At 75.1% G+C, this 57,671-nt stretch carries 47 protein-coding genes (2 of these 47 running past the window's edge); 30 read left to right on the forward strand and 17 right to left on the reverse strand.

The genetic code is table 11. The features are described from left to right. Positions 1-821, reverse strand: partial view of a 4-hydroxybenzoate 3-monooxygenase gene (locus M3673_RS15830; protein WP_251534818.1) — the 5' portion only. The gene continues 379 nt to the left of window position 1, outside the view; the window shows 821 of its 1,200 coding nt (coding positions 1-821); the start codon lies at positions 819-821; its stop codon lies beyond the left edge, outside the window. 415 nt (positions 822-1,236) lie between these two features. Then, a complete protein-coding gene (ilvA, locus tag M3673_RS15835) occupies positions 1,237-2,601 on the reverse strand; it encodes a threonine ammonia-lyase IlvA (protein ID WP_251534821.1) in 1,365 nt (454 codons plus the stop codon). 46 nt (positions 2,602-2,647) lie between these two features. Here ilvA and M3673_RS15840 point away from each other — a divergent pair, with 46 nt between their 5' ends. Then, on the forward strand, positions 2,648-4,603 hold the full coding sequence (locus M3673_RS15840; RefSeq protein ID WP_251534823.1) for an acetoacetate--CoA ligase: 1,956 nt from the start codon (positions 2,648-2,650) through the stop codon (positions 4,601-4,603). Positions 4,604-4,965: 362 nt separating this feature from the next. Here the strand turns inward: M3673_RS15840 and M3673_RS15845 are convergent, their stop codons facing one another. Then, positions 4,966-6,135 carry an acyl-CoA dehydrogenase family protein gene (locus tag M3673_RS15845; protein ID WP_251534826.1) on the reverse strand — a complete coding sequence of 390 codons (1,170 nt, stop codon included), beginning with the start codon at positions 6,133-6,135 and terminating at the stop codon, positions 4,966-4,968. A gap of 133 nt (positions 6,136-6,268) precedes the next feature. Here M3673_RS15845 and M3673_RS15850 point away from each other — a divergent pair, with 133 nt between their 5' ends. Beyond that, on the forward strand, positions 6,269-6,871 hold the full coding sequence (locus M3673_RS15850; RefSeq protein ID WP_082500067.1) for a TetR/AcrR family transcriptional regulator: 603 nt from the start codon (positions 6,269-6,271) through the stop codon (positions 6,869-6,871). A gap of 130 nt (positions 6,872-7,001) precedes the next feature. Further along, positions 7,002-8,093 (forward strand): TerC family protein, encoded by a 1,092-nt coding sequence (locus M3673_RS15855; protein WP_251534827.1) that lies wholly within the window; start codon positions 7,002-7,004, stop codon positions 8,091-8,093. Positions 8,094-8,231: 138 nt separating this feature from the next. Here M3673_RS15855 and M3673_RS15860 read toward each other — a convergent pair whose 3' ends face one another. The 3 genes from M3673_RS15860 to M3673_RS15870 all read right to left on the reverse strand — a co-directional run bounded on the left by M3673_RS15860 (position 8,232) and on the right by M3673_RS15870 (position 10,615). Continuing rightward, the gene (locus M3673_RS15860) at positions 8,232-8,837 is read right to left on the reverse strand and encodes a hypothetical protein (RefSeq protein ID WP_056863098.1); all 606 of its coding nucleotides are present in this window, start codon (positions 8,835-8,837) and stop codon (positions 8,232-8,234) included. Between the two features lie 162 nt (positions 8,838-8,999). After that, positions 9,000-9,212, reverse strand: coding sequence for a molybdopterin-binding protein (locus M3673_RS19730; RefSeq protein WP_056863099.1), 213 nt, complete (start codon positions 9,210-9,212; stop codon positions 9,000-9,002). Between the two features lie 215 nt (positions 9,213-9,427). Further along, positions 9,428-10,615 carry a helix-turn-helix domain-containing protein gene (locus M3673_RS15870; protein ID WP_251534829.1) on the reverse strand — a complete coding sequence of 396 codons (1,188 nt, stop codon included), beginning with the start codon at positions 10,613-10,615 and terminating at the stop codon, positions 9,428-9,430. Between the two features lie 253 nt (positions 10,616-10,868). Between M3673_RS15870 and M3673_RS15875 the strand changes: the two genes are divergently transcribed. Continuing rightward, complete coding sequence (locus M3673_RS15875; protein WP_251534831.1) at positions 10,869-12,710, forward strand: NAD(P)/FAD-dependent oxidoreductase; 1,842 nt, start codon at positions 10,869-10,871, stop codon at positions 12,708-12,710. 96 nt (positions 12,711-12,806) lie between these two features. On the opposite strand, the gene M3673_RS15880 is transcribed toward M3673_RS15875, so the two are convergent. From M3673_RS15880 to M3673_RS15890, 3 genes are all read right to left on the reverse strand, one after another. Further along, on the reverse strand, positions 12,807-13,763 hold the full coding sequence (locus M3673_RS15880; RefSeq protein ID WP_251534833.1) for a hypothetical protein: 957 nt from the start codon (positions 13,761-13,763) through the stop codon (positions 12,807-12,809). 218 nt (positions 13,764-13,981) lie between these two features. Then, a complete protein-coding gene (locus M3673_RS15885; RefSeq protein WP_251534835.1) occupies positions 13,982-14,875 on the reverse strand; it encodes a hypothetical protein in 894 nt (297 codons plus the stop codon). Between the two features lie 238 nt (positions 14,876-15,113). After that, positions 15,114-16,016, reverse strand: a complete 903-nt coding sequence (locus M3673_RS15890; RefSeq protein ID WP_193666419.1) for a sulfite exporter TauE/SafE family protein — start codon at positions 16,014-16,016, stop codon at positions 15,114-15,116. 185 nt (positions 16,017-16,201) lie between these two features. Here M3673_RS15890 and M3673_RS15895 point away from each other — a divergent pair, with 185 nt between their 5' ends. The 6 genes from M3673_RS15895 to M3673_RS15920 all read left to right on the forward strand — a co-directional run bounded on the left by M3673_RS15895 (position 16,202) and on the right by M3673_RS15920 (position 26,983). Then, positions 16,202-16,741, forward strand: a complete 540-nt coding sequence (locus tag M3673_RS15895) for a PGPGW domain-containing protein (protein WP_251534837.1) — start codon at positions 16,202-16,204, stop codon at positions 16,739-16,741. A 121-nt stretch (positions 16,742-16,862) separates the two neighbouring features. After that, positions 16,863-17,354, forward strand: a complete 492-nt coding sequence (locus tag M3673_RS15900; RefSeq protein ID WP_056863105.1) for a PGPGW domain-containing protein — start codon at positions 16,863-16,865, stop codon at positions 17,352-17,354. A gap of 97 nt (positions 17,355-17,451) precedes the next feature. Then, positions 17,452-20,862 (forward strand): exodeoxyribonuclease V subunit gamma, encoded by a 3,411-nt coding sequence (gene recC / locus M3673_RS15905; protein WP_251534839.1) that lies wholly within the window; start codon positions 17,452-17,454, stop codon positions 20,860-20,862. Beyond that, on the forward strand, positions 20,856-24,392 hold the full coding sequence (locus M3673_RS15910; protein ID WP_251534841.1) for a UvrD-helicase domain-containing protein: 3,537 nt from the start codon (positions 20,856-20,858) through the stop codon (positions 24,390-24,392). Before recC ends, M3673_RS15910 begins: the two co-directional genes overlap by 7 nt. Beyond that, entirely contained in the window at positions 24,389-26,365 is a 1,977-nt protein-coding gene (gene recD / locus M3673_RS15915; RefSeq protein ID WP_251534844.1) for an exodeoxyribonuclease V subunit alpha, read from the forward strand. The genes M3673_RS15910 and recD overlap by 4 nt, the downstream gene beginning before the upstream one ends. Positions 26,366-26,374: 9 nt before the next feature. Then, a complete protein-coding gene (locus tag M3673_RS15920) occupies positions 26,375-26,983 on the forward strand; it encodes an ACT domain-containing protein (protein ID WP_056863107.1) in 609 nt (202 codons plus the stop codon). Between the two features lie 64 nt (positions 26,984-27,047). Here the strand turns inward: M3673_RS15920 and M3673_RS15925 are convergent, their stop codons facing one another. Next, positions 27,048-27,494, reverse strand: a complete 447-nt coding sequence (locus M3673_RS15925) for a nitroreductase family deazaflavin-dependent oxidoreductase (RefSeq protein ID WP_251534846.1) — start codon at positions 27,492-27,494, stop codon at positions 27,048-27,050. 78 nt (positions 27,495-27,572) lie between these two features. Here M3673_RS15925 and M3673_RS15930 point away from each other — a divergent pair, with 78 nt between their 5' ends. From M3673_RS15930 to M3673_RS15940, 3 genes are all read left to right on the forward strand, one after another. Beyond that, positions 27,573-28,490: a 1,4-dihydroxy-2-naphthoyl-CoA synthase gene (locus tag M3673_RS15930; protein WP_056863109.1), complete on the forward strand. Its 918-nt coding sequence runs from the start codon at positions 27,573-27,575 to the stop codon at positions 28,488-28,490. Positions 28,491-28,725: 235 nt separating this feature from the next. Next, positions 28,726-29,289, forward strand: a complete 564-nt coding sequence (locus tag M3673_RS15935) for a DUF4333 domain-containing protein (protein ID WP_193666424.1) — start codon at positions 28,726-28,728, stop codon at positions 29,287-29,289. A gap of 129 nt (positions 29,290-29,418) precedes the next feature. After that, positions 29,419-30,117 carry an NAD-dependent deacylase gene (locus tag M3673_RS15940; RefSeq protein ID WP_251534848.1) on the forward strand — a complete coding sequence of 233 codons (699 nt, stop codon included), beginning with the start codon at positions 29,419-29,421 and terminating at the stop codon, positions 30,115-30,117. A 106-nt stretch (positions 30,118-30,223) separates the two neighbouring features. On the opposite strand, the gene M3673_RS15945 is transcribed toward M3673_RS15940, so the two are convergent. Genes M3673_RS15945 through glgX form a run of 5 tightly spaced genes read right to left on the reverse strand, consistent with a single transcriptional unit; the run spans position 30,224 to position 40,285 of the window. Continuing rightward, complete coding sequence (locus tag M3673_RS15945; RefSeq protein ID WP_251534850.1) at positions 30,224-31,996, reverse strand: ABC transporter ATP-binding protein; 1,773 nt, start codon at positions 31,994-31,996, stop codon at positions 30,224-30,226. Beyond that, complete coding sequence (locus M3673_RS15950; RefSeq protein WP_251534851.1) at positions 31,993-33,729, reverse strand: ABC transporter ATP-binding protein; 1,737 nt, start codon at positions 33,727-33,729, stop codon at positions 31,993-31,995. The genes M3673_RS15945 and M3673_RS15950 overlap by 4 nt, the downstream gene beginning before the upstream one ends. Before the next feature lie 58 nt (positions 33,730-33,787). Continuing rightward, a complete protein-coding gene (treZ, locus tag M3673_RS15955) occupies positions 33,788-35,599 on the reverse strand; it encodes a malto-oligosyltrehalose trehalohydrolase (RefSeq protein WP_251534853.1) in 1,812 nt (603 codons plus the stop codon). Position 35,600: 1 nt separating this feature from the next. After that, a complete protein-coding gene (treY, locus tag M3673_RS15960; RefSeq protein WP_251534856.1) occupies positions 35,601-38,054 on the reverse strand; it encodes a malto-oligosyltrehalose synthase in 2,454 nt (817 codons plus the stop codon). Further along, complete coding sequence (gene glgX, locus M3673_RS15965; protein WP_251534858.1) at positions 38,054-40,285, reverse strand: glycogen debranching protein GlgX; 2,232 nt, start codon at positions 40,283-40,285, stop codon at positions 38,054-38,056. Before glgX ends, treY begins: the two co-directional genes overlap by 1 nt. 164 nt (positions 40,286-40,449) lie before the next feature. On the opposite strand from glgX, the gene M3673_RS15970 reads away from it, so the two are divergent. The 8 genes from M3673_RS15970 to M3673_RS16005 all read left to right on the forward strand — a co-directional run bounded on the left by M3673_RS15970 (position 40,450) and on the right by M3673_RS16005 (position 47,258). Continuing rightward, a complete protein-coding gene (locus M3673_RS15970; protein WP_056903171.1) occupies positions 40,450-41,595 on the forward strand; it encodes an acyl-CoA dehydrogenase family protein in 1,146 nt (381 codons plus the stop codon). Between the two features lie 98 nt (positions 41,596-41,693). Then, positions 41,694-42,452, forward strand: a complete 759-nt coding sequence (locus tag M3673_RS15975) for a VIT family protein (protein WP_193666432.1) — start codon at positions 41,694-41,696, stop codon at positions 42,450-42,452. A 99-nt stretch (positions 42,453-42,551) separates the two neighbouring features. Beyond that, positions 42,552-43,199 carry a LysE family translocator gene (locus M3673_RS15980; RefSeq protein WP_193666433.1) on the forward strand — a complete coding sequence of 216 codons (648 nt, stop codon included), beginning with the start codon at positions 42,552-42,554 and terminating at the stop codon, positions 43,197-43,199. Further along, entirely contained in the window at positions 43,196-43,789 is a 594-nt protein-coding gene (gene thpR / locus M3673_RS15985) for an RNA 2',3'-cyclic phosphodiesterase (protein WP_251534860.1), read from the forward strand. Before M3673_RS15980 ends, thpR begins: the two co-directional genes overlap by 4 nt. 76 nt (positions 43,790-43,865) lie before the next feature. After that, the gene (locus M3673_RS15990; RefSeq protein WP_251534863.1) at positions 43,866-45,023 is read left to right on the forward strand and encodes an NAD(P) transhydrogenase subunit alpha; all 1,158 of its coding nucleotides are present in this window, start codon (positions 43,866-43,868) and stop codon (positions 45,021-45,023) included. Next, positions 45,020-45,355 carry an NAD(P) transhydrogenase subunit alpha gene (locus M3673_RS15995; RefSeq protein ID WP_251534865.1) on the forward strand — a complete coding sequence of 112 codons (336 nt, stop codon included), beginning with the start codon at positions 45,020-45,022 and terminating at the stop codon, positions 45,353-45,355. The genes M3673_RS15990 and M3673_RS15995 overlap by 4 nt, the downstream gene beginning before the upstream one ends. Further along, complete coding sequence (locus tag M3673_RS16000) at positions 45,352-46,755, forward strand: NAD(P)(+) transhydrogenase (Re/Si-specific) subunit beta (RefSeq protein WP_251534867.1); 1,404 nt, start codon at positions 45,352-45,354, stop codon at positions 46,753-46,755. The genes M3673_RS15995 and M3673_RS16000 overlap by 4 nt, the downstream gene beginning before the upstream one ends. A 71-nt stretch (positions 46,756-46,826) precedes the next feature. After that, on the forward strand, positions 46,827-47,258 hold the full coding sequence (locus M3673_RS16005; protein WP_193666436.1) for an organic hydroperoxide resistance protein: 432 nt from the start codon (positions 46,827-46,829) through the stop codon (positions 47,256-47,258). Positions 47,259-47,426: 168 nt separating this feature from the next. On the opposite strand, the gene upp is transcribed toward M3673_RS16005, so the two are convergent. Then, a complete protein-coding gene (upp, locus tag M3673_RS16010; RefSeq protein WP_056903174.1) occupies positions 47,427-48,068 on the reverse strand; it encodes a uracil phosphoribosyltransferase in 642 nt (213 codons plus the stop codon). Positions 48,069-48,273: 205 nt separating this feature from the next. Between upp and M3673_RS16015 the strand changes: the two genes are divergently transcribed. Then, positions 48,274-48,759: a tRNA adenosine deaminase-associated protein gene (locus tag M3673_RS16015; RefSeq protein WP_056863124.1), complete on the forward strand. Its 486-nt coding sequence runs from the start codon at positions 48,274-48,276 to the stop codon at positions 48,757-48,759. A gap of 152 nt (positions 48,760-48,911) precedes the next feature. After that, a complete protein-coding gene (locus M3673_RS16020) occupies positions 48,912-49,388 on the forward strand; it encodes a nucleoside deaminase (protein WP_374108211.1) in 477 nt (158 codons plus the stop codon). 368 nt (positions 49,389-49,756) lie between these two features. Here the strand turns inward: M3673_RS16020 and M3673_RS16025 are convergent, their stop codons facing one another. Then, positions 49,757-50,779 (reverse strand): LacI family DNA-binding transcriptional regulator, encoded by a 1,023-nt coding sequence (locus M3673_RS16025; protein WP_251534869.1) that lies wholly within the window; start codon positions 50,777-50,779, stop codon positions 49,757-49,759. 225 nt (positions 50,780-51,004) lie between these two features. On the opposite strand from M3673_RS16025, the gene M3673_RS16030 reads away from it, so the two are divergent. The 7 genes from M3673_RS16030 to M3673_RS16060 form a co-directional block, all read left to right on the forward strand. Further along, entirely contained in the window at positions 51,005-52,594 is a 1,590-nt protein-coding gene (locus tag M3673_RS16030) for a sugar ABC transporter ATP-binding protein (RefSeq protein ID WP_082500072.1), read from the forward strand. Continuing rightward, positions 52,591-53,700 carry an ABC transporter permease gene (locus tag M3673_RS16035; protein ID WP_251534871.1) on the forward strand — a complete coding sequence of 370 codons (1,110 nt, stop codon included), beginning with the start codon at positions 52,591-52,593 and terminating at the stop codon, positions 53,698-53,700. Before M3673_RS16030 ends, M3673_RS16035 begins: the two co-directional genes overlap by 4 nt. After that, positions 53,697-54,821 (forward strand): ABC transporter permease, encoded by a 1,125-nt coding sequence (locus tag M3673_RS16040; RefSeq protein ID WP_251534873.1) that lies wholly within the window; start codon positions 53,697-53,699, stop codon positions 54,819-54,821. Before M3673_RS16035 ends, M3673_RS16040 begins: the two co-directional genes overlap by 4 nt. Continuing rightward, entirely contained in the window at positions 54,818-55,849 is a 1,032-nt protein-coding gene (gene rhaS / locus M3673_RS16045; RefSeq protein WP_056863127.1) for a rhamnose ABC transporter substrate-binding protein, read from the forward strand. Before M3673_RS16040 ends, rhaS begins: the two co-directional genes overlap by 4 nt. A 107-nt stretch (positions 55,850-55,956) precedes the next feature. Further along, positions 55,957-56,367 carry an L-rhamnose mutarotase gene (locus tag M3673_RS16050; protein WP_251534875.1) on the forward strand — a complete coding sequence of 137 codons (411 nt, stop codon included), beginning with the start codon at positions 55,957-55,959 and terminating at the stop codon, positions 56,365-56,367. Between the two features lie 3 nt (positions 56,368-56,370). Further along, positions 56,371-57,561, forward strand: coding sequence for an L-rhamnose isomerase (rhaI, locus tag M3673_RS16055; RefSeq protein ID WP_251534877.1), 1,191 nt, complete (start codon positions 56,371-56,373; stop codon positions 57,559-57,561). Between the two features lie 74 nt (positions 57,562-57,635). Continuing rightward, positions 57,636-57,671 carry the start of a bifunctional aldolase/short-chain dehydrogenase gene (locus tag M3673_RS16060; RefSeq protein WP_251534879.1) on the forward strand. 2,001 nt of this gene lie beyond the right edge of the window, so only the first 36 of its 2,037 coding nucleotides appear in the window; the start codon lies at positions 57,636-57,638; the stop codon falls past the right edge of the window.

Below are 57,671 nucleotides of genomic sequence, written 5' to 3' on the forward strand. Positions count from 1 at the left end.
AGCACCGTCCGCTCGAGGATGGGCCCCTCGGCCAGCGCGAGGCCGTCGTCGCCGGCGACCCCCGCCTGCAGGGTCGACCAGATGCGGTCGTCGGACCAGTCCTCGACGCGGTCGGCGGGGTCGCACTGCACGTACATCCGCTGCACCTCGTCGGTGCGCGAGCTCACCAGCACGAAGCCCTCGGGTCCACGGGCGTAGACGAGCTCGTCGAGGGTGCGCGGCGCCTGCGCGAGGATGCCGAACCACGCGAAGGGGTACTCGCGGAACGAGCGTCGCCGCGAGGCCTCCGGCACCAGGTCGCGGCAGGTGCCGCGCGAGCCATCGCTGCCCACGACCACCTCGCAGCGCACCTCGCGCCGCCGCCCCTCGGCGTCGGTGAAGGCGACGACCGGCCGGTCGGCGGGGTCGCGCGTGACGCCGCTGACCTCCACGTCGGTGACGCCCCAGCACACGTCGCCGCCGTCGCGCTCGCGGGCGTCGGCGAGGTCGAGGAAGACGTCGGTCTGGGGGTAGAGCCACGTCGAGGCACCGACCAGGTCGGCGAAGTCGACGCGGTGGCTGGCGCCCCCGAAGCGCAGGTCGATGCCCCGGTGCTCGTGGCCGTCGCGCAGCACCCGGTCGAGCCCCGCGTCGACGAGCATCCGCACGCTGTCGCGCTCGAGGATGCCCGCGCGGTGGGTGCGCTCGATGACCGCGCGCTCACGCACCTCCACCACGACGGAGTCGATGCCGGCCAGCGCCAGCAGGTGCGACAGCATCAGGCCGGCGGGTCCGCCGCCGACGATGCCGACGCGGGTGGTCTCGGGGGTGACGGCGTTCACACCGCGACCGTACGGCGCCCTCGGCCCGGCTCCCGTCGCCGGCTTCCGGTGGGCGGAAGCCGCCACCGCCCGGGCCGCGGCGGGCGGCGCACGTTGGCCGCCGTACCCGCAGTCGACCCGCCGTCGCCCCGCCCGCCCCACCCGTCACACCGGTCGGCCCGGACCCGCACCTGTCGGCCGACGCGTGGGCCGACCGGCGCGGGTTTCACCAGCCGGCTGGCGAAACCCGCGCCCACGCGGCCAGCCGCCACCGCCCGGGCCGCGGCGGGCGGCGCACCTTGTCGCCGTACCCGCGGTCGCCCCGCCCGCCCCATCCGCCCCACCGGTCGGCCCGGACCCGCACCTGTCGGCCGACGCGTGGGCCGACAGGTGCGGGTGTCACCAGCCGACTGGCGAAACCCGCGCCCGGGCCCGCCTACTGCACGAAGCGGAACAGCGGGCTGTCGGGGGCGACGACCTCGACCCGCAGGGGCGAGGCGTCCATGCGGGCGAGCAGGGCGGGCAGGTCGGCGGCGTCCTGGAGTTCGACGCCGACGAGCGCGGGGCCGGTCTCGCGGTTGCTGCGCTTGACGTACTCGAAGAGCGTGATGTCGTCGTCGGGGCCGAGCACCTCGTCGAGGAAGCGGCGCAGGGCGCCGGGCTCCTGGGGGAACTCCACGAGGAAGTAGTGCTTGAGCCCCTCGTGCACCAGGGCGCGCTCCACGATCTCGGCGTAGCGGCTGACGTCGTTGTTGCCGCCGGAGACCACGGCGACCACGGTCGAGCCGGGGGCGAGGCCGGCCAGCACGGGGTCGGCCAGCAGCGGGTCGGCGCCCAGGCGCAGCGCGGCGGTGGCCAGCGCCCCGGCGGGCTCGGCGATGATCCCGTCGGACTGGTAGAGGTCGAGCATCTCGACGCAGGCCAGCCCCTCGGGCACGGCGAGCAGGTGCGGGGCGTGGCGGTGCACGACGTCGAAGGTGTGCCGCCCGACCTGGCGCACCGCGGCGCCGTCGACGAAGCCGTCGAGGTCGGCGAGCTCCACGGGCTCGCCGGCGGCGACGGCGGCAGCCATGCTGGCCGCACCGGCCGGCTCGACGCCGACCACCTGCACGCCGGGGGCCCGCTCGGCGAGCACGGTGAGCACCCCGGCGACCAGCCCGCCCCCGCCGACGGCGACGACCACCGCCGCCGGGGCGGGGCGCCCCGCCGCGGCCAGCTGCGCGAGCACCTCGGTGGCCACGGTGCCCTGGCCGGCGATGGTGCGGGGGTCGTCGAAGGCCGGCACCGGGGTGGCGCCGGTGGTCTCGGCGAAGTGGCGGCTGGTGGCCGCGGCGTCGTCGTAGGTGTCGCCGCCGATGACGACCTCGACCATGTCGCCGCCCAGGGCGGCGACCCGGTCGCGCTTCTGCCGCGGCGTGGTGCGGGGCAGGTGCACCCGGGCGCGCACGCCCGCGCGGGCGCACGCGAAGGCCACGCCCTGGGCGTGGTTGCCGGCGCTCGCGCAGGTCACGCCGCGGGCGCGGGCGTCGTCGTCGAGCTGGCTGATGAGGGTGTAGGCGCCGCGCAGCTTGTAGGAGCGCACGGGCTGGAGGTCCTCCCGCTTGAGCCACACGTCGAGGCCGGTGAGCGCCGAGAGCCGGTCGCTGCGGTGCAGCGGGGTCGGGTCGACCACCGAGGCCAGGCCCACCGCCGCGCGGTCGACGTCGGCCGGGGTCACCGCGGGGGCGCCGCGCTCGCCCGGGGCGGGGGCGTCGGGGCCGGAGGCACCGGAGGTGCCCGGCGTCACAGGGGGCTGGCTCATGGGTCCATGATGTCGGCACGTGCCGCCGACCCCTCGGGAGGACCCCGTGACCACGCAGCCCCACCCCGCCTGGACGCCCCCCGCCGACCTGGTCGAGGCCAGCGTGCTGCGCGACTACCAGGCCTGGCTCGTGGCCCGCGGGCTGCGGCCGGCGGGCGCGGAGACCGAGCCCTACGCCGACCTGCACCGCTGGTCGGTCGAGCGGCCCGAGGAGTTCTGGGGCTCGCTGGTCGACTACTTCGACGTGCCCCTCGAGCGGCCCCCGGGCGCGCCCGTGCTCGGCTCGCGCGCGATGCCGGGCGCGCTGTGGTTCCCCGGCAGCACCCTCAACTACGCCGACGTCGTCCTGCGCCACCGCGGCGACGGCGTCGCGGTCGTGCTCGTCGTCGAGGACGGCACCCGCGCCGAGCTCACCTGGGAGGACCTGCGCGGCCAGGTCGGCGCCGTCGCGGGCTGGCTGCGCGAGCAGGGCGTCGGGCCCGGCGACCGCGTCGCGGGCTACCTGCCCAACCTCCCCGCCGCCGTCGTCTGCTTCCTGGCCACCGCCAGCCTGGGCGCGACCTGGTCGGCCTGCTCGATGGAGTACTCCCCGGCCGGTGCCGCCGACCGCCTGGCCCAGCTCGACCCGGTCGTGCTCGTCACCGCCGACGGCTACCACTTCGGCGGGCGCCGCCACGACCGCACCGCCGAGGCCGACCAGCTCGCGGCCGCCCTGCCGAGTCTGCGCGCCCGGCTGCTGGTGGGCCACCTCGACCCGGCCGCGGGCGGTGCGCGCGGTGCGTCGTACGACGAGGTGGTGGCGACGCCGGTGGAGCCCGCGCCGGTCCCGGTGCCCTTCGACCACCCGCTGTGGGTGCTCTACTCCTCCGGCACGACCGGGCGTCCCAAGGGCATCGTGCACGGCCACGGCGGCATCGTGCTGGAGCACCTCAAGTGGGCCGCGCTCCACCTCGACCTGCGCCCCGGCAGCCGCTTCCACTGGTTCACCACCACCAGCTGGATGATGTGGAACGCCCAGGTCGCGGGGCTGCTGCTCGGTGCCACGATCGTGCTCTACGACGGCAGCCCCACCTGGCCCGCGCCCGACGCGACGTGGCGCCTCGCCGAGGCCGAGCGGCTCACCTACCTCGGCACGAGCGCGGCCTACCTCGCCGGCAGCCACAAGCAGGACCTCGACCTCGCCGGTCTCGACCTCGCGTCGCTGGTCGGCGTGGGCTCGACCGGGTCGCCGCTGCCGGAGTCGACGGCCGCCTGGGTCAACGAGCGGCTGCCCGCGGTGTGGCTGGCCTCGGCCACGGGCGGCACCGACGTCTGCTCGGCCTTCGCCGGCGGCGTGGCGACGCTGCCGGCCGTGCCCGGCGAGATCCAGGCCCCCCTGCTCGGCGTGGCGCTGGAGTCCTGGGACACCGAGGGCCGCCCCGTCGTGGGCGACGTCGGCGAGATGGTGGTCACCGCGCCGATCCCCTCGATGCCGGTCCTCTTCTGGGACGACCCCGACGGCTCGCGCTACGCCGACGCCTACTTCTCGACCTGGCCCGGCGTGTGGCGCCACGGCGACTTCGTGACCGTCACCGAGCGCGGCAGCCTGGTCGTGCACGGCCGCTCCGACGCCACCATGAACCGCTACGGCGTGCGCATGGGCTCCGCGGAGATCTATGAGGTCGTCGACGCCTTCGGCGAGGTCGCCGACTCCCTGGTCATCGGCCTGGAGGAGCCCGGCGGCGGCTACTGGATGCCGCTCTTCGTGGTCGCCGCGCCCGGGGCGGTCGTCGGTGACGACGTGGTCGCCCGGCTGCGCGCCGCGATCCGCACCGACCTCTCCCCGCGCCACGTGCCCGACGACGTGGTGGTGGTCGACCGGCTGCCCCACACCCTCACCGGCAAGCGCATGGAGGTGCCGGTCAAGCGGATCCTCTCGGGGCTGCCTCCCGAGGAGGCCGCCAACGCGAAGTCCGTCGACGACCCCACCGCCCTGGAGCAGTTCGTCGCCCTGCGCCGCTGACGGGCCCCGATCGCCGGCCGGGGTCTGGGTGGTCCGAGCGGGTGGGTGCGTCGGCGGGCTGCTGGAACGGCGCAATTGCGCGGGCAGTCATCGACCGGGGGTCGGGGTTTGCGCGGTCTCGACGGGTGGGTGGGTCGGCCGCCCGCCTGGGTCGGAGTTTGCGCGGTTCGAGCGGACGGGCGGGCCGGCCAGTTGCTGGAACGGCGCAATTGCGCGAGTGGTCCTCGACCGGGGTCGAGGTTTGCGCGGCCGCGACGGGCGGGTGGGCCGGCCAGTTGCTGGAACGGCGCAATTGCGCGGGCGGCCACCGCCCCGCCCGCTGCACACCGCCCGCCGTACCGCTGCGGACCCGGCCGGCGCGCTCAGGCCAGGGTGATCTCGCCGCCGGGATCCTTGTCGAGCGAGCGGCCGATGACCATGCGCTGGATCTGGTTGGTGCCCTCGAAGATCTGCATGACCTTCGCCTCGCGCATGTAGCGCTCGACGGGGAAGTCGCGGGTGTAGCCGTAGCCGCCGAGCACCTGGACGGCGTCGGTGGTGACCTTCATGGCCTGGTCGGTGGCGACCATCTTGGCGATCGAGGCCTCGCGGCCGAAGGACAGGCCGGCGTCGCGCAGCCGCGCCGCGTGCAGGGTGGTGGCGCGCGCCGACTGCACCGCGGCCTCCATGTCGGCGAGCACGAAGGCCAGGCCCTGGTGGTCGATGATCCGCTTGCCGAAGGTCTCGCGCTCCTGGGCGTAGGCGACGGCCTTGTCGAGCGCCCCCTGGGCCAGGCCCACGGCGACGGCGGCGATGCCGAGGCGCCCGGAGTCGAGGCCGGCGAGGGCGATGCGCAGGCCCGCGCCCTCGTCGCCGAGGCGCCGCTCGACGGGCACGCGCACGCCGTCGAAGCGCATGGTGGCGGTGGCCGAGCCGGTGAGGCCCATCTTCCGCTCGGGAGCGTCGGCCGAGAGCCCCTCGGCGTCGGCGGGCACCAGGAAGCAGGAGATGCCGCGGGCGCCCTCGTCGCTGGTGCGGGCCATCACCTTGTAGAAGTCGGCCTGCCCGCCGTGGGTGGTCCAGGCCTTGGCCCCGTCGAGGACGTACTCGTCGCCGTCGCGCCGAGCGGTCGTGCGCATGGCGGCGGGGTCGGAGCCGGCGTGGGCCTCGGAGAGGCAGTAGGCCCCGAGCAGGTCGCCACCGAGCATGTCGGGCAGCCACTGCTCGCGCTGGGCGTCGGTGCCGAACTGCGCCAGGCCGAAGCACGACAGCGCGTGCACCGAGACGCCCACGCCGACGCTCGACCAGACCGCGCCGATCTCCTCGAGCACCTGCAGGTAGACCTCGTAGGACAGCCCGGCGCCGCCCTGCTCCTCGGGGTAGGGCAGGCCCAGCAGCCCCGAGCGGCCGAGCAGCCGGAAGACGTCACGGGGGAAGGCCTCGTCGGCCTCGGCCTCCGCGGCGCGGGGGGCGAGCTCGTCGGCGGCGATCTGTCGCACGAGGCGGAGCAGGTCGACGGACTCCTCGGTGGCGAGGACGCGGCGTGCGGGCATGGGGGCCTCCAGGGGTGGGGTCGGGCGGTGGGACGACCGCTGCGTCGGGCGAGGACGCGGGTGAGTACCAGAGTACGCCGCTGAGTACTGATCGCCAGCCGGAGCGGCCGCCTCCCGGCGCTACCCTCGGCAGGTGACCCCGACCCGTGTGCAGCCCGACCGGGCCCGCGTGCGCCGCGACGAGCTGCTCGACGGCCTGGTCGACCTCTACCTCGCCGAGGGCTTCCTCGCCCTGGGCGTCGGCGACCTCGCCGCCCGGCTGCGCTGCTCGCGCTCCACGCTCTACGACGTGGCCAGCAGCAAGGAGCAGCTGATCCAGGCCGCCGTGCGGCGCTACTTCCAGCGCGCCGCCGAGCGCATCGCCACCCGGGTCGACGCCGAGCCCGACCCCGGGGAGCGGATCCCGGTCTACCTCGCCGCGGTCGCCGAGGAGCTCGAGCCGGCCTCGGCGCGCTTCCACGCCGACCTCGAGGCCTACGCGCCGGCCGGCGAGGTCTACCGCGACAACACCCGCCACGCCGCCCGCCGCGTGCAGGAGCTCGTCGCCGACGGGGTCGCCGCGGGGGCGCTGCGACCGGTCGACGCCACCTTCGTCGGCGCCGCCACTGCGCAGGTGATGACCGCGATCCAGTCCGGTGCGATCGGCGAGGCCACGGGGCTCGACGACGCCTCGGCGTACCGCCGCCTGGCCGACCTGGTGGTGCACGGTTTGGAGCGGCGCGCGCTGCCTGGCTAACATTCCTCCCGAGGGGAGTACCCCACCCAAGGCCCATCCGGTCAGTACGACGTCCCCGCGGACGTCCCGGTTGGACGCCCGGAGCGATCCGGGCGGGGGAGACCTCAAGCCATCACGCTTGAGGAGACCTGTGTCCATCACCCTTCCCGCCGCACCCTCGGTGCTGGCCATCGACACGATCGGCACCCCGACGCTCTGGGCGGTCACCATCGCCGCCGTCGTCGGCCTGCTCGTGCTCGACTTCATCGCCACGCGCAAGCCCCACGAGGTCACGATGCGCGAGGCCACCCTGTGGTCGATCTTCTACGTCGCGCTGCCGCTGGCCTTCGGTGGCTACGTCTGGTCGCAGCACGGCAGCGAGCGCGGTGTGGAGTACTACACCGGCTACCTCGTGGAGAAGGCGCTGAGCGTCGACAACCTCTTCGTCTTCATGCTGCTGCTCGCCGCCTTCGCGGTGCCCAAGGCGCTCCAGCAGCGCGTGCTGCTCTACGGCATCGTGGGCGCGCTGGTCCTGCGCGGCATCTTCATCGCCCTCGGTGCCGCCGCGCTGTCGGCCTTCGACTGGGTCTTCCTCGTCTTCGGTCTCGTGCTGCTGCTCACCGGCGCCAAGCTGCTCAAGGACGCGCTGTCGGGCAACGAGCACACCACCGACGTCGCCGACATGAAGATCGTCAAGCTCACCAAGCGGCTGATGCCCGTCACCGACGAGTACGTCGGCCCGAAGCTCACCGTCAAGCAGGCCGGCAAGCGGGCCCTGACCCCCTTCGCCCTGGTCGTCGTTGCGGTCTTCGCCACCGACGTGGTCTTCGCCATCGACTCCGTGCCGGCCGTCTACGGCATCACCGGGGACCCCTACCTCGTCTTCGCCACCAACGCCTTCGCCCTGCTCGGCCTGCGCGCGCTGTACTTCGTGCTCGAGGGCGCCCTGGCCAAGCTCGTGCACCTGTCCTACGGCCTCGCCGCGATCCTGGGCTTCATCGGCGTCAAGCTGGTCCTGCACTGGGCCCACATGGAGTGGAGCTCGGTGCCCGAGATCCCGACCCTGGCCTCGCTCGGCGTCATCGTCGGCATCCTGGTCTTCACCACCGTCACGAGCCTCATCGCCTCCTCCAAGGCCGAGAAGGCCGCCGGGGAGAGCGCCCCGGCCGACGCCGCCGCGACCGGCCCGGTCGACGAGTTCGCCGGCGACCTCGACGACCCCGACACGCTCAGCCGCCGCTGAGGCCGGCGCCGGTCAGGCGCCCCGGACCGGCCCACCGCACAGCACGAGGCCCCGTCGACCGCAGTGGTCGGCGGGGCCTCGTGCGTCGTACGGGTGCGCCCGGCGGACGGCGGGGGTCGCGACGGGATCGCGCCCGGGTCAGAGCGGCAGGCAGATCGGGGGCAGCGGCAGGCCCAGCTCGGGCAGGCAGAGACCGGGGTCGTCGGTCGGGGTGGCCGTGGGCGAGGTCGTCGGCGACGCGGTGGGGGAGGGCGGGTTCTGCTCCTCGCAGCGGCGCAGCTCCTTCTGCCGCTGCTCCAGGGCCTTCTCCTTCTGCCCGACCTGCACCTCCGACTGCTCGCGGTTCTTCCTCGCCTGCTCCAGGTTGGCGCGCGCGGCCTTCTTCTCCTTGGCCGTGTCGGCCGCCTTCAGCCGGGCCTTCGCGCGCACGACGCGCTCCTGGGCGCGCTCGTAGCGGGCCTGCGCGGTGTCGTACTCGGTCTGGGCCCGGTTGACGGCCTCGGCCTCCTCGGGGCACGTGCTCGACGACGTCGGCGTGCTGGTCGCGGTCGCGGCGGCGCGCGGGCTCGACCCGGTGTCGGCCACCGCGATCGCGCTGACACCGCCGACGACCGCCCCGCTGAGGAGCAGGACACCGAGCAGCGCCGAGACGGCCGCCGGTCGACCGGTGCGGCGCCTCAGGGCGACGGGGGTGACGGGTGCGTCCGAGGTGGGGCGGGGGGTCCGTGCGGGCTCTGGTGTCATGGCGCGGCTTCCTGGGGGTCGCCGCGCGACGTCGGACGCCTGCGGCGGTGGACTGGGGTTCCTCGCAGGGTAGGCCCGCCGCCGCCGCCGCGTGGGCGATCGGCCGGATCGGACCGGGCGGCACCGCCAAGGGCGCCGCTCCGACCGACCCGGCCCGCATGGTCACTCCACGGCGAGCGCGACCTCGGTCGACTTCACGAGCACGGTGACGGTGGCGCCCTCGGTGAGACCGAGGTCGGCCACGGCGTCCTTGGTGATCGAGGAGGTGATCACCTGGTCGCCGCCGTCGAGCTTGACCTTGACGACGGCCATGGCCTCGCCGGTCACGACCGAGACGACGGTGCCGGGCAGCTGGTTGCGGGTGGAGAGCTTCACGGGGTTCCTCCGAGGGGGGTGGGTGTGCGAGCGGTCACGCTGACGGTAGGTCGGTGCGGCGTCGGCCCCAAGTCGCTCCGGCCGGCGTCCGCGTCTGCGGCGCGGGACGGCGGCGCCGACCCCGAGCTGCGGGTCCCTGCGCCGCCGCGTCGACGTCCCGACCGGCGGGACGTCGACGCGGCGGGACGACCCGTCCGCCGGGACGATCCGGGGCGTCAGGCGTGGGGAGCGACGAGGAGGACGACGTCGTCGGCCAGCCGGTAGGGCTGGGTGGAGACCAGGGCGCCGACGCTGCGGCGCAGGCGGGAGACCTCGGCGCGCACGGTGACGAGGTGCTCGGCGTCGCCGTAGAGCGCGGTGCTCAGGGCGGCGGCGGTGAGGCCGTGGGGGTGGCGGGCCAGCAGCACCAGGATCTCGGCGTGGCGCCGGGTGAGCGGGGAGCGCCAGGCGCCGCTGCCGGCGTCGACCTCGAGCACCGGCCGCCCGGCGGCGTCGTCGACGAGCCGGGCCGTCACCGGGGCGGTGCCGCCGCGCGGTCGCACGAGCCAGCCGCCGGCCAGCCGCTCGGGCACGCACGAGCCCAGGCCCGGCACGGCCAGGGCGCGGTGGGCCACCGGCACCTCGATCCGGTCGCGGGCGGCGATGCCGGCGTGGTGGGCCACCCAGCCGTGGTCGTCGACCACCAGCAGCGGCCCGGTGAGACCGCCGACCACCGGCTCGACGGCGCGGCGCAGGTGCTCCAGCCCCTGCTGGTGGTGGCGCCACAGCTCGGCCTCGGCCAGGCGCACCGCGCTGTCGACCAGGGCGCCGAGCGCGGGGTGGAGGGTCAGCGCGGGCCCGGACACGTCGACGACGCCGAGCAGCTCGCCGGTGCGGGGGTCGTGCACGGGCGAGGCCGTGCAGTACCACGCGTGCTGCTTGTGCTCGAAGTGCTCGGCCGAGAACAGCTGCACCGGCGCGGCCTCGGCCAGCGCCGTGCCGATCGCGTTGGTGCCGACGACCTCCTCGGTCCAGGTGGCGCCCTCGGAGAAGCCGAGACCGTCGGCGTGCAGCTGCACCCGGGCGGCGCCCTCGCGCCACAGGATGACCCCGTCGGCGTCGCAGACGACCACGAGGAACTGCGAGGCGTCGGCGACGCTGGTGAGCACCCGCCGGACCTCGTCGACCACCAGCGTCAGGCGCGACGTACGTCGACGCAGCTCCAGGTCGGCCGTCGGCAGCGGGTCGCGGGCGTTGTCGCCGTCGGGGTCGAGCCCCAGGCGCATCACCCGCGACCACGAGCGGGCCACCAGGGCGCGGGGTCGCTGCGGCGGGCGCGACCCGCCCAGCACGGCGTCGTGGATGCGGGTCAGCGCGCGGGCCTGCTCGGCCAGGTCGGCCCCCGACGCCTGCGCGTGCACCACGCTCCACCTCCCACCCGGTCCGCCCCGTCACCGCGATCGTAGGTCGCGGGCGTGACGCGCGCCACAGGCCGGGCGGCCCCTGTGGACGGGCCGGTGGACCTCCCCGCCGGGCCGCGCACTCTCCGCCGGGGGAGGTGCAACGCGCTGCAACCCTTCCGCTGCGCCGTCGCAAGCGGTGTGCTGTGGGTCACAGGCCTCGCGTCACACGTCCGGGCCCGTGGTCCCGATCCGTCCGCGCACCACCGGAGGCAGCATGACCCAGACCATCGAGCCGCCCACCTCGACCGAGCCGGCCGGGGGTGAGGGCCAGCGCATCGCCACGCAGTGGCTGGAGCGCTTCGAGTCGGCCCTGCGCGCCCGTGACGTGCGTGCGGCCACCGACTGCTTCGCCACCACCAGCTTCTGGCGCGACCTGGTCTCCTTCACCTGGAACCTCGTCACCGTCGAGGACCGGTCGGGGGTCGCCGACCTCCTCGAGCACAACCTCGAGCGCACCGACCCCAGCGGCTTCACCACCGCCGAGCCCGCCGACCTCGCCGACGGCGTGGTGACGGCGTGGATCGAGTTCGAGACCGCGGTGGGCCGCGGGCGCGGCCTGCTGCGCCTGGTCGAGGAGGACGGGGAGTGGCGCGCCTGGACGCTGCTCACCACGCTGCACGAGCTCAAGGGCCACGAGGAGCCGCGCGGGCTGCGCCGTCCGCCGGGGGCGGAGCACGGCGCCCGCAAGGACCGCACCACCTGGGCCGAGCGACGCCAGCAGGAGGCCGAGAGCCTCGGCTCCACCGAGCAGCCCGCGGTGCTGGTCGTCGGCGGCGGGCAGGGCGGCATCGCGCTCGGCGCCCGGCTGCGCCAGCTCGGGGTGCCGAGCCTGGTCATCGACAAGCACCCCCGCCCCGGCGACCAGTGGCGCAGCCGCTACAAGTCGCTCTGCCTGCACGACCCGGTCTGGTACGACCACCTGCCGTACCTCAAGTTCCCCGACAACTGGCCGGTCTTCGCGCCCAAGGACAAGATCGCCGACTGGCTGGAGTCCTACACCAAGGTCATGGAGGTGCCCTACTGGTCCTCGACCGTGGCCACCTCGGCCAGCTGGTCGGAGGAGACCCAGGAGTGGACCGTCGAGATCGAGCGCGAGGGCACGCCGCTGACGCTGCGACCGAAGCAGCTCGTGCTCGCCACCGGCATGTCGGGCAAGCCCAACCTGCCGTCCTTCCCGGGCCAGGACGTCTTCCGCGGCGACCAGCACCACTCCTCGGCCCACCCCGGCCCCGACGCCTACGCCGGCAAGAAGGTCGTGGTGGTCGGCAGCAACAACAGCGCCTTCGACATCTGCGGCGCCCTGTGGGAGCACGGCGCCGACGTGACGATGGTGCAGCGCAGCTCGACCCACATCGTCAAGAGCGGCTCGCTGATGGAGCACGGGCTGGGCGACCTCTACTCCGAGCGCGCCCTGGAGGCGGGGGTGACGACCGAGAAGGCCGACCTGATCTTCGCCTCGCTGCCCTACCGGATCATGCACGAGTTCCAGATCCCCGCCTACCAGGCGATGGCCGAGGACGACAAGGACTTCTACGAGCGCCTCGAGCGCGCGGGCTTCCGTCACGACTGGGGCGACGACGGGTCGGGGCTGTTCATGAAGTACCTGCGCCGCGGCTCGGGCTACTACATCGACGTCGGCGCCGCCGAGCTGGTCGCCGACGGTGAGGTCAAGCTTGCCCACGGCCAGGTCGACCACCTCACCGAGGACTCCGTGGTGCTCGAGGACGGCACCGAGCTGCCCGCCGACCTCGTCGTCTACGCCACGGGCTACGGGTCGATGAACGGCTGGGCCGCCGACCTCATCAGCCAGGAGGTCGCCGACCGGGTCGGCAAGGTGTGGGGCCTGGGCTCCGACACCACCAAGGACCCCGGCCCCTGGGAGGGCGAGCAGCGCAACATGTGGAAGCCCACCCAGCAGCCCGGGCTGTGGTTCCACGGCGGCAACCTGCACCAGTCGCGCCACTACTCGCTCTACCTCGCCCTGCAGCTCAAGGCCCGCCACGAGGGGCTCGACACCCCGGTCTACGCCCTGCAGGAGGTGCACCACCTGAGCTGAGGCCCGCCGGGCCGGGTACGCCACGAGCGCCGCCACCCCGTCGGGGTGGCGGCGCTCGTTGGTGTCAGGCGCTGGTGGTGCGGGTCGGTCGGTCGCTCACGGGAGCAGGTCGCAGACCGGTCCGAGGAGGGCGTCGCCCAGGATCGGCACGGTCTCCAGCAGCGTGCACGCGGAGTCGAGGCCGCCCAGCCCGCCCGGGGGCAGGCTCGGCAGGCCCTCGAAGCCACCGAAGGGATCGATCGGCAGGCCCGGGACGCCGGGGACGCCCGGCAGGCCCGGCAGGCTCGGCACGTCGCCGGCGGCGAGGTCGCAGATGGCCTGGGGCAGGCCGGCGTCGCACAGCGGCTGGATGGCCGCGGAGCCGTCGGGCAGGTTCGGCGCGCTGGCGGCGTCGCAGATGGCCTGCGGCAGGCCCAGGTCGCACAGGGCCTGGATCGGGCTCGGGCCCCCGGTGCCGCCGGGCAGCGGCAGGGTGGCCAGGGCGTCGCAGACGGCCTGCGGGATCCCGGCGTCGCAGACCGGCTGCACGGGGCCGGTGCTGGTCGGGGTCGGCGTCGGGGTCGCGGTCGGCGTGGTGCTGCCCGACGGGCTGGTCGAGGAGGTCGGGCTGGTGGAGGAGGTCGGGCTGGTCGAGGAGGTGGGGCTGCTGGTCGGGCTCGCCGTCGGCGAGGCCTGGCAGGCCTCGAGCTCGCGCTGGCGCCGCGAGAGCTCGGCTGCGCGGTCCATCTTGGTGTCCAGCGCGGCGCTGCGGGTGCGCTTGGCCTGGGCCAGCTGCCGCTTGGCGGTGGTGCGCTGCTTGCGTGTCTCGGCCCCACGCACCTTCTTCTGGGCCGCCTTGACGCGCTTGCTGGCCTGGGCCACCGCCCGCTTGGCCTGGGCGAGGCGCTCCTGCGCGCTCGCGACGTTCTGCTGCTCGGCCGTGCACGACGCCGCGGCGGCGGTGGTGCGGCCTGGGCTCCCGGCCCAGCCGGCGGTCGAGACGGTGGCGAAGCCGACGACCATGGCGATGCCGAGCAGCGCCGTGACCACCGCCTTCGTGCTGGTGCGGATCATGGGGTTTCCCTCCTCGCCGACGTGTGCCGGCCCGTGGTGTCCCGAGAATGTCCGTGGTGTCTGAAGACGGTCTAGCGGCCCGGAGGCCGGTATTTCTTTGCTTTCGGGCGAGTCGCCGCACCGGTCTGGACCAGCGCGGGTCGCTCAGACCCCGGCGTACGACGACGCCGCCACCCGGTGGCGGTGTGGCGGCGTCGTCGTGCGTCGAGCGGGGTGGATCAGGGCAGCAGGTCGCACACCGGCTGCAGGGCGGCGCCGACGACCGGGAGGTCGCAGACGGCCTCCAGGCCCGGGAAGTCGGCCGGCAGCAGGGGGAGCAGCAGGCTGCTCAGCGCGTCGAGGTCCTCCAGTCCGGGAAAGGCCGGGAAGCCGGGGATCGCGGGCACGTCGGTGCCGTCGGTCGGGATGCCGGGCAGGCTCGGCAGGGTGGGGATGTCTCCCGCGGCGAGGTCGCAGATCTGCTGGGGCAGGCCGGCGTCGCAGAGGGCCTGGATCGGGCTGTCGCTGCCGCCCGGCGCGCTGGGCACGGACGGGAGGCTGGTGGCGGCGTCGCAGATGGGCTGGGGCAGGCCGAGGTCGCACAGCGCCTGGATGGGGCTCTCGCCACCGGCGCCGCCGGGCGTGGGGAGCGTGCCGAAGGCGTCGCAGATCTCCTGGGGCAGACCGGCGTCGCAGGCGGGCTGGAGGGCGTTGGCGGGCTCCGGCTCGGTGCCGGCCTCGCAGGCGGCGAGGCGCCGCTCGGCCTGGGCCACACGCTGCTGCTGGGCCTTCTTGCCCTTCGTGGTGGTGGCCTTGCGCTCCTTGGCCGCCCTGACCTGCTTGCGGGCCTGGGCCTTCTCGGCGCGGGTGTCGGCCCGGTCGGCCCGGCGCTGGGCGCGCTCGACGGCGCGGGCCGCGCGACGGTCCTTCGCCCGGGCCTCGGCCAGCTTGGCGCGGGCCTTGTCGACCTGGGCCTGCTGGGTGCTGCAGTCGGCGGCACGCGCGGCGGTCAGGCCGGCGGGAGCGGCGGCCGGGGCGGCCGTCGCGGTGCTGGTGGCGGCGCTGAGCAGGCCGACGGCGAGCAGGATGCTCGCGCAGGCGGCCAGGCCCAGGCGCAGGATGCTGCGGATCATGGTTCTCCCTCTCCCGTCCGGCTCGGGGGGCCGGCGACCCGTCGGACGTTACGACCGCGTGACAGGGCGCGGGCGAGGTCGCGCAGATCACACCTGGTGGTCTGGACCGCGCGGGCCCGGCTCGCTCCGGTGACGCACCACGGCCCGGTCGCGGGTGCGACCGGGCCGTGGCGAGGGGCTGGTGGGGCGCCGGCCGGGCCCCTCGCAGGGGCGGGTCGACGCGTCCGTCAGGCGGGGATCAGGCGGGGGTGAGGCTCTGCTCGTCGGTCATGGCGGCGAGCTCGCGCGAGAGGCGCTCCTGCTTCACGGCCCACACGATGCCGGCGATCCACAGCACGCCCACCACCACCGCGACCGCGATCACGGTGGTGCCGGAGGCGCCGAAGGACTCCACGATCGTCTTGGAGTTGGTGAGCACGATCAGGCCGCCGGCCGCGACGCCGAGCACGCGGGCGGCGAGCTTCTTGACCAGCCACGCGGCGATGGGGGCGGCGATGACGCCGCCGACCAGCAGCGCCGCGGCGTAGGACCACATGATGCCCTGCGAGCCGAGGGCCAGGATGAAGCCGAGCGAGCCGCCGACGGCGACCACGAACTCGGAGGTGTCGATCGAGCCGACGACCTTGCGGGGCTCCAGGCGACCCGAGGAGAGCAGCGTGGTGGTGCCGACCGGGCCCCAGCCGCCGCCGCCGATGGCGTCGAGCGCGCCGCCGACCACGCCCATCGGGGCCAGCATCTTGGCCGAGGGGCGCGACTTGAAGGTGGGGCGGCGCCCGCCGAGCACGAGGAAGCGCCAGATCACGTAGATGCCGAGGGCGAGCAGGATCCCGGCGACCCACGGCTTGGCCGTGTCGCCGTCGAGGCTGGCCAGGAAGGTCGCGCCGACGAAGGCGCCGCCGAAGCCGGGGATGGCCAGGATCGAGACCGTGCGCCAGTCGACGTTGCCGAGCTTGTGGTGGGAGAAGCCGGAGACCAGCGAGGTGCCGATCTCGGAGAAGTGGACGGCGGCGGAGGCGGCGGCCGGGGCGACGCCCGCGGCGAGCAGGAGCGTCGAGGAGGTGACGCCGTACGCCATCCCGAGCGAGCCGTCGATGAGCTGGGCCAGGAGGCCCACGAATCCGAGGACCAGGAGCTTGCGCATGAGTGTGCCAATCGGTGAGTTCGGACCCGCACCCAGGCCCGACGTGGTCGATGAGAGATGTAAAGCGTAGTGAATTACTAATCATTATGCAGTGCATTGCTCCGATAGGGGAAATCCCTCGGCGCGTCGCGACCCCGCCGTCTGCCGCTCCCGCGCCGTTCACCGACGTCGACCACCGTGGCCGGATGCCCGTCACCCCCGCGCCCGTGCGGCGCGTCCTCGTGTCGGGTGCGGGCTGGCTGCTGGTCGCCCTCGGCGTGGTGCTCTTCCCGCTGCCCGGTCCCGGGCTGCTGCTGCTCGGAGCGGGGGCGGCGCTCCTGGCCCGCCACGACCCCTGGGCCGCGGCGCGCCTCGAGCCCTGGCGGCGCCTCGCGCTGCGGGAGGCCGCCCGCGGGGTGGCGACCTGGCCGCGCACCCTGACGACCGTCGCGGTCACCACCGCCCTCGGGCTCAGCGGGCTGCTGTGGCTCTGGGCGCCGCCGCAGCCCGCCTGGTGGGTGCTGCCGGCGTGGACCTGGCTGCCGGGCGGCGCCTGGGCGGGCGTCGGCCAGCTGGTGTCGGGCGTCGTGGCCCTGGGGCTCACCGTGCAGGCCCACCGCCGCTTCCACGGCGCGCCCGAGGCGCCCGACGCGACCGGTGCGGGGGCGTCGGGGGCGCCGCAGGACGCGTCGCCGGACTGGTCGCCGGACCGGTCGCCGGGCCGGCGGAGCGGGGCGGCCGGGTGAGGGCGTCGGCCCCGCCGTCGCACCCTCGCGGCGAGGTCGCTGTGACGGTGTGCGGCGAGAGGGGCGCGGGAGTTGGCCTCTTCTGGGATGCTCGTGGCATGCATCGTGCAGGAGTCAGGCCGTGAAGGGCGCCGCCAGGCGCGTCACGCTCGAGGTCGTGGGCTGGACCCTCCTCGTCGTCGGCATCGCCGCCCTCGTCCTGCCCGGCCCCGGGCTGATCCTGATGTTCGCCGGGGTCGCGGTGCTCTCCCAGCAGTACGAGTGGGCCGAGCGCCGCCTCGAGCCGCTGAAGTACCGCGCGCTCAAGGGCGCCGCGGAGAGCGTGGAGACCTGGCCCCGCATCGTCGCCTCGACCCTCGTGGCCCTGGTCGTCGGCGCCTGTGGCGTGCTGTGGATCAGCGACCCGCCGCCGCCGAGCTGGTGGACCCTCGCCGACAGCTGGTGGCTGCCCGGCGGGCTGGCCACCGGCATCACCCAGGTCGCCTCGATGTTCATCGCCCTCGGCCTCATCGTGTGGAGCTACCGCCGCTTCCACGGCAAGCCCGAGGCCGTCGAGGCCCTCGAGGGCGACATCGACGAGGCCGACAAGGCGTCACCGCTCACGAGCGGCTGAGCCGGCCCCGGACCGCGCGGGCCCGCACCGAGCCTGCGTCGAGCGCCCGCCGACCGGTCCGCCCGGCCTGTCGGCACCGGCGGCTAGGGTGCGCCGCATGGCCCTGACCCTGCACCGTGCGCCCCGCGCCGACGTGCTGGCCGACGGCCTCGCCGAGCTCCTCGCGACCCCCCTCGCCGACCCCTTCGCCACCGAGGTCGTGGTGGTCCCGGCCCGCGGCGTGGAGCGCTGGCTGAGCCAGCGGGTCTCCCACCGGCTGGGTCGCGCCCCGGGCCGCGACGACGGGGTCTGCGCGGGCGTCGACTTCCGCTCGCCGACCTCGCTGGTGGCCGAGGTGACCGGCACCCGCGACGACGACCCCTGGGCCCCCGACACCCTGGTCTGGTCGCTGCTGGCCACCCTCGACGCCTCGCTCGACGAGCCGTGGGCGCGCACGCTCGCGCTGCACCTGGGGCACACCGCCCCCGGCCAGGGCCACCCGCCGGGGGAGGAGGGCGACCTGCGGCGCGGGCGCCGCTTCGCGGTCGCACGGCGGCTGGCGCGCCTCCTGTCGTCCTACGCCGTGCAGCGCCCCACCCTCGTCGCCGACTGGTCGGCGGGGCGCGACACCGACGGCGCGGGCCGCCCGCTGGCCCCCGACCTGGCCTGGCAGCCGGAGCTGTGGCGCCGGCTGGTGGCCCGGGTCGGCTCACCGCCGCCGCAGCGCCACGCCCAGACCGTGGCCAGGCTGCGCGAGGACCCCGCGGCCTCCGACCTGCCGCCGCGGCTCTCCCTCTTCGGCCACACCCGGCTCCCGCTCACCGAGGTCGACCTGCTCGCGGCGCTGGGGGAGCACCGCGACGTGCACCTGTGGCTGCCGCACCCCTCGGCCGCGCTGTGGGACGCCCTGGCCGCGGAGACCGCGGGCGGCCCGGTGCCCCGCGCGCTCGACACCTCCCACCGCCGCGTCGAGCACCCCCTGCTCTCCACCCTGGGCCGCGACACCCGCGAGCTGCAGCGCGTGCTCGCCACGGTCGACCTCACCGACACCCCACCCGCGCCCTCCGCGCCCGTGCTCCCGACCGGGTCGCGCCCGACGCTGCTGGGGTGGCTCCAGGAGGACCTGCGCGCCAACGCCGTCGGCCCGACGGGCGGGCGCGTGCTCGCCCCGGGCGACCGCTCCGTGCAGGTGCACGCCTGCCACGGGCAGGCCCGCCAGGTCGACGTGCTGCGCGAGGTGCTGCTCGGCCTGCTCGCCGACGACCCCACCCTCGAGTCGCGCGACGTGCTGGTGATGTGCCCCGACATCGAGTCCTTCGCGCCGCTGGTCGGTGCCGGCTTCGGGCTCGGCGACGTCGTGGGGGCCGACGGCCACCCGGCCCACCGGCTGCGGGTCAGCCTCGCCGACCGCTCCCTGGCCCGCACCAACCCCGTGCTCGGCGTGGCCACTCGTCTGCTCGACCTCGCCGGCGGCCGGGCCGGCGCGGGCGACGTGCTCGACCTCGCCCACAGCGAGCCCGTGCGCCGCCGCTTCGGCTTCAGTGACGACGACCTCCAGCAGCTCACCGAGTGGGTGCGCGAGTCGGGGGTGCGCTGGGCCTTCGACGCCGAGCACCGCGAGGAGTTCGGGCTCGCCGACTACGTCTCCGGCACGTGGCGCTTCGGCCTCGACCGGCTGCTCGCCGGGGTCGCGATGTCGGAGGACGCCGGCGCCTGGCTCGACCGCACCCTGCCCCTCGACGACGTCGGCAGCGGGCAGGTCGAGCTGGCCGGGCGGCTGGCCGAGCTGGTGGCGCGGCTGCAGCGGGTGACCGACGACCTCGTCGGCGTGCACCCCCTCGAGCACTGGCTCGACGTGCTCGCCTCCGGCCTGGGCGACCTCACCGCGGTGGCGGGCGACGAGGCGTGGCAGTCGGGGCAGGCTCTGCGCGAGCTGGCCCGGGTGCGCGAGGACGCCGCCGGCCTGGCCGCGACCGAGCTGCGCCTGCCCGACGTGCGGGCGCTGCTGGAGGACCGCCTCGCCGGGCGGCCCACCCGGGCCAGCTTCCGCACCGGCACCCTCACGGTCTGCACGATGGTGCCGATGCGCTCGGTGCCCCACCGGGTGGTGTGCCTGCTCGGGCTCGACGACGGTGTCTTCCCCCGCGCCGGGGCCGTCGACGGCGACGACGTGCTCGCCCGCGACCCGGTCACCGGGGAGCGCGACGCCCGCAGCGAGGACCGCCAGCTCCTGCTCGACGCCGTCCTCGCGGCCACCGAGACCCTGGTCGTCACCTACGCCGGCGCCGACGAGTACTCCGGCCAGGCCCGCCCGCCCGCCGTGCCCCTGGGCGAGCTGCTCGACGCCCTCGACCTCACCGCCAGCGTGCCTGCGACCACCGGGGCGCCGGCCCGCCGGGTCAGCGACGTGGTGCGGGTGCGCCACCCGCTGCAGCCCTTCGACGCCCGCAACCTCACCCCCGGCGCTCTCGTGCCCGACGCCGGGTTCACCTTCGACCCCGCGGCTCTCGCCGGCGCCCGCGCGGCGGCGGGCCCCCGCCGCGCGCCCGTGCCCTTCGTCCCCGGCGTGCTGCCCCCGCGCGGCGCCGACGACGACGTGTCGCTGGAGGAGCTGGCCACCTTCCTCAAGCACCCGGTGCGCGACTTCGTGCGCCAGCGCCTCGACGTCGCGCTGCCCCTCGACGAGGAGCCGGTCGACGACGGGCTGCCGGTCGAGATCGACCAGCTGGCCCAGTGGGGGGTCGGCGACCGGGTCGTGCGCGACCTGCTGGCCGGTCTCGATCCCGCGCGGGCCACCGAGCGGGAGTGGCGACGCGGCGTGCTTCCTCCCGGGCGGCTCGGCTGGCGGCTGCTGCGCCAGGTCGTCGAGCGCGCCGCCCCGCTGGCCGCGGAGGGCCTGGCCCAGCGCCGCGGTCACGAGGCCCGGGCCGTCGACGTCGACGTCGACCTCGGCCGCGGCCGCCGCCTGCGCGGCACCGTGGCGGAGGTCTTCGGCGACCGGCTGGTGCCGGTGAGCTACTCCCGCCTGGGGGCCACCCACCGCCTCCAGTCGTGGGTGCAGCTCCTCGCGCTCAGCGCCAGCGACCCCGACCGCAACTGGACCGCCCACACCCTGGGCCGTCCCTCCAACGGCCGCTCGCGCGAGGCGGTCGGCCGCTCGCTGCTCGGCCCGGTCGACCACACCGCGCTCACCCACCTGCGCGACCTCGTCGCCCTGCTCGACCAAGGGCGCCGCGAGCCGCTGCCGCTGCCGGTGAAGTCGTCCTTCCGCTACGCCACCCAGCGCCGCACCCGCGCCCCCCAGGACCAGGCCCTCGACAAGGTGTCGTGGGACTGGGACGACGACCGCTTCCCCGGGGAGTGCTCCGACCCCGCCCACGTGCGGGTCTGGGGTCCGGGGGCTCCGGTGCCGGGTCTCGACCAGGCCCCGCGCGAGGGCGAGGAGCACGACGGCGAGACCACCCGCTTCGGCGCACTGGCCCTGCGCCTGTGGAGCCCGTTGCTCGACTCCGAGCAGGGCGCGTGGTGACCCCGGGCGAGGCCGGCGCCGCGGCGACCGACCGCGCCGGGGCCGACGCCGGCGTCGGTCCCGGGGCCGACCCCGGGGCGGGCACGAGCGGCGCGATGGCCCCCTTCGACGTGACCGGCCCGCTGCCGACCGGCACCACCCTGCTCGAGGCCAGCGCCGGCACCGGCAAGACGTGGACCGTGGGCGCGCTGGTGACCCGCTACGTCGCGGAGGGCCGGGCGCGGCTCGACGAGATGCTGGTCATCACCTTCGGTCGCGCCGCCAGCCAGGAGCTGCGCGAGCGGGTGCGCGAGCAGCTGGTGGCGGCCGAGCGCGCCCTCGGCGACCCCGCGCACGTCGCCCCCGACGACGCCCTGCTCACGCTGCTCGTGCACGGCACGGCGTCGGCGCCCGTCGACGACGCGGAGCGCGCGGAGCGCCGCCACCGGCTGCGCGACGCCCTGGCCGGCTTCGACGGCGCGACCATCGCCACCACCCACCAGTTCTGCCAGCTCGTGCTGCGCTCCCTGGGGGTCGCCGGCGACACCGACACCGGCGCCACGCTGGTGGAGTCGCTCGACGACCTCGTGGTGGAGGTCGTCGACGACCTCTACCTCGCCCGCTTCGGCCACCTCCCCGACGCGCCGCCCTTCGACCGGGCCACCGCGCTCGAGCTGGCCCGGGCCGCGGTCGGCGACCCGCAGGCCCGGCTCGTGCCCGACGGCGGCCCGGGCTCCGAGCCCGCCCCCGACCCGGGCACGCCGGGCGGCGCCCGGCTCGTCTTCGCCGCCGCCGTGCGCGCCGAGGTCGACCGGCGCAAGCGCCGCCTGGGGGTGCTCGGCTACGACGACCTGCTCAGCCGGCTCGCCGGCGCCCTCGAGGCCGACGACGCCCCGGCGCGCGAGCGGATGCGGGCGCGCTGGCGGATCGTGCTCGTCGACGAGTTCCAGGACACCGACCCCGTGCAGTGGCAGGTGCTCGACCGTGCCTTCTCCGGCGCCGCCACCATGGTGCTCATCGGCGACCCCAAGCAGGCCATCTACGCCTTCCGGGGCGGCGACGTCGTCGCCTACCTCGCGGCCGCCTCCACCGCCACCCACCGCGCGACCCTCGCCACCAACTGGCGCAGCGACGACGGGCTCGTGCGCCGGCTGCAGACCGTGCTGCGCGGCGCCGCGCTGGGCCACCCCGAGATCGTGGTGCGCGACGTCGCGGCCCACCACGGTGCCGACGGCGCCCCGCCGCGCCTCGCCGGCGCGCCGCACCCCTCGCCCTTCCGGCTGCGCCAGGTGCTGCGGCCGGGCTTCCGGCTGCTGCGCTCCGGCGACATCCGTGCCGCCGACGCCCGCGAGCACGTCGCCCGCGACTGCGCGGGCGACATCGCCGCGCTGCTGGCCTCCGACGCCACCTGGGAGGGCCGCCCCCTGCGCGCCGCCGACGTGGCCGTGCTCGTGGCCACCCGCGACCACGGGCTGCTCGTGCAGCGCGCGCTGGCCGAGCGCGGGGTGGCCTCCGTGGTCGCCGGTGGCGGCCACGTCTTCGCCACGCCCGCCGCCGACGACTGGCTGGCGCTGCTGGAGGGCCTCGAGCAGCCGCACCGCTCGGGCCGGGTGCGGGCCGCCGCGCTCACCTGCTTCCTCGGCCACGACGTGGCCGACCTCGACGCCGACGGCGACCCCCGGGCCGACTCCCGGGCCGACTCCCTCACCGACGCCGTCTCCGACACCCTGCGCGGGTGGGCGCTGCTGCTGCGCGGCCGAGGGGTGGCGGCCCTCGTGGAGGCCGCCGAGGAGCGCGGCCTGAGCGCCCGCGTGCTCGCCGGGGCCGACGGTGAGCGGCTGCTCACCGACCTGCGCCACCTCGCCCAGGTGATGCACGAGGTCGTCGTGCGCGAGCAGCTCGGGCTCACCGCGCTGCTGCAGTGGTTCCGCGACGAGCGGCGCCGCACCGCCGGCACCGAGCGCCCGCGCCGCCTCGACAGCGACCTCGCGGCGGTACAGGTCGTCACGGTCCACGGCAGCAAGGGGCTGCAGTACCCCGTGTGCTACCTCCCCTTCCTCTTCCAGACCTTCGTCCGCCCCGTCGAGGTCGCCCGCTTCCACGCCGGTCACGACCGCGCCCTCGACGTCACCGGCTCCGGGCCGCACTGGGCCGCGAGCGCCGCCGCCCACCAGCGCGAGGACGCCGGGGAGGAGCTGCGCGACCTCTACGTCGCCCTCACCCGCGCCCAGGGCCAGGTGGTGGCCTGGTGGGCGCCGACCAAGAACACCGCCGACGGCGGCCTGCACCGTCTCCTGCTCGGCCGCCAGCCGGGGGTGGCGGTGGTGCCCGACCAGCAGCCCGTGCGCGACGACGACTACGTCACCCGCGTCCTCGGCCTGCTCGAGGAGCTCGGCGGACCCACCCGCGAGGAGTCGGTGGTCGCCGAGGCCGCCGTCACGGCCCGCACCCCCGACGACGCGCCGCTCAGCCTGAGGCGCTTCGGTCGCGCCGTCGACGCCGAGTGGCGCCGCACCTCCTACTCCGGCCTGATCCGGGTCGAGGAGGAGCAGGCGGGCCCGGCCGGCCCGGCCACGCCGGGCGTGGTCAGCGAGCCCGAGGAGCCCGGTCTGCAGGACGAGGCGACGCTCGCCGGCGACGCCCTCGCCGCCGCCGCGACGTCCGCCGAGGCCCCCGGTCCGGTCGACCCGGTCGCCCCGGTCGCCGACGCCGAGCCGGCCGTGGTCTCGCCGATGGCCGACCTGCCCGCCGGAGCCGGCTTCGGCAGCCTGGTCCACGCGGTGCTCGAGCACGCCGACCCCGACGCGCCCGACCTGCTGGCCGAGCTGCGCGGGCACACCGTCGAGCAGCTGCGCTGGTGGCCCGTCGACGTGCCCGCCGACGACCTCGCCCAGGCCCTCGTGCCGCTGCACCGCACGCCGCTCGGCCCGCTGCTCCCGGGGCTGACCCTGGGCGACATCGGTCTGGGAGACCGGCTGCGCGAGCTCGACTTCGAGATTCCGCTCGACGGGGGCGACGTGCGCGGGCGGCCCGCCGAGGTGCACCTGCGCGGCCTCGGGCGGCTGCTGCGCGAGCACCTCCCGGACGACGACGCGCTCGCGCCGTACGCCGCGCGGCTGGAGCAGCCGCTGCTGGGCGGGCAGGTGCTGCGGGGCTACCTCTCGGGCTCCATCGACGTGGTGCTGCGCGCGGAGGTCGACGGGGCGACGCGCTTCGTCGTGGTCGACTACAAGACCAACCTGCTCGGCGAGCCCGGGCGCCCGCTCACCGCGGCCGACTACGCCCCCGACCGGCTGCGCGAGGCGATGCTGCACTCGCACTACCCGCTCCAGGCGCTGCTCTACACCGTGGTCACCCACCGGTTCCTGCGCTGGCGCGTGCCCGACTACGACCCGGCGGTGCACCTGGGCGGCGTGGCCTACCTCTACGTCCGCGGCATGTGCGGACCCGAGACCCCCGTCGTCGACGGCCACCCCGCCGGCGTCTTCAGCTGGCGACCGCCCGCCTCCCTCGTGGTGGCCGCCTCCGACCTGCTGGCGGGTGCGCCGTGATCGAGCTCTTCGACGTCGAGGACCCCCACGACCCGCGCCTGGCGCGGGGCGCCACGGGGCTGCTGCGCGACTTCAACCTCGCGGGGGTGCTGACCGCCGCCGACGTCCACGTCGCCGAGCGCGCCTGCGCACTGGCCGGGGAGGCCGACGAGGAGGTGCGCCTCGCGCTGGCCCTGGCCGTGCGCGCCGTGCGCCACGGATCGGTCTGCGTCGACCTCGCCGACCTGCTCGACCCCGCCGACCTCGCCGCCGCGCCGGAGGTCGCCGACCTGCCGTGGCCCGAGGGGACCGGGTGGGCCCAGCGGGTCGCGGCCGGGCCGCTGGCCGCCGCCGGGGTGGTGCGCGTCGAGGGCAGCCTGCTCTACCTCGACCGCTACTGGCGCGAGGAGGGGCAGGTGCGCGACGACCTGCTGGCCCGCGCCGGGCGCGCGGCGCCGACGGTCGACGAGCGCACCCTGCGCGCCGCGGAGGTGCGGGTCTTCCCCCACGACGGCTTCGACGAGCAGCGCGCCGCCGCGCGCACCGCCGCCGGCCGCTGGACCACCGTGCTCACCGGCGGACCCGGCACCGGCAAGACCACCGCGGTCGCGGGCCTGCTCGCCATGCTCGCCGAGCAGGCCGAGGCCACCGGCTCCCTCCCGCGGGTGGCGCTCACCGCGCCCACCGGCAAGGCCGCCGCCCGGCTCCAGCAGGCGGTGGCCGAGGCCTCGCTCACCCTCGACGAGGAGGACCGGGCGCGCCTCGCGCCGCTCGCGCTCACCGCCTCGACCCTGCACCGCCTGCTGGGCTGGCGCCCGGGCTCGCGCACGCGCTTCCGCCACCACCGCGGCAACCGGCTGCCGCACGACGTCATCGTCGTCGACGAGACCTCGATGGTGTCGCTGACCCTCATGGCCCGCCTGGTCGAGGCCGTGCGGCCCGAGGCCCGGCTCGTGCTGGTGGGCGACCCCGACCAGCTGGCGTCGGTCGAGGCGGGGGCCGTGCTCGCCGACCTCGTGGGCGGGCTCGCCGAGCGCGACCCCGGCGCCGTGGTCGCGCTGCGCACCTCCCACCGCTTCGGCGCCGGCATCGGGCGCCTCGCCGAGGCCGTGCGCGTCGGCGACGCCGACCGCGTCCTGGCGCTGCTCGCCGAGGGCGGCGAGGAGGTCGAGTGGATCGACCCCGGGCCCACCGCCGCCGGTGCGCCCCCCGGAGCCGCGGCGGCCCAGGCGCCGGGGCCGGGGACGGCCCTGCTGCGTGAGGTGCTGCTGCGCCACGCCCTCGACCTGCGCGAGGCCGCAGCGGCGGGCGACGTCGAGACCGCGCTGGCCGTGCTCGAGCGCCACCGGCTCCTCTGCGCCCACCGCCAGGGCCCCTACGGCGTCCAGCACTGGAACCGTCAGGTCGAGCGCTGGGTCGCGGAGGCCACCGAGACGCCGGTCGGCCCCGGCTGGGGCCAGGAGTGGTACGTCGGACGCCCCCTGCTGGTGACCGCCAACGACTACGGCCTGCACCTCTTCAACGGCGACACCGGTGTGGTGGTCGCCGGGCCCGAGGACCCCGACGGGCCCACGTCGCAGCCCCGGACCGCGGGTCGGGCCGACCGTCGCGGCCGGGGCGGGCCCGCCCTGCGCGCGGTCGTCGCCGGGGTGGGCGACCACCTCGAGCTCAGCCCCTCGCGCCTGGGTGACGTCGACACCATGCACGCGATGACGATCCACAAGAGCCAGGGCAGCCAGGCCGACGAGGTGACCGTGCTGCTGCCGCCGGAGGACTCCCCGCTGCTGAGCCGCGAGCTGTTCTACACCGCGGTCACCCGGGCCCGTCGGCGCGTGCGCGTGGTCGGCACGGAGTCGGCCGTGCGGGCCGCCGTCGAGCGCCGCGCACGGCGCGCCACGGGCCTGCGCCAGCGGCTGGCCGGCGCCGGCACCCCCGCTGCGGAGGGGCCCGCAGTGCGGACAGCGGGAAATCCGCCGGCAACACCGACGCACTAGGGTCGCGGCGTGTCCTTCCTGCTGCGTGTCGAGCTGCCCGACGTCCCCGGATCGCTGGGACGCCTCGCGGGCGCCATCGGTGAGGCCGGGGGCGACATCGAGGCGATCGAGATCGTCGAGAAGCGCCACGACGGCACGGCCCTCGACGACGTGCTGCTCGAGCTGCCGCCCACCGCGATGCCCGACACCATCGTCTCGGCCTGCAACGCGCTCGCCGGGGTCCGGGTGGTGTGGATCAGCCGCTACGGCGCCGGCGGCAACCTCTTCCTCGACCTCGAGGCCGTCGAGGACCTCACCACCAACCCGAGCGAGGCCCCCGACCGGCTGGTCGACCTGCTGCCGGTGGTCTTCCGCTCCGACTGGGCCGCGCGGGTGCACCGCTCGCAGGGCGTCACGTACGCCACCGCGGCGGCCCCCGCCGTGCTCCCCTTCGTCGAGGTCGAGCGCGCGGCGCGCCTCGAGGTCGAGGGCGAGGAGACGACCATCCACGTCGGCGCCCGGCTCTCGGGCAACGAGATCGTCGTCGTCGGGCGCCGCGGCGGCCCGGAGTTCCTCGACTCCGAGGTCGCCCGGATCGGCCACCTGGCCGGCCTGGCCATGACCATCGCCCGGCCCTGACCCGGTGACCCTGACCCGGTGACCCTGACCTGGTGGGCCTGACCCGGCCCGAGCGGGCCGGGTCTCAGTCGGTGCGCTCGAGCAGGAAGACCGGGATCTCGCGGTCGGTCTTCTCCTGGTACTCGGCGTACGGCGAGTAGACCGCCACCGCCCGCTCCCACCACACGGCGCGCTCCTCGCCCTCGGCCACGCGCGCCCGGTAGGTGTGGGGCTCGGGGCCGTCCTGGAGATCGACCTCCGGGTGGGCCAGGAAGTTGTGGTACCACGTCGGGTGCTCAGGGGCGCCGCCCTTGGAGGCGACCGCGGCGTAGACGCCGTCGTGCTCGACGCGCATCACGGGGTTCTTGCGCAGCTTGCCGGACTTCGCGCCCCGCGAGGTGATCACCACGATCGGCCAGTCGGGGCGGTCGGGCAGCGTGTTGGCCTCGGCGCCGCCGGTGGCCTCGTAGCGCTCGACCTGCTCGCGGACCCACTTCTCGGGGCTCGGCTCGTACTCTCCACTCAGTGCCATGGGGCCAGGAGACCACGCGGCGCGGCGGTATTCCAGACCCCGGCGGGTCGCAGCGCCCCACGGCGATAGCCTGCCCGCATGAGCGCCATCGACGGGGTGTCGGAGATCTTCGACGCCGAGGCCTGGGACGTCGTGCCCGGCTTCGAGGACCTGACCGACCTGACCTACCACCGCGCGCGGGCGCACGGCACGGTGCGGGTGGCCTTCGACCGCCCCGACGTGCTCAACGCCTTCCGCCCCCACACCGTCGACGAGCTGCTGCGGGTGCTCGAGCACGCCCGCACCACCAGCGACGTCGGCTGCGTCCTGCTCACCGGCAACGGGCCGGCCGAGCGGCACGGCAAGTGGGCCTTCTGCACCGGCGGCGACCAGCGCATCCGCGGCCGCGCGGGCTACCAGTACGCCGAGGGCGAGACCGTCGAGACCGTCGACAAGGCCCGCCTCGGGCGCCTGCACATCCTCGAGGTGCAGCGGCTGATCCGCTTCATGCCCAAGGTCGTCATCTGCGTCGTGCCGGGCTGGACCGCCGGCGGCGGCCACAGCCTCCACGTCGTGTGCGACCTGACCCTGGCCAGCCTCGAGCAGGCCCGCTTCAAGCAGACCGACGCCGACGTCGGCTCCTTCGACGGCGGCTTCGGCTCGGCCTACCTCGCCCGCCAGGTCGGGCAGAAGGTCGCCCGCGAGATCTTCTTCCTCGGCCAGGAGTACTCCGCCGAGGACGGCGTGCGCATGGGCACCGTCAACCGTGCCGTGCCCCACGCCGAGCTCGAGGCCACCGCCCTGGAGTGGGGCCGCCTGGTCAACGGCAAGTCGCCCACCGCCCAGCGGATGCTGAAGTACTCCTTCAACGCCATCGACGACGGCCTCGTCGGCCAGCAGCTCTTCGCCGGCGAGACCACCCGCCTGGCCTACATGACCGACGAGGCCCAGGAGGGCCGCGACCAGTTCCTCGAGAAGCGCGAGCCCGACTGGTCGCCCTTCCCCTGGTACTACTGAGCGGCGCCGCGGTCGCGTCCTACTGATCGTTGCGACCACTGGCAGGGCGTCATGACTGTCAGGTAGAGGTCGCAACGGTCAGTAGGACGCGCGCCACCCGTCCGGGGGCCGGGGCGGGGGACGGCTAGACCGGGTGGACCGGGCGCGGGCGTTCGGGCCCGGCGGGGGCGCGGACGGCTCCATACTGGCGCGGGCCCGCGACCGCGGGCAGCCAGGTCGACCGCCGAGGTGTCCCGTGCCGCGTCCCACCCGTCAGCCCTCCACGTCGTCGCCCGCCCGTCGCGCGGGCCTCGCGCTCGCCGCGGCCGCCGCCCTGCTGGCAGCGGGCTGCAGCGGCTCGGTCAGCGCCGGCACCGAGACGGCGACGGTCGCCCAGGAGGAGCTCGAGACCCAGGTCGCGGGCTTCATCACCGGGGCCGACGCCGACACCATCGACGTCACCTGCGAGGGCGACCTCGACGCCGAGGAGGGCGCCTCGCAGGAGTGCGTCGCCACCGCCGAGGGCGACCCGCAGCAGACCAACATCCGCGCCACCGTGGAGACCGTCAACGAGGACGACGTCGACTTCTCCATCGACCTCTACGTCACCGCCGCGGCGCTGGCCGACTTCGTGACCGACTACGTCGAGGGCCAGGGCATCACCGTGGACTCCGTCGAGTGCTCCGACGACCTCTCGGCCACCGCGGGCGACACCTCGCGCTGCGAGATCGCCTCGCCCGACGGCGAGGGCGCCGTGGAGGCGACGTCGACGGGCAACGACGGCCTCCAGGTCACCTTCGACATCGCCGACGCGGGCTGAGCGCCGTACGCCTCGGGGCCGCCCGCCGACCCGGGGCCGTCCGCGCGGCCGTCCGCGCGGCCGTCCGCGCGGTCGCTCTCCGGACGCGGCGGGGCGACCCGCGCGCGGGGACCCCCTAGGGTGGCGGCCGTGAGGATCGTCGTGCTGACCGGGGCGGGCATCTCCGCCGAGAGCGGGGTGCCGACCTTCCGCGACGCCGACGGGCTGTGGGAGGGCCACCGCGTCGAGGACGTCGCCACCCCGGAGGCCTTCGTGGCCGACCCGGTGCTGGTCCACGAGTTCTACGACGCGCGTCGCGCCGCGCTCGCCGGCGTCGTGCCCAACCCCGCCCACCGCGCGCTCGCGCGGCTGGAGGAGGCGCTGGGCGACGACCTGCTCGTGGTGACCCAGAACATCGACGACCTGCACGAGCGCGCGGGCTCCACCCGGGTGCTGCACATGCACGGCGAGCTGCTCAAGGCGTGGTGCCTGGCCTGCGAGGGCCGTCACCCCTGGGACGGCCCGATGGGCGGTGACCCCGCCTGCCCCGGCTGCGGGGCCCCGGCGCTGCGGCCCGACGTGGTGTGGTTCGGGGAGATCCCGTACGAGATGGACCGCATCCTCGACTCCCTCGGCCGCGCCGACCTCTTCGTCTCCATCGGCACCTCCGGCGCGGTCTACCCCGCCGCCGGCTTCGTGCAGCAGGCCGCCCGCCACGGGGTGCCCACCCTCGAGCTCAACCTGCAGCCCAGCGAGGGCACCGCGTGGTTCCGCGAGGCCCGCCACGGCCCCGCCGGCGTCCTCGTGCCCGCCTGGGTCGAGGACCTCCTCGGCCCCGCCGCCGACTGACCCCGCCGCGCGCCGCCACCGGGTCACGCCGCGCCGCCCAGCGATCACGCCCCGTCAGCGCATCTGCCGCCCGTCACGACGGGCCGGCAGAGGAAGCGACCCGGCGTCACAGCTGCGCGGGCGGAGCGGGCTCGGTGCCCGACCAGGCCGCCCAGAGGCGGGCGTAGGGGCCGCCGGCGGCGACGAGGTCGGCGTGGGGGCCGTCCTCGACGACGCGGCCGGCCGCCATCACGACCACCCGGTCGGCGCTGGCGGCCTGGGTGAGCCGGTGGGCGATGGTCAGCGAGGTGCGCCCGCGGGTGACGGCGAGGGCGGCGGCCTCGAGGTCGCGGGCGCCGGCGGAGCCGGCCTCGGCGGTGGCCTCGTCGAGCACGACCACCAGCGGGTCGGCCAGCACGACGCGGGCCAGCGCGAGCTGCTGGGCCTGGGCCGGGGTGAGCGGGTGGGCCGCGGCGCCCACCGCGGTGTCGAGGGCCTCGGGCAGCGCCCGCACCCAGCCGAGCGCCCCGACGGCGTCGAGGGCGTCGACCACCTCGGCCTCCTCGGCCCCGGGGTGGGCCAGGGTGAGGTTGTCGCGCACGCTGCCGGTGAAGACGTGCACCTCCTGGCTCACCAGCGCCACGGTCGGTCGGCCCGCGCGACCCGGCGCGACGACCCGGTCGGCGGGCAGGCCGCCGACCAGCACCTCCCCGCGGGTGGGGGCGAGGCGCCCGGCGACCACCGAGCCGAGGGTGGTCTTGCCCGCGCCGCTGGCCCCGACGACGGCCACGCGCTGCCCGGCGGGCACCCGCAGCGACACCCCGTCGACGGCCGGGCGGCCCTCGGCGTACTCGTGGGTGAGGTCGCGGACCTCCAGGGTCGTGTCGGTGCCGGCGCGGGTGCCGTGGGGCGGCACGCGCGCGGGCAGCAGCGCGAGGCCGGCGAGGCGGGTCAGCGAGGCGCCGGCCGACTGGGCGGCGTCGAAGAGGAAGAGCACGGCGCCGATGGGGTTGAAGAGCCGGTGGAAGTACAGCCCCGCGGCCGTGACCTCGCCGACGCTGGCCTCTCCGGCGCGCACCAGCAGGAAGCCCGCGACGAGCACGAGCAGCAGGCCCACCAGCTCGGCGCGGTTGAGCCGCAGCCCGAAGCGGGTGAAGAAGCCGACCACGTCGAGGGAGATCCGTGCCGAGGCCCACGAGGCGGCGTCGACCTGCTCCTGGTGGGCGGCGGAGAGCCCGTGGGCGCGCAGGGTGCGGCTGCCGTGCACGCCGGTGAGGAAGGCCTGCGCGCGCACGCCGTTGGCCTCGCGCTCGCGCTGGTAGAGGGGGGCGGAGCGGGGGAGGTACCACCGCAGCGCCCGCACGTACGCCGGGGCCGTCAGCAGCCCGGCCAGCCCCAGCCGCCAGTCGAGCGCGAAGAGCCCGCCGGCGGTGAGCACGATCGCGAGCGCCGAGCCCACGAGCAGCGGCACGACCTCGGTGAGCGACTGCGCGACGAGGCGCACGTCGTCGCCGACGCGGCTGAGCAGGTCGCCGCTGCCGGCCTCCTCGACGGTGGCGCCGTCGAGGTGCAGCGCCCGGTCGAGGGCCTGCTCGCGCAGCTCGGCCAGCGCCGGCTCACCCGCCCGCGCCAGGCGGCCCGTGGCGAGCGCGGTGCCGACCATGACCACGACGCCGGCGCCGAGGATCCACAGCGCCGAGCGCACGACGTCGTCGCGGCTGCCGCCCTCGGCGACGGTGTCGACGACGGCGCCGAGCTGCCAGGGCGCGACGAGACCGGCCAGCCCGACGAGCACGTAGAGCCCGGCGGTGAGCGCGACGTCGAGGCGACGGCGGCGCAGCAGGGTCAGCGTCAGCCGGGCGGCCTCGCGGGGGGTGGAGCGGGGGAGCAGGGTGGTCATCGCAGCACCGCCTCGCGGTAGGCGCTGTCGTCGCGCACCAGCTGCGCGTGGGTGCCGGTGGCCCTCACCCGTCCCGCGTCGAGGTGCACGACGCGGTGGGCGCGCGCCAGCAGCACCGGGCTGCTCGTGAGCAGCAGCGTCGTGGGGGCGGCGCTCGTGGCGGTCGCCGCCCCCTGGTCGCCCGGGTGGCGCTCCGCGACGAGGGCGGCGGCGATGCGGTGCTCGGTGGCGGCGTCGACGGCGGTGGTGGGGTCGTGGAGCACGAGCACGGGGGCCGGCGCGGCGAGGGCGCGGGCCAGCCCGACCCGCTGGCGCTGCCCGCCGGAGAGCGTGGTGCCGCCGACCGTGACCGGCTCCTCCAGCCCGCCCGCGCAGTGGGCGACCACCTCGTCGGCCGCCGAGGCGACGAGCACGGCCGCGAGGCGCTCGTCGTCGAGGCGGCCGCCGGGATCGACGTTGCTGCGCAGGGTGCCCTCGAAGAGGTCGACCTGGTGGTCGGCGACCAGCAGCAGCCGGCGAGTCTCGACCAGGGTCAGGTCGGTGAGCGGTGTGCCGCCGAGGCGCACCTCGCCGAGGTCGGGGCGCAGCTCACCGCGCAGCAGCCGCACCAGGGCGGCGGCGTCGGCGGGGTCCTCGGCCACGACGGCGACCAGCTCGCCGGGGGCGGCGCGCAGGTCCACGCCCCGCAGCGTGCCGCTGTGGACGTCGTGGAGGGCGAGGTCGGCCGGGCCGGTGGCCGCGGCCTCGCCCGCGAGCAGCAGCCGGGGCGTGGCGAGCACCGTGACGAGGCGGTCGGCCGAGGCCCGCGACTGGGCGAGCTGGGCCACGAAGTAGGCCAGGGTCTGCAGCGGCTCGGCCACGAACTGCGCGAGGCCGACGACCGCGATGAGCTCCCCGATGCTCAGCGCCCCGTCGAGGGCGCGCGAGCCCGCGACCAGGGCGACCACCACCAGCACGACGCCGCTGAGCCCCTGGGTCGCGCCGTACAGCAGGCCCTCCCAGCGGGCGGCGGCGACGCTGGCCTCGGCGGCGCGGTGGCTCTCGCGGCGGTAGCGCGCCAGCGCGACGTCCTCGGCGCCGATGCCCTTGAGCGGGCGCAGGCCGGTGACGAGGTCGGTGGCGATGCCGGTGGCGCGTCCGAGCGCCTCCTGGCGCACCGCGCTGCGGCGGGTGAGGGGGCCGGCCAGCAGGTGGTTGACGAGCAGCGCGACCGGTACGCCGACCAGCACCACCAGCGTCAGCACCAGGTCGATGCGGGCCAGCACCACCGCGGTGACCGCGAAGCCGGCCACCGCCGCCACCGCGAACCACGCCTGGCGCAGCACCGCCGCAGCCTGGTCGGCGTCGCCGGTGGCCACCGCGAGCAGGTCGCCGGGCACCTGGTCGGCGCGGGCGCCACGAGGGTCGAGCAGGTGGCCCGACACCTCCGTGCGCAGCCGGTGCCCCTCGCGCTGCAGCGCGCCCTCGCCGACGATCGCCCCGCCGCGGTAGCTGAAGGCCAGGGTCGCGAAGAGCGCGCAGAGCACCCCGCCCCACAGCGCCAGCGCCGACCACGACCCGGTGGCGACCGCGCGGTCGACGACCACCCCGATCATCACCGGCACCATCGCCTCGCACACCTGCCACACCGCGATCAGCGCCGACGCGCCGCCGAGCCGTGGGGCGTTGCGCCGCAGCGCCCGCCGCAGCAGCGCCCCGCCGGTGGCCGGCGCGGGAGCGGAGGTCGTCGGCACCGGGTAAGGCTAGCCTTACCTGCCCGCCGCCGAGCGGGTGGGGCGTGCCGCGGACGCGTCAGGCCGGCTCGACCACCGCGCCCGCGTGGGCGGGCAGGGTGAGCGTGCCGGAGGCGTCCAGGACGACCCCGTCGGCGGTGGCCAGGAGCACCTCGCCCGGGCCGGTGGTGACCACGACGGGCCGGTCGCCGAGGTTGGCGACCACGCGCAGCGCGCCGCGGCCCAGGGTGACCAGCCGGGCCGACGCGTCGACCTCGCAGGTGGTGGCGCCGAACGCGGGATCGGTGAGCTCGGGGCGGGCCCGGCGCAGGGCGACGAGGCGGCGGTAGAGGTCGAGCACGCGGGCGTGCAGGCCGTCGCCGGCCGCGGGGTCCTCGACCTGCGACCAGTCCAGCTTCGAGCGCTCGAAGGTCGCGGGGTCCTGCGGGTCGGGCACGGCGTCGGGGTCCCAGCCCATCTTCGCGAACTCCGCGATCCGCCCCTCGGCGGTCGCCTTGCCCAGCTCGGGCTCGGGGTGGCTGGTGAAGAACTGGAACGGCGTGGAGGCCGCCCACTCCTCGCCCTGGAACAGCATCGGGGTGAAGGGGCCGGTGAGCGTGAGCAGCGCGGCCAGACCGAGGCCGCCCTCGTCGAGGTGCTCGGTGAGCCGGTCGCCGACGGCGCGGTTGCCGATCTGGTCGTGGTTCTGGTTGCAGACCACCAGGCGCCAGGTCGGCATGGTCGCGGTGTCGACGGGCCGGCCGTGGTCGGCCTCGCGGAAGGAGCTGTAGGTGCCGTCGTGGAAGAAGCCGCGGGTCATCACCTTGGCCAGCGCCTCGAGCGGCTCGAAGTCGGCGTAGTAGCCGGTGGTCTCGCCGGTGAGCGCGACGTGCACGGCGTGGTGGAAGTCGTCGCTCCACTGCGCGTCGAGGCCGCGCCCGCCGCCCTCGCGGGGCGTGACCATGCGGGCGTCGTTGAGGTCGGACTCCGCGATCAGCGTGAGGGGGCGGCGCAGGTGCGCCGACAGTGCCGCGACCTCGAGGCCCATCTCCTCCAGCAGGTGCACCGTGGAGGTGTCCTGCAGCGCGTGCACGGCGTCGAGGCGCAGCGCGTCGACGTGGTAGTCCTCGAGCCACATCGCGACGTTGTCGAGGATGTAGCGGCGCACCTCCGCGGAGCCGTCCTGGTCGAGGTTGACCAGGTCGCCCCAGGTGTTGCGGCCCTCGGTGAGGTAGGGGCCGTAGAGCGGCAGATAGTTGCCGGAGGGGCCGAGGTGGTTGTAGACGACGTCCTGCACCACGCCGAGCCCGGCGGCGTGGCAGCCGTCGACGAAGCGCTGGTAGGCCTCGGGCCCGCCGTAGGACTCGTCCACGGCGTACCAGTCGACGCCGTCGTAGCCCCAGTTGTGGGTGCCGTTGAAGGCGTTGACCGGCATCACCTCGACGAGGTCGACGCCGAGGTCGACCAGGTGGTCGAGGCGCCCCAGTGCGGCGTCGAGGGTGCCCTCGGGGGTGAAGGTGCCGACGTGGAGCTCGTAGACGACCGAGCCGGCGAGCTGGCGCCCGGTCCAGGCGCCGTCGCCCCAGGCGTACGCCGAGGGGTCGAAGCTGCGCGAGAGGCCGTGGACGCCGTCGGGCTGGCGCCGCGAGCGCGGGTCGGGCCGCGGGGTGTCGTCGTCGTCGAGCAGGTAGCCGTAGTCGACGGGGCCGGAGTCGGCGCCGGGCACCCCGCCGGCGGGGGTCCACCAGCCGTCGTCGCCGCGGGTCATCGCCACCGGCTCGGCGCCGGCGACGTGCAGCCGCACCCGGTCGGGCACGGGCGCCCAGACGTCGAAGGGCCCGCGCACGGGTGCGCGGGTCGTGCCGGTCGTCGATCCGGTGGTCCCGGTCATGTCAGTCCTTCCTCACCAGCAGCGCGACGGGGTAGGTCGCGAGCACGTCGTCGAGCGCGAGCCCCTGCTCGTCGGCGGTCACGACGCGGTCGGAGACCACGTCGTGCCACGCGCCGACCGGCAGCTCGAGCCGGGTGTCCTGCCAGCCGCCGCGTCCGGCGAGCCCGGCGGGCAGCCGCGTGGCCACGGTGACCGCGCCGCCGCGGTCGAAGGCGAGCACGTGGTCGGCCGCGGGGCCGCTCGCGCCCACCCCGTCGTACGACGAGAAGAGCTCGGGCCGCCCGCGGCGCAGGCCGAGGGCGCGGGCCGTGACGCGGAGCTTGGCCGCGCCGTGGTCGTCGACCGAGGCGGTCAGCGGCGGAGCCCCGGCGCCGTCGGCGGCGACCTCGGCGAGCAGCGCGACGCGGTCGTCGAAGTCGACGGGGCGCCGGTTGTCGGGGTCGACCAGCGACTGCTCCCACAGCTCGGAGCCCTGGTAGACGTCGGGCACGCCGGGCATCGTGATCGCCACCAGCTTGGCGGCCAGGGCGTTGCTCCAGCCCGGCCCGGTGACCTGCGCGAGCAGGCCGTCGAGCACGGCACGGACCTCGGCGGAGTCGATCGCGGCGTCGACGGCGGCGTGGACCGCCGCCTCGTAGGCCTCGTCGGGCTCGGTCCAGGTGGTGCGGTCGCCGGCCTCGCGCATCGCCTTCATCGCGTAGCCGTGGAGGCGCTCGCGCAGGTCGGCGGGCACCTCGCCGGTGACCCCAGAGCCGTCGGTGCTCGCCGGCCAGGCGCCCAGCACGGCCTGCCACAGCAGTGAGCCGAAGCCGGGGTCGGGGAGCGGCGCGAGGGCCAGCAGCCGCTCCAGCGCGGCGGCCCAGGCCTCGGGACGCTCGGCGAGCACGGTGATGCGGGCGCGCACGTCCTCGCCGCGCTTGGTGTCGTGGGTCGAGAGCGTGGTCATGGCGTGGGGCCACTCCCGCTGCCGCTCGGTCATCGCCTCGTGGAAGGCGGTGACGGGCAGGGCGAAGACGCTGGGGTCGCCGCCGACCTCGTTGAGGGAGGTCAGGCGCGACCAGCGGTAGAAGGCGCAGTCCTCGACGCCCTTGGCCATGACCATGCCGCTGGTCTGCTGGAAGCGGCGGGCCGGCGGGTGCCAGATGTCGCCGAGCACGGGGCGCAGCACGTCGAGGGTGCCGGCCAGGTCGGGGCGGTGCTCGCGGGCCAGCGCGAAGGCCTCGTCGAGGTGCTCGACGCCGTCGGGCAGGTAGGAGCGGTAGACGGGGAAGCAGGCCAGCAGCTCGGCCACGGCGTCGACGACCGCGGCCTCGGGGGCCTCGGTGGTGACCCGGCGGACCTCGCGGGTGATCCGGCGGACCTCGCTGCCGAGGATGCCGTCGGCGACCTCGCGCTTGGTGTCGTGGATCATCGCGGCCCAGTCGACCTCGTGGCCGCGCAGGCGGGTCTCGAGCGCGTCGAGCGGCGCCTGGCCGGCGGGGTCGGTGAGCACGCGGTCGAGGTGGCCCAGGGCGTCGTAGCCGGTGGTGCCGTCGGTGGCCCAGGAGTCGCTGAGCCGCTCGCCGGGCTCGAGTATCTTCTCGACGAGCACGTAGGCGCCGCCGGTGAGGTCGCGCAGGTCGTCGAGGTAGCGCTGGGGGTCGCGCAGGCCGTCGGGGTGGTCGACGCGCAGGCCGTCGACGAGGCCCTCGGTGAACCAGCGGCGGATCTCGCGGTGCGACTCGGCGAAGACCTCGGGGTCCTCCACGCGCAGCGCGGCGAGGGTGTTGACGGCGAAGAAGCGGCGGTAGTTGAGCCCGTCGTCGGCGGTGTGCCAGCTGACGAGCTCGTAGTGCTGCAGCGCGTGGACGGCCTGCGGGTCGTCGCCGCCCTCGGTGCCGGGGCCGGCCGTGCCGGGGGCCACGGGGTAGTGGTTGTCGTGGTAGAGCAGCTCGCCGCGGTCGGGGGAGAGGGCGAGGTGGCCGATGGGTCCGCCGTCGCCCTCGGGCAGGTCGTCGTCGCCGACGACCGGGATCCTGATGCGGCCGTCGCCGGCGGCCCAGTCGACGTCGAAGGCGGTGGCGTGCTCCGACTCGCGGCCGAGCTTGAGCACGTCCCACCACCACTGCTCGTCGGTGGGCGTGGCCACGCCGACGTGGTTGGGCACGATGTCGACGAGCACGCCCAGCCCGAGCCGGCGGGCCTCGGCCGACAGCGCGGCCAGGCCCTCGGCGCCGCCGCGGGACTCGTCGACGCGGTCGTGGGCGACCACGTCGTAGCCGTGGTCGCTGCCGGGCTCGGCGGCCAGCAGCGGCGAGAGGTAGACCCAGTCGACGCCGAGGTCGCGCAGGTACTCCAGCCGCCCCGCCGCGGTGTGCAGGTCGAAGTCCTCGGTGATCTGCAGGCGGTACGTCGACACCGGTCGCCGGGTGCCACCGGCGGGGGCGGCCCCGGACGCGGGGGAGGTGCCGGCCATCAGACGTCCTCGGGACCGCCGGCGGCGGTCTGCTCGGTGGTGGTGGTCAGCGCCTTGACCGAGGCGGCCACGGAGCTGTCGGGCTCGGGCTCGACGTCGGCGTGCTGCTGGAGCACCACGACGCTGCGCCCGGTCAGCGGCAGGCCCGCGCCGGCGTCGAGGGCCTGGCCGCGCTCGTGGCTGCCCGCGGTGTCGATGACCACGCTCCAGCGCTCGGCGTACTCACCGGGCGGCAGGGTGACCTCGACGTCCTCCGCGCAGGGGTGGAAGTAGAGCAGGAAGTGGTCGTCGACGATGCGCTGGCCGCGGGCGTCGAGACCCGCGATGCCCTGGCCGTTGAGGTACATGCCGATCGCGCGGCAGCCGCCCTCGGCGTCGCCGGCCTCCCAGTCGCCGTCGCCCATGGGGCGGCCCTCGGTGTGAAGCCACACGATGTCGTCGAGGCGCTCGCCGTCGTCGGAGCGCACCTCGTTGCCGGTGAAGAACCGCTTGCGGCGGAAGGTCGGGTGCTCGGCGCGCAGCCGCGCGACGGAGGCGGTGAACTCCACCAGCGGCTCGTCGAGGCGGTCCCAGTGCATCCAGGCGATCTCGGAGTCCTGGGCGTAGGTGTTGTTGTTGCCGTCCTGGGTGCGGCCGGCCTCGTCGCCGTGCAGCAGCATCGGCACGCCCTGGGAGAGCAGCAGGGTGGTGAGGTAGTTGCGCTGGGTGCGGGCGCGCAGCTCGAGCACGGCCTCGTCGTCGGTGGGGCCCTCGACGCCGTGGTTCCACGAGCGGTTGTGGCTCTCGCCGTCGTTGTTGTCCTCGCCGTTGGCCTCGTTGTGCTTCTCGTTGTAGGAGACGAGGTCGCGCAGCGTGAAGCCGTCGTGGGCGGTGACGAAGTTGATGCTGGCGAAGGGGCGGCGACCCGAGTGCTCGTAGAGGTCGGAGGAGCCGGCCAGGCGGCTGGCGAAGTCGCCCAGGGAGGGCTCGCCGCGCCAGAAGTCGCGCACGACGTCGCGGTAGGCGCCGTTCCACTCCGACCACTGGGGCGGGAAGCCGCCGACCTGGTAGCCGCCGGGGCCGACGTCCCAGGGCTCGGCGATGAGCTTGACCTGGCTGACCACCGGGTCCTGCTGCACGAGCTCGAAGAAGGTGGCGAGGCGGTCGACCTCGTAGAACTCGCGGGCCAGGGTGGAGGCGAGGTCGAAGCGGAAGCCGTCGACGTGCATCTCGGTGACCCAGTAGCGCAGCGAGTCCATGATCAGCTGCAGCGAGTGGGGGTGGCGCACGTTGAGGCTGTTGCCGGTGCCTGTGTAGTCCATGTAGTAGCGCTGGTCGTCCTCGACCAGGCGGTAGTAGGCCTGGTTGTCGATGCCCTTGAAGCTCAGCGTGGGGCCGAGGTGGTTGCCCTCGGCGGTGTGGTTGTAGACGACGTCGAGGATGACCTCGATGCCCTCGGCGTGCATGGCCTTGACCATGGCCTTGAACTCCTGCACCTGCATCCCGCGGCCGTGCTCGTCGCGCGCGGCGGCGGCGTAGTCGGCGTGGGGGGCCAGGAAGGCGAGGGTGTTGTAGCCCCAGTAGTTGCGCAGGCCCTTCTCGAGCAGCGTGTTGTCCTGGATGAACTGGTGCACCGGCATCAGCTCGATCGCGGTCACCCCGAGCCGCTTGAGGTGGCTGGTGACCGAGGGGTGGGCCAGGCCGGCGTAGGTGCCGCGCAGCGCCTCGGGCACGTCGGGGTGCAGCTCGGTGAGGCCCTTGACGTGGGCCTCGTAGATGACCGTCTCGTTGTAGGGCACGTGCGGCTTGCGGTCGCCCTCCCAGTCGAAGAAGGGGTTGATGACGACGCCGAGCATCATGTGGGCGGCGGAGTCGTCGTCGTTGCGCGACTCCTCGTCGCCGAACTCGTAGGCGAAGAGGCTGGGGTCCCAGTCGATCTCGTGGGTGGTCGCCTTGGCGTAGGGGTCGAGCAGCAGCTTGTTGGGGTTGCAGCGCAGGCCCTGCTCGGGCGCCCAGGGGCCGTGCACGCGGTAGCCGTAGCGCTGGCCGGGCTGCACCTGCGGGAGGTAGCAGTGCCAGACGTGGGCGTCGACCTCGGTCAGCTCCAGGCGGGTCTCGGTGAAGTCCTCGCCGCTGCCCTCGAAGAGGCACAGCTCCACGCGCTCGGCGACCTCGCTGAAGAGGGCGAAGTTGGTGCCGCTCCCGTCGTAGGTCGCTCCGAGCGGGTAGGCGTGGCCGGGCCAGATCTCCATGGGTACTCCGTGCTGGTTCTCGAGGGTGCGGGTGGGGGTCCAACCTTGGATCGATCAAAGCATGACGGGCCGGCAGCAGGCCCACCCCTGAGGGGGGCAGGGCGTGATCCACCCCTCTCCCGGGGTGTCTTCACCCCTCGGTTACCCACCGGTAGCCTGGCGCCATGAAGCGCGCGATCTACGACGAGGACCACGAGGCGTTCCGGGCATCGGTGAAGGAGTTCGTCGACCGCTCCGTCACCCCGCACGCCGAGGAGCACCTGGAGGCCAAGGGCCTGCCCCGCGACTTCTGGCTCGAGGCCGGCAAGCAGGGCCTGCTCGGCCTCGAGGTGCCCGAGCAGTACGGCGGCATGGGCGCCGGCGACTACCGCTTCAACGCGGTGCTCACCGAGGAGCTGTCGAAGGTCAACGCCTCGCTGCCCTCCTGCGTGGGCATCCACTCCGACATCGTGGCGCCCTACCTCGTGGAGCTGACCACCGAGGAGCAGCGCCAGCGCTGGCTGCCGGGCGTGGCCAGCGGCGAGCTGCTCACCGCCATCGGCATGACCGAGCCCTCCGGCGGCTCCGACCTGGCCGCGCTCAAGACCACCGCGGTGCGCGACGGCGACCAGTGGGTGCTCAACGGCTCGAAGACCTTCATCACCAACGGCTACTCCGCCGACCTCGTCGTCGTGGCCGCCCGCACCTCCCCGGAGAAGAAGGCCAAGGGCATCACGCTCTTCGGCGTCTCCACCTCGCTGCCCGGCTTCTCGCGCGGGCGCAAGCTCGACAAGGTCGGCCAGCCCGAGTCCGACACCGCCGAGCTGTTCTTCGAGGACCTGCGCCTCACCGACGACGACGTCGTGGGCGAGCTCGACCAGGGCTTCATCCACATGATGCAGAACCTCCCGCAGGAGCGGCTCAACTGCGCGGTCTCCAACCTGGCCCACGCCAAGCAGATCCTCGCCGAGACCATCGTCTACGCCCAGGAGCGCAAGGCCTTCGGCCAGGGCATCGGCTCCTTCCAGCACAACAAGTTCCTGCTCGCCGAGCTGGTGACCCAGATCGACGTCACCCAGTCCTTCGTCGACGAGTGCGTGCTCGCCCACACCCGCGCCGAGCTGACCCCCATCGACGCCGCCAAGGCCAAGTGGTGGACCTCGCAGGTGCAGAACGACGTGCTCGACCACTGCGTGCAGCTGCACGGCGGCTACGGCTTCATGAACGAGTACCGCGTGGCCCGCGCCTGGAAGGACGCCCGCGTCTCGAAGATCTGGGCCGGCTCCAACGAGATCATGAAGGAGCTCATCGGCCGCGACCTCGGCCTCTGAGCGCCCCGGTGCGGCTCCGGCCGGCCCGTCGAGGGGGGGGCGGGCAGCCCAGCCTCGCCTTCCTTGTCGTGGGCGGCGGCCGGGGTCATGATCGGCGCGTGACCACCGACCTGGACCACGGCGCCGACGGGCTCCCCGGCGAGCCCCAGCCCGGCCCCCACGCCGACGAGCCGCACGTCGAGGGCCGCAACAACCGCCTCAACTGGCTGCGCGCCGGCGTGCTCGGGGCCAACGACGGCATCGTGTCGACCGCCGGCATCGTGATGGGCGTGGCGGGCGCGACCACCGACCGCACCGCGATCCTCGTGGCCGGCGTCGCGGGCCTCACCGCCGGTGCGCTCAGCATGGGCGCGGGGGAGTACGTCTCGGTCAGCACCCAGCGCGACGCCGAGGAGGCGCTGCTGGCCAAGGAGGAGCGCGAGCTGCGCGAGGACCCCGAGGACGAGCTGGCCGAGCTGGCGGGGCTCTACGTCGACAAGGGCCTCTCGCAGGACCTCGCGCTCCAGGTCGCGCGCCAGCTCACCGAGCACGACGCCCTCGGCGCGCACGCCGAGGCCGAGCTGGGCATCGACCCCGAGGACCTCACCAGCCCCTGGTCGGCGGCCTTCGCCTCGATGGTCGCCTTCACCCTCGGCGCGCTGCTCCCGCTGCTGACCATCACCCTCGTGCCGGCCTCGCTGCGGATCTGGGTCACCGTCGTCTCGGTCGCCCTCGCCCTGGCCCTCACCGGCTGGACCAGCGCCCGCCTCTCCGACGGCCCCCCGCAGCGCGCCCTGGTGCGCAACGTCGCCGGCGGCCTCTTCGCCATGGGCGTCACCTACCTCGTCGGCGCCCTGCTCGGCACCCGCATCGGCTGACCGAGCACCCGGGCCCGGCCGGTCCGGGGCCTCGGCCGTCGCGGCGGTCTCCGGGAAAACGCGTCGACGCGGCGCGCGGCCGGCTCCTAGCATCGGCGCGTGCCGTCCCCCGCGCTGCTCCTCGCCTTCGCACTGACCTCGCTGGCCCTGGTGGCCGTGCCGGGGCCCAGCGTGCTCTTCGTGGTGGGTCGGTCGCTGGCGCTGGGCCGGCGGGCCGGGCTGCTCACCGTGCTCGGCAACGCGCTCGGCTTCGTGCCGCTGGTGGCGGCGGTCGCCCTGGGCGTGGGGGCGGTGGTGGCCGAGTCGGTGGTGCTGCTCGGCGCGCTCAGGCTCGCCGGGGCCGCCTACCTGGTGCTCCTCGGGGTGCAGGCCGTGCGCCACCGCCGCGACGGTGGGACCGGCCCGGACGCCGGTGCGGCCGCGTCCGCGCCCCGCGCCGGCGCCCGGATCGTGCGCGAGGGCTTCCTGGTCGGTGTCACCAACCCCAAGACCGTGGTCTTCCTGGTGGCGGTGCTCCCCCAGTTCGTCGACCACGGCGCCGGGTCGGTGACGGCGCAGCTGGTCGTGCTCGGCCTGGTCTTCGCCGCGGCGGCCCTGCTCGGAGACAGCCTCTGGGCGCTGGCCGCCGGGGGCGCGCGCGACTGGCTGGGCGCCACCCCCCGCCGGCTCGCGGGCCTGCGGGCCGGCGGCGGCGTGATGATGGTCGGCCTCGGCGTGGCCACGGCGACCTCCGGGCACCGCGCGTGAGCGGGCGCGACCGCGGCGCACGGCTGCGGCTCTTCGTCGCGCTCGTGCCGCCACCGGAGGCGCTCGAGCACCTCGACGCGTTCCTCGAGCCGCGCCGCGCGGCGGCACCCTTCCGCTGGAGCGCCGCCGAGCAGGTGCACCTCACGCTCGGCTTCTGCCCGGCCGCGCCCGAGCGCGTGCTCGACGACCTGGTCGAGGCGCTGGCGCTCGCAGCGGCCCGCCGTACGCCGCTCCGGGCGCGGGTCGCCGGCGGCGGCGCCTTCCCCGACCCGCTGGCCGCGCGCGTGCTGTGGGCGGGCCTCGACCTCGACGACGACGCGCGTGCCGAGCTCGACCGGCTCGCCGCCGGGGTGCGGGGCGCGGCCTCGCACGTCGGCGCCGCACCCGAGGGCCAGCGCTTCCGACCCCACCTGACCGTGGGCCGTCTCGGCGCTCCCGCCGGGGTGCTCGACTGGGTCCGGCTGCTCGACACCTACGCCGGCCCGGCGTGGACCGCCGACGAGGTCGCGCTGCTGTCGTCCCACCTCGGGGAGGGCCCGCGCGGGCGACCGCGCCACGAGGTGCTCGCGACACTGCCGCTGGGCGGCTGAGGCCGGCCCCACCACGCCCGCCGCCGGTGCGGCGCGGGGGGCGCGCCGCGGGTGCCGGCGGGGCTACGTTGCCCGGGTGAGGATCGCCGTGGCCCGCGAGACCCGACCCGGGGAGACCCGGGTCGCCCTGGTGCCCGAGCTCGTGGGCGCGCTCACCGCGCTGGGCTACGACGTGGTGGTCGAGCCGGGCGCGGGCCTGGGCGCGCTGGCCGAGGACGCCGACTACGAGGCCGCCGGCGCCACGGTCGAGGACCGCGCCGTGGAGGACGCCGACGTGGTGGTCTCGGTGCAGCCGCTGGAGCGCGCCACCGCGCGACGCCTGGCCAGCGGCTCGACCACGGTGTCGTTCCTGCCCGCGGCCCAGGAGCTCGACCTGGTCGCCGACCTGCGCGACCTGCGGATCAGCAGCTTCGCGATGGAGCTGGTGCCGCGGATCTCACGGGCCCAGTCGATGGACGCCCTGAGCTCGCAGTCGCTGGTCGCGGGCTACCGCTGCGCCGTCGTCGCCGCCGGGCTGCTGCGGCGCTTCCTGCCGCTGAACATGACCGCCGCCGGCACGGTCGAGCCCGCCCAGGTCGTCGTGCTCGGCGCGGGCGTGGCCGGCCTGCAGGCCATCGCCACCGCCAAGCGGCTCGGCGCGGTCGTGCGGGCCTACGACGTGCGTCCCTCCTCCGCGGAGGAGATCGCCTCGATGGGCGCCCGCGCCATCGACCTCGACCTCCCGCCGCTGGAGGGCAGCGGCGGCTACGCACGCGAGATGGACGAGGAGCGGGCGCGGCTGCAGCGCGAGCTCCTGGCGCCCCACGTCGCCGCCGCCGACGCGCTCATCACGACCGCCGCCGTGCCCGGCCGCACCGCCCCGCTGCTGGTGACCCGCACGATGGTCGAGGCCATGACGCCCGGCTCCGTGGTCGTCGACCTCGCCGCCGACTCCGGCGGCAACGTCGAGGGCTCGGTGCCCGGCGAGCTGGTGCGCGTCGGCGCCGCCCAGGTCTGGGGCGGGCGCAACGTGCCGGCCCAGATGCCCCAGCCGGCCTCGCGCCTCTACGCCCAGAACGTCGTCAACCTGGTGGCCCTGATGACCCGCCCGGCCACCGCCGACGCGCCCGCGACCCTCGCCCCCGACCTCGCCGACGAGGTGCTCGACGCGGCCTGCGTCACCCACGACGGCGTGGTGCGCCACGGTCCCACCCGCGCCCTGCTCGAGGGCCCGTCCTCCGGAGGAGCACCGTGACCGACGACCCGATCGTGTGGCTGACCGTCTTCGTGCTCAGCGTCTTCGTCGGCATCGAGGTCGTCGGCAAGGTCTCCTCGACCCTCCACACCCCGCTGATGTCCGGCGCCAACGCCATCCACGGCGTCATCCTGCTGGGCGCGGTGCTCGTCACCGGCACCTCCGAGAGCACCCTCGGCCTCGTCGTGGGCCTGGTCGCGGTGGTGCTCGCCACCGTCAACATGGTCGGCGGCTTCGTGGTCACCGACCGCATGCTGCAGATGTTCGTGCGCCGCCGTCCCGGTCCCGGGGCGCAGGCGCCGGACGCCCCCCGGCGCGGGGGCCGGGCGTGAGCACCGCGGCCGAGCTGGTCTACCTGCTCTGCGCGGTCGGCTTCATCCTCGCCCTCAAGGGCCTCTCGGGGCCGCGTACGGCGCGCGCCGGCAACCTGGTCGGCGCCGCGGCTGCCGTGGTGGCCGTGGCGGTGCCCTTCGTCGACTCCGGGGTGCCCGGCGGCCTCGACCACGTGCCGCTCATCCTGGCCGCGGTCGCGCTCGGCTCCGTGGTGGGCGTGGTCGGGGCCCGGCGGGTGCAGATGACCCAGATGCCGCAGATGGTGGCCCTCTTCAACGGCGTCGGCGGCGGCGCGGCCGCGCTCGTGGCGCTCTTGGAGCTCGACCACCAGGCCGCCCTGGCGTCCACCGCCCCCGGGTCGACGGGGTGGTTCGACGTCGCCGCCACCGTCTTCACCGTCGTGGTCGGCTCGGTCTCGCTGGCCGGCTCCGTGGTCACCTTCGCCAAGCTCCAGGAGCTGATGACCTCCCGTCCCGTGCTCTTCCCCGGCCTCCCGGTGGTCGTCGCGGTCGGGCTGATCGCCGCCGTGGTGCTCGCCGTGCTGTGCGTGCGCGACCCCTCGGTCGGCCTCGGGATCGGCCTGGGCGTGCTCGGGCTCGCGCTCGGCGTGCTGCTGGTGCTGCCGGTCGGCGGGGCCGACGTACCGATCGTGATCTCGCTGCTCAACGCCTTCACCGGCCTGAGCGTCGCCGCCGGCGGCTACGTGCTGGCCAACACCACCCTGCTGGTGGCCGGCACCCTCGTCGGGGCCTCCGGCACCTTCCTCACCCTGCTCATGGCCCGCGCGATGGGCCGCTCCACCGCCCACGTGCTCTTCGGCGCCCTGCGCGGCGGCTCCACCCTCGGCGCGGGCGAGGCCTCCGACCGGCCCGTGCGCAGCGCCGGGCCCGCCGACGTCGCGATCCTGCTGGCCTACGCCGAGCGCGTCATCGTCGTGCCCGGCTACGGCCTCGCCGTCGCCCAGGCCCAGCACACCCTGCGCGAGCTCGTCGACGTGCTCGGCGCGCGCGGCACCCGCGTCGACTACGCCATCCACCCCGTCGCGGGGCGCATGCCGGGCCACATGAACGTGCTGCTCGCCGAGGCCCAGGTGCCCTACGAGCAGCTGGTCGAGATGGACGACATCAACGCCGACTTCCGCGAGACCGACGTCGTGCTCGTCGTCGGCGCCAACGACGTGGTCAACCCCGCCGCCCGCACCACCCCGTCGGCGCCGATCTACGGCATGCCGATCCTCGATGTCGACCAGGCCCGCCAGGTCGTCTTCCTCAAGCGCTCGATGCGCCCCGGCTTCGCCGGCATCGAGAACGACCTGCTCCACGAGCCTACGACCACGCTGCTCTTCGGCGACGCCAAGGACTCCCTCACCAGGCTGCTCGCGGCCCTCAAGGCGCTCTGAGCGACTCCCACATCGCGAGACGTGGTGCGCGGTCGGGGAAGAGACCGCGGGCGCGACCTGTTGGAGCGGGCATGACCAACACACCGGAGAAGATCGTCTACACCGCCCGCGCCTCCGTCACCGGCGGCCGCCAGGGTCGCGCGACCTCGGAGGACGGCGTCCTCGACCTCAGCCTCACCGCCCCCAAGGAGGTCGGTGGGCCCGGCACCGGCACCAACCCCGAGCAGCTCTTCGCCGTCGGCTACGGCGCCTGCTTCCAGGGCGCGCTGACCATGGTCGCCAAGGCCCACGGCGTCGACGCCTCGGGCTCGCAGCTCGAGATCGCCGTCGGCTTCGGCCCCGAGGGCGACTCCTACGCCATCACCGCCGACATCGAGGTGACCATCCCCGGCGTCGACGACGCCAAGGCCCAGGAGCTCGTCGAGGCCGCCCACCAGGTGTGCCCCTACTCCAAGGCCACCCGCGGCAACGTGCCCGTCACCGTCGTCGGCAAGGGCGCCTGACCCGCACGACCGGATCCACTCCCGCTGCCTCGCGGGACCTCGCACGAGCCGTCGCCCTCCGGGGTGGCGGCTCGTGCCGTCTCCCGGTGGTGACTGGTGGCGGGCGGTGCCGGCTGACGGGCGGTGCCGGGTGGCGCCGTCAGCCGTGCGCCGTCCTGGGCGCCCGGGTCAGTGGGCCACGCCGTACAGCCGGTCGCCGGCGTCGCCGAGCCCGGGCACGATGTAGCCGTTCTCGTCGAGGCGCTCGTCCATCGCCGCGGTGACCACCGTGACGGGCACGCCGATGTCCTCGAGCTCCTGCTCCAGGCGCGCGCAGCCCTCGGGGGCGGCCAGCAGGCAGATCGCGGTGATGTGGTCGGCGCCGCGGTCGGTGAGGAAGCGGATGGCCGCGGCGAGCGTGCCGCCGGTGGCCAGCATCGGGTCGAGCACGTAGCACTGGCGCCCCGAGAGGTCCTCGGGCAGGCGCTCGGCGTAGGTGGAGGCCTCGAGGGTCTCCTCGTTGCGCACCATGCCCAGGAAGCCGACCTCGGCCGTCGGCAGCAGCCGCATCATGCCGTCGAGCATGCCGAGACCGGCGCGCAGGATCGGCACCACGAGCGGCTTGGGGGAGGCCAGGCGGACCCCGGTGGCAGCCGAGACGGGCGTGCGGATCTCGACGGTCGCGACGCGCACGTCGCGGGTGGCCTCGTAGGCCAGCAGCGTCACCAGCTCGTCGGCCAGGGCGCGGAAGGTCGGGGAGTCGGTGCGCTCGTCGCGCAGCGTGGTGAGCTTGTGGGTGACGAGCGGGTGGTCCACGACGTGGGTGCGCATGCGCGAAACCCTAGGGCACGCCGACGGCGCCGGCTCAGCCGTCGGTCAAGCCCGTCGCGCAGGGGTGGCCCCGGCCACCCCGGTCTGTCACGCTGGGGTCGGGCCACCTCCGGCGACCCGCACCACGCCAGTCACCACCCGGTCATCCCTGGGGCACCACCCGGGCGCCGACCGGGGCCACGGACGCAGCGGACGGGAGAGCACCGTGAGCGAGCAGATCGACGCGGTCGACTTCGCGGTGGCGGCCTACCGCGAGCAGGGCCGCTGGAGCGTCCAGGAGATCACCCACCACCACCTCGACGACGTCGAGACCCTGGCCGAGGCGCTGCGCCGCCTGCCGGGCGAGGGCGGCGCGATCGGCATGGTGGCCGTCGACGAGGACTGGTTCCTGCTGCTCCGGGTCGCCGGCACGTCGGTGCGCCTGCTGCTCTCCGACGTCACCGCCGCCGACGACTGGGACCTCGCCGACTCCGCGCTGGAGCACCTCGGCCTGCCCGACCTCGGCGACGACGACGAGCAGGTGCCCGCCGGCGACCTCGGCCTGCTCGCCGACCTCGGCATGCACGAGCTCGACCTGGGGGTGCTGCTCGACGACGTCGACCTCTACCCCGACGAGATCCTCTCCGACGTCGCCCGCCGCCTCGGCTTCGGCGAGCTCTTCGACGACGTCGTCGGCATGGTCGACGTCTGACCCACCCCGGCGTACGCCGCCCCGCGCCCACTCGGCCCCGCCGCCGCCCACTCGGCCCGCCGCCGCCCGCGCCGACCGGGCACGCGGCCTGCCCCGCGCCGCCCCGCGCCCACTCGGCCGCGCGCGGTCGGACGACCCGGCATGATGCCGCCATGACCTCCTCGCCGGCCGCCCGCACCGCGTGGGAGCCCGCCATGCGCGAGGCCCTGTCCGAGGCCCGGGCCGCGCTGGGCACCGGCGACGTGCCGATCGGGGCGGTGGTCGTCGACGGTGACGGCGCCGTCCTGGGGCGGGGCCGCAACGTGCGCGAGGCCGAGGCCGACCCGACCGGCCACGCCGAGGTGGTCGCGCTGCGCGAGGCCGCCCGCGCCCGCGGGGAGTGGCGCCTCGACGGCTGCACCCTCGTGGTCACCCTCGAGCCGTGCACGATGTGCGCCGGCGCCGCCGTGCTCAGCCGGGTCGACCGCGTGGTGCTCGGCGCCTGGGACGACAAGGCCGGCGCCGTCGGCAGCCTCTGGGACGTCGTGCGCGACCGCCGGCTCAACCACCGCCCCGAGGTCGTCGCCGGCGTGCTCGCCCCCGACTCCGCCGCCCTGCTCGAGGACTTCTTCCGCGCCCACCGCCCCTGACCCCCCGGCCCGGCTCCCGCGCCCGACCCCCGCGCCCGACCGCGGCGCCTCACCCGCGCGCCTCCGGCCTGTCCCTCCCGCCCCGCCCGTCACACCGGTCGGCCCACCCCCGCACCTGTCGGCCCACGCACGGGCCGACCAGTGCGGGTTTCGCCAGCCGGCCGGTGAAACCCGCGCCGCGGCGTACTCGTCCCGACGCCGTTCCCGGTGGCGACCACTGCGTCCTGCCCGACTCCGGACTCGGCGCCGTCCCGCCAGCCCCGCCCGTCACACCGGTCGGCCCACCCCCGCACCTGTCGGCCCACGCACGGGCCGACCGGTGCGGGTTTCGCCAGCCGGCCGGTGAAACCCGCAGACGGCCCGACCCCCTACCCCGTCGTCGACGCCCGGGCGACCAGCTCGGGGGTGAAGAGCACCTGGCGGTGGGTGTGGGCCTGGTCGGTGGCCTCTGCGAGGACCAGGGCGGCGGCGGTGCGACCGAGCTCCTGGCGGGGCTGACGCACGGAGGTGAGGGGCACGGCGGCGGCGGCGGCGAACTCGATGTCGTCGTAGCCGACGATCGCGAGCTGCTCGGGCACCCGGGTGCCCGAGCCGATGGCCTGCTGCAACAGGCCGAGGGCGAGCAGGTCGTTGGCGCAGAAGGCGGCGGTGGGGCGACGGCGGGCCGGGAGCCCGGCGAGGCGCTGGCCGGCCTCGCGCCCCTCGCGCACGTCGAGGGCGGCGGTGGTGACGACGAGCAGGTCGTCCTCGGGGCGGCCGGCCTCGGCCCAGGCGCGCCGCGCGCCGGCGAGCCGCTCGCGCACCTGGCCGAGGGTGGCGGGTCCGCCGATGAAGGCGATCCGCTCGTGGCCGAGGTCGAGCAGGTGCTCGACGGCGATGCGGCCGCCGAGCTCGTCGTCGACGGAGACCGAGCACAGCGAGGCGTCGGGGCGGGTGCGGTCGACGATGACCACGGGGGTCCCGCGGCGCACGAGGTCGTCGAGCGTGGCGGAGTGGGGGTCGACGGGCGTGACCAGCACGCCCTGCACCCGCTGCTGCTCCAGCAGCGTGAGGTGGGCGGCCTCGCGGTCGGCGCGGTTGGCGCTGTTGCACAGCACCACGGTGAGGTCGACGTCCTCGGCGGCGATCTCGATGCCCTGGGCCACGTCGGTGAAGAAGGGGTTGCCGGCGTCGAGCATGACGTAGGCCAGCGTCCGGCTGGTGCCGGCGCGCAGCTGGCGCGCCGACTCGTTGCGCACGAAGCCGAGCTCGCGCATGGCGTCCTGCACGCGGGCGCGGGTGGCGGGGCTGACCCGGTCGGGGCGGTTGAGCACGTTGCTGACCGTGCCGAGGGAGACCCCGGCCGCCGCGGCGACGTCCTTGACCGAGGCGCTGCGCGCAGCGTCGCTCACACCACCACCCCTGCCTGCTCCTGCGGGTGGTCTGGACCCGCTGCTTGAAACGATCTAGGGCAGCCTAGTGCGCCGACGATCCCGTGTCCCGTGTCCGCTGACCGGACTTTTCCCCCCGGAATTGCGGGAGAGCGCTTGACGGCTGTGACAGCAGTCACCTACGGTCTGGACACCGGATTGAAACCTTTCAAAACAGATGGTCCGGACGACGGAAGTGAGGAAACCATGGCCGCAGCGGCACCCGCCGATGCCACCCTGGTGCTGCGCGACGTGGCCAAGTCCTTCGGGGCCGTGGCGGCGCTGCGCTCGGGGAGCCTGGCCGTGAGCCCGGGCTCGATCCACGCCCTCGTGGGGGAGAACGGCGCCGGCAAGTCGACGCTGGTCAAGATCGTCGCCGGTGTGCACCGCCGCGACTCGGGCGTCTTCGAGCTGCGCGGCGAGGCCGTCGACTTCGGCTCCACCGCCGAGTCCAAGTCGGCCGGCGTCGCGGTGATCTACCAGGAGCCGACGCTCTTCCCCGACCTCTCGGTCACCGAGAACATCTTCATGGGCCGCCAGCCCCTCGGCCGCGGTCGCCGCATCGACCGGGCGCGCATGCACGCCGAGGCCGAGGCCATCTTCGCCCGCCTCGGCGTCGGCCTCGACCCGCGCCGCCTGGCCCGCGGGCTGTCGATCGCCGACCAGCAGATCATCGAGATCGCCAAGGCCATCTCGCTCGACGCCCACGTGCTGATCATGGACGAGCCGACCGCCGCGCTCAGCGGCGTCGAGGTCGACCGCCTCTTCGCGGTGGCCCGCAGCCTGCGCGACGAGGGCCGGGCCCTGGTCTTCATCTCCCACCGCTTCGAGGAGGTCTTCGACCTCTGCGACACCGTCACGGTCATGCGCGACGGCGAGTACGTCGGCACGCGCGCCATCGCCGAGACCACCGTCGACCAGGTGGTCGCCCTCATGGTCGGCCGCGAGGTCACCGACCTCTTCCCCAAGACGCCCGCGCCGATCGGCGACGTGGTGCTCGACGTGCAGGGGCTGACGACGCCCGGGGTCTTCCACGACGTCACCTTCCAGGTGCGCGCCGGCGAGATCGTCGGGCTCGCGGGCCTGGTGGGCGCCGGGCGCAGCGAGATCGCCCGCGCCGTCTTCGGCGTCGACGCCTACTCCGCCGGCAGCGTCAGCCTCCACGGCGCGCCGGTCCCGCCGCGCAAGCCCCGCGCGGCGATCCGCGCTGGCATGGCCTTCATCCCCGAGGACCGCCGCAAGCAGGGCCTGGTCACCGACGCCTCGGTGGCGCGCAACGTCGCCGGCGTCATCCGCCGCGGCCTGTCCCACGCCGGTCTGCTCACCGCCCGCGACGAGAACAGGGCGGCGGGCCCGTGGGCCGGGCGCCTCGAGGTGAAGACCAGCGCGCTGGACATGAAGGCCTCCACCATGAGCGGGGGCAACCAGCAGAAGGTCGTCATCGCCAAGTGGCTGGCCACCGAGCCCACGCTCCTCATCATCGACGAGCCCACCCGCGGCATCGACGTCGGCACCAAGGCCGAGGTCCACCGGCTGCTCTCCGACCTGGCCGGTCAGGGCCTGGCCATCCTCATGATCTCCTCCGAGCTGCCCGAAGTGCTCGGCATGGCCGACCGGGTGCTCGTCGTCTGCGAGGGCCGGCTCACCGCCGACCTCGACCGTGACGCCGCGACGCCCGAGACCGTCATGCACGCCGCCACCCACCGCGAGGGCCACCTCGCCGGCGGTGCCTCCACCGACCCCGACGCCGCCGGCGCGAGCGGACCCGACACCCACCTCAAGGAGGTCTCCGCGTGAGCGCCACCCTGGTCGAGCCCAGCTCGGTCCCGCCCGCCCGGCGCCTGCTCGGCACCCTGCTGCGCTCGCGGGAGATGGCGGTGCTGACCGTCCTGCTCCTGCTCGTCGCGCTGACCACCGCGTCGAGCAGCTCGTTCCTCTTCAGCAGCGGGGGCTGGCGCGACCTGCTGCTGACGCCCTCGATCCTGCTCGTCCTGGCCGTCGGCCAGACGGCGGTCATCGTCACCCGCAACGTCGACCTCTCGGTCGGCTCGACCCTGGGGCTCACCGCCTACCTCGTGGGCAAGGTCTTCCTCGCCTACCCCGGCATCCCCGTGGTCCTGGTCTTCGTGATCGGGCTGGCCTTCGGGGCCGCCCTGGGCCTGGTCAACGGCGTGCTGGTCGCCTTCGGCAAGGTGCCCGCCCTGGTGATCACGCTCGGCACGCTCTACATCTACCGCGGCATCTTCCTGACCTGGGCCGGCAGCGACCGCATCAACGCCTCCGACCTCCCCTCGGGCTTCCTCGCCCTCGGCACCCGTCAGGTGCTGTCGATCCCCGTGCTCATCCTCATCGCCGCGGTCGCCCTGGTCGTGGTGGGCTACTACCTCCACACCGCCCGCGGCGGTCGTGAGCTCTACGCCATCGGCTCCGACCCCGACGCCGCGACGCTCTACGGCCTCAAGGTCAACCGGCGCGTGCTGGCGGCGTTCGTGCTGTGCGGCGCCCTCGCCGGCCTCGCCGGGGTCTTCTACGCCGCCCGCTACGGCTCCATCAGCTCCGGGGCCGGGCGCGACATCGAGCTCCAGGCGGTCGGCGCGGCCGTGATCGGCGGGGTCGCCATCTTCGGCGGCAGCGGCACGGTCTGGGGCGCCGCCATCGGCGCCTTCCTGCTCGTGACCATCAACCGCGCCCTGCCCGTGCTCGGCATCTCCGACTTCTGGCAGCGCGCCGTGGTAGGCGCCCTGATCCTGCTGGCGATCGTGCTCGACCGCGTGCTCCTGCTGCGCCAGGAGCGGCGCCTGGTCGCCGCGCGCGACGAGGCGCCGCCGGGCGGCCCCGGACCAGGCCCGGGATCGAGCCGCGGCCCCCACGACCCCAGCGACCGGACGCAGGTGACGGCATGAGCACGACGACGACCCCGGGCGGCCCGGCGCTGAGCGAGCGGGAGACCCGCACCTACCGCGCCTACTCCCGACCGCTGTGGATGCGCGCCCTGCTGACCCGCGAGTTCGCGGTGATCTTCCTGCTCGTCGCGGTCTTCCTCTACGCCCGCGGCAGCATCGAGTTCTTCGACGGCCCGCTGACGCTGTACTACCTCTTCCTCGAGACCGCCCCGATCCTGCTCATCGCGCTGCCGATGACGATGGTGGTCATCACCGGTGAGATCGACCTCTCGGTGGCCAGCGTGGTGGGGCTCAGCTCGGTGCTCGTCGGCATCCTGCACGTCGACGCCGGGCTCTCCATCCCGGTCGCCGGGGCGATCGCGATCGCGGTCGGCGTGGTATGCGGCGCCTTCAACGGCTTCCTCGTCGCCTACGTCGGGCTACCGTCGCTGGCCGTCACCATCGGCACGCTGGCGCTCTACCGCGGCATCGCGGTCGGCCTGCTCGGCACCGAGGCGAAGACCGACTTCCCGGAGAAGTGGACCGACCTGGCCCGCGAGCGCATCAGCGAGGGGTCGTCGTACCCGCTCGTGCTCGTGCCCATCGCCGTGCTGGCCGTGCTCTTCGTGCTGGTGCTGCACTTCACCCCCTTCGGACGCGGCGTCTTCGAGATCGGGCTCAACGACGAGGCGGCGCACTTCACCGGGGTCGACGTGGCCCGCACGAAGTTCGTCACCTTCGTGCTGGCCGGCGCCATCTCCGCCTTCGCCGGCATCTACTTCACCCTCTACTACGGCAGCGCCCGCGGCGACAACGCCACCGGCATGGAGCTGCAGGTCATCGCGGCCGTGCTCCTCGGCGGCGTCTCGATCTTCGGCGGCAAGGGCGCGCTGCACGGCGTGCTGGCCGGCGTGCTCCTCATCGGCGTCATCAACTCCGCGATGCGCCTCGAGGGCTACACGGTCAACGTGATCAACATCGTGATCGGAGTGCTCCTGGTGCTCTCGGTCATCTCCTCCAGCCTTCTCTCCTGGGTCTCGGCTCTGACCTCAGGGAGGAACACCGGCCTGCTCCGCAGGCGGTCGGCAGCTACCGGCAAGCGGTCACTGCCCGAGAACACCCACGAAAGGGACGCACGATGACGCACAACCTTCGGCGCACGACCACGATCGCCGCGATGGCGCTGGTGGCCGGCCTGGGCCTGACCGCTTGCGGCAGCGACGACAGCTCCTCGTCCTCCGGCGGCGGTGGCGGCGACGCCACCTCGGTCACCTTCCTGCCCAAGAACCTGGGCAACCCCTACTTCGACACCAGCGACGCCGGCGGCGAGAAGGCCGTCGACGAGTTCGGCGGCACCTTCGAGGAGGTCGGCCCCGACACCGCCACGCCCGACGCGCAGGTGCCCTTCATCAACACCGCCGCCCAGCAGGGCGTCAACGCGCTGGTCATCTCGGCCAACGACCCGACCGCCATCTGCGACGCCCTCGACGAGGCCAGCAGCGCCGGCACCAAGATCGTCACCTTCGACTCCGACACCGACGCCGAGTGCCGCGACCTCTACATCAGCCAGGCCGACGCCGAGGGCATCGCCAAGGCCCAGGTCGACCTCATCGCCGAGCAGATCGGCGACGAGGGCGAGATCGCCATCCTCTCCGCGGCCGCCAACGCCACGAACCAGAACGAGTGGATCGACCTCATGGAGGCCGACCTCGAGGAGAACCACCCCGACATCGAGCTCGTCGACACCGTCTACGGCGACGACGACGACCAGACCTCCTTCGACAAGACCGCCGCGCTCCTGCAGTCGCACCCCGACCTCAAGGGCATCGTCTCGCCGACCACCGTCGGCATCGCGGCCGCCGCCCGCTACATCTCCACCTCGGAGTACAAGGGCGAGGTCGCCGTCACCGGTCTCGGCACCCCGAACCAGATGCGCGAGTACGTCAAGGACGGCACCGTCACCGCCTTCGCGCTGTGGAACCCCGAGGACCTGGGCTACCTGGCCGCCTACGCCGCCAAGGCCCTCGCCGACGGCGACATCGACGGCGCGGAGGGCGACACCTTCGAGGCCGGTGACCTCGGGGAGTACACCGTCGGCGCCGACGGCGTCGTGCTCCTCGGCGAGCCCTTCGTCTTCGACGAGTCGAACATCGACGACTTCGACTTCTGAGTCGGCCCCCGGTCGACACGACCGATCCGTCCGGCCGGCCCACCTACCCGGGCCGGCCGGACCCCGGCACCACCCGTCACCCGACCACCACCCGACTCGGAGGGCCCGTGCAGCGCGTCTGCTTCCAGCTCCAGGTCCGTCCCGACCGCATCGACGAGTACCGCCGCCGCCACGCCGCGGTGTGGCCCGAGATGTGCCGGGCGCTGCACGAGACCGGCTGGCACAACTACTCGCTGTTCCTGCGCGAGGACGGACTGCTGATCGGCTACCTCGAGACCCCCGACCTCGCCGCCGCGCAGGCCGGCATGGCCGCCACCGAGGTCAACGCCCGCTGGCAGGCCGAGATGGGCGAGCTCTTCGTCGACCTGGAGGGTCTCGCCCCCGACGAGGGCTTCCTCGTCCTGGAGGAGGTCTTCCACCTCGAGGACCAGCTCCGGTCGCCGGCCCCCGGCCCCAGCCCGATCTCCACCCCGATCTCCACCCCGATCTCCACGCCGCACCCACCCGAAGGCAGCTGAACCATGACCGACACCACGCCGCGCTTCGCCGGCATCGCGCACCAGCTCGACGGCCAGGCCATCGAGCTCCCGTCCTGGGCCTTCGGCAACTCCGGCACCCGCTTCAAGGTCTTCGGCACGCCGGGCACCCCGCGCTCGATCCAGGAGAAGGTCTCCGACGCCGCGACCGTGCACCGCTTCACCGGGCTCGCGCCCTCGGTGGCCCTGCACATCCCGTGGGACCTCACCGACGACTGGGCCGCGCTGCGCGCCCACGCCGAGGAGCAGGGCGTGGCCCTGGGGACCATCAACTCCAACACCTTCCAGGACGACGACTACAAGTTCGGCGCCCTGACCCACACCGACGCCAAGGTCCGCCAGAAGGCGATCGACCACCACTTCGAGTGCATCGACGTCATGCACGCCACCGGGTCCCGCGACCTCAAGATCTGGCTCGCCGAGGGCAGCAACTACCCCGGCCAGGCCGACCTGCGCGGGCGTCAGGACCGCCTCGCGGAGTCGCTCGCCGCGATCTACGACCGGATCGGCGAGGAGCAGCGGCTGGTGCTGGAGTACAAGTTCTTCGAGCCGGCGTTCTACCACACCGACGTGCCCGACTGGGGCACCTCCTACGCCCAGGTCAGCGCCCTGGGCGAGCGGGCCGTGGTCTGCCTCGACACCGGCCACCACGCGCCGGGCACCAACATCGAGTTCATCGTCATGCAGCTGCTGCGCCTGGGCAAGCTCGGCTCCTTCGACTTCAACAGCCGCTTCTACGCCGACGACGACCTCATCGTCGGCTCGGCCGACCCCTTCCAGCTCTTCCGGATCCTCTTCGAGGTCATCCGCGGCGGCGGCTACGGCCCGGCCAACGCCGACGGCCGCAGCGACGTCGCCTTCATGCTCGACCAGTGCCACAACGTCGAGGACAAGATCCCCGGCCAGATCCGCTCGGTGCTCAACGTCCAGGAGATGACAGCCCGCGCCCTGCTCGTCGACCGTACGGCGCTCGCCGCGGCCCAGGAGGCCGGCGACGTGCTCGGCGCCCACGAGGTCTTCATGGACGCCTACAGCACCGACGTGCGCCCCGACCTCGCCGCCTGGCGCGAGGAGCGCGGCCTGCCCGCGCACCCGATGAAGGCCTACGCCGCCTCCGGCCACCAGCAGCAGATCGAGGCCGCCCGCGTCGGCGGCGCCCAGCTGTCCTGGACCTGACCCGCACCCGACCCGCCCTCCCGCCGTACCCCACGTCGAACCCCACGTCGAACCCACCGAGGACTCACACCACCATGACCCACCCCGCGGCAGCCGACCTGATCGCCCGC

The sequence above is a fragment of the Nocardioides sp. P86 genome (assembly GCF_023712465.1).
Classification (GTDB): Bacteria; Actinomycetota; Actinomycetes; order Propionibacteriales; family Nocardioidaceae; genus Nocardioides; species Nocardioides kribbensis.

Bases quoted from the DNA above. Each gene is read 5' to 3' on its own strand.
- ilvA (WP_251534821.1), bottom strand. From the start codon at position 2,601: ATGAGCCAGCCCCCTGTGACGCCGGGCACCTCCGGTGCCTCCGGCCCC.
- M3673_RS15845 (WP_251534826.1), bottom strand. From the start codon at position 6,135: ATGCCCGCACGCCGCGTCCTCGCCACCGAGGAGTCCGTCGACCTGCTC.
- M3673_RS15860 (WP_056863098.1), bottom strand. From the start codon at position 8,837: ATGACACCAGAGCCCGCACGGACCCCCCGCCCCACCTCGGACGCACCC.
- M3673_RS15875 (WP_251534831.1), top strand. From the start codon at position 10,869: ATGACCCAGACCATCGAGCCGCCCACCTCGACCGAGCCGGCCGGGGGT.
- M3673_RS15880 (WP_251534833.1), bottom strand. From the start codon at position 13,763: ATGATCCGCACCAGCACGAAGGCGGTGGTCACGGCGCTGCTCGGCATC.
- M3673_RS15885 (WP_251534835.1), bottom strand. From the start codon at position 14,875: ATGATCCGCAGCATCCTGCGCCTGGGCCTGGCCGCCTGCGCGAGCATC.
- M3673_RS15890 (WP_193666419.1), bottom strand. From the start codon at position 16,016: ATGCGCAAGCTCCTGGTCCTCGGATTCGTGGGCCTCCTGGCCCAGCTC.
- M3673_RS15895 (WP_251534837.1), top strand. From the start codon at position 16,202: ATGCCCGTCACCCCCGCGCCCGTGCGGCGCGTCCTCGTGTCGGGTGCG.
- recC (WP_251534839.1), top strand. From the start codon at position 17,452: ATGGCCCTGACCCTGCACCGTGCGCCCCGCGCCGACGTGCTGGCCGAC.
- M3673_RS15925 (WP_251534846.1), bottom strand. From the start codon at position 27,494: ATGGCACTGAGTGGAGAGTACGAGCCGAGCCCCGAGAAGTGGGTCCGC.
- M3673_RS15930 (WP_056863109.1), top strand. From the start codon at position 27,573: ATGAGCGCCATCGACGGGGTGTCGGAGATCTTCGACGCCGAGGCCTGG.
- M3673_RS15945 (WP_251534850.1), bottom strand. From the start codon at position 31,996: ATGACCACCCTGCTCCCCCGCTCCACCCCCCGCGAGGCCGCCCGGCTG.
- treZ (WP_251534853.1), bottom strand. From the start codon at position 35,599: ATGACCGGGACCACCGGATCGACGACCGGCACGACCCGCGCACCCGTG.
- treY (WP_251534856.1), bottom strand. From the start codon at position 38,054: ATGGCCGGCACCTCCCCCGCGTCCGGGGCCGCCCCCGCCGGTGGCACC.
- glgX (WP_251534858.1), bottom strand. From the start codon at position 40,285: ATGGAGATCTGGCCCGGCCACGCCTACCCGCTCGGAGCGACCTACGAC.
- M3673_RS15970 (WP_056903171.1), top strand. From the start codon at position 40,450: ATGAAGCGCGCGATCTACGACGAGGACCACGAGGCGTTCCGGGCATCG.
- M3673_RS16005 (WP_193666436.1), top strand. From the start codon at position 46,827: ATGACCAACACACCGGAGAAGATCGTCTACACCGCCCGCGCCTCCGTC.
- upp (WP_056903174.1), bottom strand. From the start codon at position 48,068: ATGCGCACCCACGTCGTGGACCACCCGCTCGTCACCCACAAGCTCACC.
- M3673_RS16020 (WP_374108211.1), top strand. From the start codon at position 48,912: ATGACCTCCTCGCCGGCCGCCCGCACCGCGTGGGAGCCCGCCATGCGC.
- M3673_RS16030 (WP_082500072.1), top strand. From the start codon at position 51,005: ATGGCCGCAGCGGCACCCGCCGATGCCACCCTGGTGCTGCGCGACGTG.
- M3673_RS16040 (WP_251534873.1), top strand. From the start codon at position 53,697: ATGAGCACGACGACGACCCCGGGCGGCCCGGCGCTGAGCGAGCGGGAG.
- rhaS (WP_056863127.1), top strand. From the start codon at position 54,818: ATGACGCACAACCTTCGGCGCACGACCACGATCGCCGCGATGGCGCTG.
- rhaI (WP_251534877.1), top strand. From the start codon at position 56,371: ATGACCGACACCACGCCGCGCTTCGCCGGCATCGCGCACCAGCTCGAC.